This is a genomic window from Acidocella facilis ATCC 35904, from assembly GCF_000687875.1.
In the GTDB taxonomy this organism is placed as follows: domain Bacteria; phylum Pseudomonadota; class Alphaproteobacteria; order Acetobacterales; family Acetobacteraceae; genus Acidocella; species Acidocella facilis.
Genome location: NZ_JHYG01000002.1, coordinates 223,950 through 280,314, shown reverse-complemented (window position 1 = coordinate 280,314; position 56,365 = coordinate 223,950). Strand labels below are relative to the sequence as shown.

Below are 56,365 nucleotides of genomic sequence, written 5' to 3'. Positions count from 1 at the left end.
CGCCGATGGTCGCACTTTGGATCCGCCTCGGCACCGCTTTGCTGGGCAATGATCCGCTCGGCATCCGGCTGCTCGGGCCGCTCTCGGCGGCTTTGGGGTCGCTGGCGCTGTATGATGCCGGCAACCGCATCCTGCCCGGCCAGCGCTGCGGGCTGCTGGCCGCTGGCTTCCTGAACGCGACGCTGATGCTCGGCGCCGGCAGCATTCTGATGACGCCGGACACGCCGCTGATCTTCTTCTGGACGCTCAGCCTCTGGGCGCTGGCACGGCTGGTGCAGAGCCGGGATGCGCGCTGGTGGCTGGCAGCGGGCGCCCTGGCCGGGGCGGCCTTGTTTTCCAAATATACCGCAGCCCTGCTGCTGGCCGGCACCGGGCTGTGGGCGCTCACCGCCCCGCCCATCCGCGCCACGCTGCGCACGGCCTGGCCGTGGCTGGGCATCGCCCTGGCGCTGCTGGTCTTCGCGCCGGATTTCGCCTGGAACGCCGCCCATGGCTGGGCCAGCTATCTGAAGCAAGGTGGGCGGGTGGATGGGTTCGACCCCGCCCGCGCGGCGCAGTTTTTCGGCGAGCTGATCGGCGGGCAGGCGCTGTTTTTCACGCCTTTGATCGCCATTCTGGCGGTGCGCGGGCTCTGGCATCTGCGCGCCGACAAATCCCCTGGCGCCCGGCTGCTGCTCTGGCTCAGCCTGCTGCCGGCTTCGGTGTTTCTGGAGCATGTGCTCACCGACCGGGTGCAGGGCAACTGGGTCGCCATTCTCTACCCCTCCGCCTGCCTCGCCGCCGCCGCCGCGCCGCCGCGCTGGCATCGCGCCGCGCTGGCGCTAGGCTTCGGGCTGACCGGGCTGGTCTATGTGCAGGTGCTACACCCGTTCCTGCCCGTGCCCGCCCGGCGCGACACCTCCGCCGTGCAGATGGCGGGCTGGCCCGAACTGGCGGCGCAGGCCAGCGCCAGCCACCCCGCCTTCATCACCTCGGACGATTACGCCACCGCCTCCGAGCTGGCATTTTACGCCCCGAAAGCCATGCCGGTTCTGGGGATCGGCCCGCGCTGGGCATATCTGGACTGGCGCAACGCAAAATTGCAGGGTGCCAGCGGGGTGTTGATCACGCGGCGCGACACCACACCCTGCCCGGACCCGCTCGGCACGATCAGCCGCAAGCAGGGCCAGGCGGTGGTGATGACCTATCGCGTCTGCCGGATCGCCGCCCCCGCCACGGCCAAGGAGTTTCCGCGCCCATGATGCTGCCAACCCCCCAGGATGTGCACGCCGCCGCCGCGCGGCTGCAAGGCCACATCATCCGCACCCCGATGCTGCGCAGCGCCAGTCTCGATAAAACCCTGGGCGCCACGGTGCTGATCAAGCCGGAGGTGCTGCAGCGCACCGGCACCTTCAAGCTGCGCGGCGCCACCAACGCCATGCTGCGCCTGCCCGCCGAGATCCGGGCGCGCGGCGTCGTCGCCTATTCCTCCGGCAATCATGCCCAGGGTGTCGCCTGCGCCGCCGCCGCGCTGGGCGTGCCCGCGACCATCGTGATGCCGTCCGACGCGCCGGCAATCAAACGCGAATCGACCGAATTCTGGGGGGCGCGCGTGGTCAGCTATGACCGCTTTACCGAGGACCGCGCCGCCATCGCTGCCAGCATCGCCGCCGAGACCGGCGCCAGCCTGATTCCGCCTTATGACCATCCGGACGTGATCGCCGGCCAGGGCACGGCGGCGCTGGAGCTGCTGGAAGATGCCAGGGCAGCCGGGCTGACGATGGCACATTACATCACCCCGGCCGGCGGCGGTGGTCTGGCGGCGGGGACGGCGCTGGCGTTCTCCGACCTCTCGCCCGCCACGCATCTGCACACCGCCGAACCGGAAGGCTGGGACGACACCGCCCGCTCGCTGGCGGCGGGCGCGCGGCTGAGCAACGACATGAAAGGCTCGCCGTTCTGCGACGCGCTGCTCTCCCCGGCGCCGGGCGAGCTGACCTTCGCCATCAACCGGCGCTTTTACGCCTGTGGCGTGGCGGTGAGCGATGACGAGGTCCGCGCCGCGCAGACGCTGGCGGCGCGGACACTGAAGCTGGTGGTGGAGCCGGGCGGCGCGGTGGCGCTGGCGGCGCTGCTGGCGGGCAAGATCGACGCCAGGGGCAAGGTGGTCGGACTCGTGCTCTCCGGCGGCAACGCGGATCTGTGAACCGCTAAAAATCAAAAGCGATTAGGGATGTGGGGTTCATTTCAAAAAATCCCCATGTTCCTTCTGCAACAAACCCTCATCAGCGCGCCAACGCGTTTTTTAAGATCGATAGGCTGGGCAGACGCTTTTGCGCAACCAACGCGGCCTTGAAGCGCGCGGACGACCCATAAGCGGCACTGAAGCGGCGAACCGCATCCCGCGCCAAGGCGACGAACACGGCCCCACCAATCGCCGGGCTGTCTGTTTCATAGGATTGGTAATAAGCAAACACTTGGTCCAGCGGGTCGATCAAGCTGCAGCCGGCGGCACTGCGCCGCAGGAATACGCCTTGCATATCTGCTTGCCACGGCGCGCCTGAGGATGGCTTCACCAGCCCGTCAAGCATGACATAATCCATGTTGCCGTTGCTGGTTTCGGCCAGCACCCAATAGCGATAAGAGGCATCCGCCCGCACCACCACACCGCAGGACTTGAGCTGGGCAGCGGGAAATTCCTCAAAGCCGTGGGTATAGATCGCAGCCGGGAGAGTCAGGTGAAACACCGGATCAACTATAGCGGGCAAGGCCCTCGCCAAGGCAGGGGTAAACCAGGCCCAAAAGCAAAAAAGGGCGATCAAACGTTTATTGCGCATGGCGATAAATCACATAAGCTGGCTTCTGTGCACGATAGGCCGGACCGGGCCAGATTTCACGCTGCACGAAATCCGAAACCCAATTTTTGCCGTCATAGCCCTCGATATGGCCGTAAGGCTTTTCGCCCTTGGGTGGTTGCATCACGATCACATCACCAAGCTGCGGCACGTACCCAACAGCGGAAACCGGCTTGAAGCCCAGAGCCAGCAAGGTGCCGCCCCAATCCTTCGCGGGAACCGGCCAGGTAATCGGCTTCAGCCCCCCAGCCGCCAGCGCCAACCGCACATGTTTCGCGCAAGCGCCTTCTCCAAACGGATTTGCCGAGACGTGCTGGACCAAGTAGGTTGCAAAGAGCTTGGCGTTGAAAATCGGCATCGGCGGTGCGGCTCTCCGAAAAATTATCCCGCAACCTAGCAATGAAACGCCGCAACAAAAAGCCTGTCCGGCGCGATATCATCACACCGAAATGTATGGCCTACAGCCCCGCCGTCTCCAGCATCGCCGCCGGCTTTCGCGCGCTGCGCCGGGTGAGTGGCTTGGTCAGGCGCGAGAGCAGGCGCGTCCAGATCTGGTCCACCCAGGCCAGCGGCACCGCGCAGATCAAGGTGAGCACGATCGAGCAGAACGCCGCCACCAGCGCCGCCCCGGCCACACCCAGCTGGCCCACCCCGGCCATGAAGGCGATGGCGCCGGCGGAGAGCAGAATCGGCCCGTGCAGCAGATAGATCGGAAAGGAAAGCAGCCCCAGCCACACCGCCCAGCCGCCGGAGAACACCCGGCGCATGGTCGGGTTGCCGAGCAGCACGATGATGATCAGCGCCGCCCCGGCATCCCAGACATAATGGCTGCAGGCGCCGGGCAGGATCGCCTTCAGCGGCGCGTGCATCAGCAGCGTCTGCTCATAGGTGAAGCTGAACAGATAGAGCCCGAGCAGCCCCAGCGCGCAGGCGGATTTATTGCCCAGCGCCGGCAGCCGGTTCTCCGCGAACAGCATCGCCAGCAGCGTGCCGCAAAGGAAATCGGTGAAGAAGGTGAACGGGTAGGAGGTGCCGGCGAGCCAGGACGCCAGCGCCATCAGCCCCAGCCGCAGCCCCCAGCTGCGCAGCGCGAACAGCACCGGCGCGAACAGGAAGATGGCGAAGGAGCCGAACAGTTCAATACGCATGGTCCAGAGCGGCGAATCGAACTTCACCTCGCCCAGCATGAACACATTCACCAGCCCTTCGCGCAGCGCCTCGTACCAGGTGAGATGCGCCGGGCGGATCGGCGAATTGCCGTGCGTGGCCAGCCATTGCGCGCCGATGACATGCGCCGCCTGCTTATATTCCAGCCCCGACCAGCTGATCAGCAGGAAGGCGAACAGGCAGGCGATGACGGTGAGGCAGGCCAAACGCGGCCAGCGCTTGAGCATCGCCACCGCGACGCGCACCGGCCGGCGGTCCCGCGCGAAGGGCAGGCTGAGGATGAAGCCGGAAAGCACGAAAAACACCGCCACCGCGGCACCGCCATTGAGCATGCCAAGGATGAACTGGGTCAGCAGATCCAGCACCCCGTGGCCATGCGGCACCGCCCCCACCCCGTGTGGCGTGTAGGCCAGCACCAGATGGTACAGCACGACGATGGCGGCGGCGATGCCGCGCAAGCCTTCGAGAGGAATCAGTTTTCGCCCAGTATCCGGCATATGGTGTAAGTGGCGTAGTTGACTGAAAAGTCAGCTTTCCAGCCGATGGCGTTTTTTTTAGCCCTTTCGCCGCCGCATTGGCTGGGGGCGTCGCACCTGAAACGTCCCTCGTCTGTTCTCTTCCGGGACAGCATTGCGGGCCCTGGCCCGACCAAGATGATAAGATGCGTGGCAACGCACGCCGCCCCCGACGCGCCATGGCCAAAACCATCCGATTGGGGTACGATCTGATGACAATCAAGCTTTGCGTAATAGACAGCCGCATTACCACGAACGGCCCAACAAACGGTTCAAGATACTGCCATGCCCGAAACCACGCCTCCCTCATTCCCGCCCGGCAAACGTGAAACCCAGGCCGGCGCCTCGCACCCGGCACCCGGCAACAGCCTGCTGTTTCTGCGGGAAGACGAGCTGCGCACGGCGCAGGACATGGTGTTTTTCGCCCTGCGCGACCTCAACGGCCCGCCGGATGCCATCCTCGCCAGCATGGATTTCGGCCGCGCCCATCATCGCTGCCTGCATTGGATCGGCCGCAAGCCGGGGCTGAAGGTGGGCGAGCTGCTCTCCATCCTCGGCATCACCAAGCAGAGCCTGACCCGGGTGCTCGGGCCACTGATCCGGGAGGGCTATGTCGACCAGGTGCCCGGGCCTAAGGACCGGCGCCAGCGCCTGCTCAGCCTCACCGAAAAGGGGGCGGCGCTGGAGCGCAAGCTTTTCGAATCCCAGCGCGAGCGCCTGCTCAGCGCCTATCGCGAGGCCGGCGGCCCGGCGGTGGAAGGCTTCAAGCGGGTGATGCGCGGGCTGATCAACGAGCAGGGCCGCGCCCATCTGGATGCGCTGGAGGCGCCGCGCCCCGCCAAGGCGCCGCGCAGCCCGTAAGCCCGCATGAGCCACAGCGCCAGCCCCCCGCCCGAGGACGCGCCACACATCCTGCTGGTGGATGACGATGCGCGGCTGGCGCAGCTGGCCGGGCGCTATCTGTCCGAGAACGGGTTTCGCGTCACCCGCGCGGCCTCTGCGGCCGAGGCGCGCGAGCGGCTGCGGGCGATGGAATTCGACCTGATGGTGCTGGATGTGATGATGCCCGGCGAAACCGGTCTGGACCTCACCAACAGCCTGCGCGCCGAGCGCGCGCCGGCAATGCCGATCCTGCTGCTCACCGCCCGGGATACGCCCGAGGATGTCGTCGCCGGATTCGAGGCCGGGGCGGATGATTATCTCGGCAAGCCGTTCGACCCGCGAGTGCTGGTGGCCAGGCTGCGCGCCATGCTGCGCCGCGCCCAGCCGCCGGCCATCACCACCGGCCCGCTGCCTTTGGGCGAGGCCAGCTTCGATGCCGCGCGCGGCGAGCTGATCAGCCCGCAGGCACGGGTGCGCCTCACCGGGGCGGAGCTGGCGCTGCTGACCACGCTGGCGGCGCGCCCGCACGAGACATTCTCGCGCGAGGCGCTGGCCGCGGCGATGGGGCTGGATGATGTGAATGAACGCGCCATCGACGTGCAGGTGACCAGGCTGCGCCGCAAGATCGAGCCGGACCCGCGCGAGCCGCGCTTTCTGCAGACGGTGCGCGGCAAGGGCTATGTGCTGAAGCCGGGGCCGTGAGCCAGCCATGAAGCTGCGGCTCGGCCCGCTGCAGCCGGACCGGCTGTTCCGCAAAATTTTGCCGCGCGGGCTGTTCGGGCGCTCGCTGCTGATCGTGCTGATCCCGATGGTGGTGCTGCAGGCGGTGGCGCTGCAGATTTTCTACGGCTCGCATCTGGACGAGCTTTCCCGGCGCCTGGCCGATGCAGTGGGCGGCGAGATCGGCTTCATGATCGACCAGATCGAGCGCGACCCCGCGCACCGCACGCTGGTGCTGCAGGAGGGAGAAAAGCATTTCAATTTCGAATCAAGTTTTCTGAACGGCGAGACGCTGGAGCATCTGCCCCCGCCTGACGCCCCCGGCCCGGTGGATAACGACCTCGCCAATGCGCTGGCGCAGGATGTGCACCGGCCCTTCAATGTCTCCTGGCATAAAACCCCCGGCATATTGCGGGTGAATATCCAGATGGCGGACGGGGTGATCCGCATCGACGTGCCGCGCAAACGGCTTTTCATCGGCACCTTCTACATCTTTCTGGTCTGGCTGATCGGCTCCGCGCTGCTGCTGGTGGTTTTGGCGGCGTTGTTTTTGCGCACCCAGGTGCGTGGCATCCGCAGGCTGGCGGAGGCGGCGGAGAATTTCGGCATGGGCCGCGATAACGGGCCGATCCGCCCGGAAGGGGCGAGCGAGGTGCGCCGCGCTGGCGCCGCCTTCAACCGCATGCAGGAGCGGCTGCTGCGCTTTCTTACCCAGCGCACCACCATGCTGGCCGGGGTGAGCCATGATCTGCGCACGCCGCTGACGCGGCTGCGCCTGGCGCTGGCGATGCAGCCCGGTGTCACGCCAGAGGATATGCGGGACATGGAAGGCGATATCGAGGAGATGGAGAAGCTGATCGGCATCTATCTCAGCTTCGCCCGCGGCGAAGGCGCGGAACAGGCGCTGCCGACCGATCTTCCGATATTGCTTGCGGATCTCTGCACCGATGCGAGGCGCGCCGGCGCGGCGGTGAGCCTCTCCGTGCCGGAGGATTTGATCGTGACGCTGCGCCCGGAAGCGATGCGCCGCGCGCTGATGAATTTGATCGATAACGGCCAGCGCCATGCCAGCCAGATCTGGGTCAGCGCGGCGCGCAGCGGCACCAGCGTGCAGATCCTCATCGACGATAACGGCCCAGGCATTCCCGCGCCGAAACGCGAAACGCTGCTGCGCGCCTTCGAGAGCGACCAGCCGGGCGGAACCGGGCTGGGGCTGGCGATCGCGCATGACATCATCATCGCCCATGGCGGACGGATTCTGTTGCTGGACCGGCCGGGGGGCGGGTTAAGGGTGATGGTGGAGTTGCCGGGGTAGGCAGGCGGGCGCGGGGGTCGTGCCAACCGCGACATTGGGCGGACCGCGCCCTAGGTCTGACTTGAGCTGGGAGCTGACGGGCGGGTTTGGAGCGGAAGTCAAGGTGAGCTGCCATTGCAATGGCCCGTTGGTTTCTGCCTTGTCGCATAACTCCTGAGTTACGCGACAGGTGTGATTCTGATAAAGGGCGACAAAGGTTGCGGGGGCATTTGATGATCACGATTCAGAATACGGTTTCTGTGGGTGACTTGTTTACGGGTTTATCTGTCTTGGTCTCCGCGGGAGGTATCGTCTTCAGTACTTTTCAGGATCGCCAGAAACGCCGGAAAGAGGTGCGCGCGACCGTACTAAACTCTACTCTCCAGTCGTTGGTTAGGGTTTTCGAGGATGGTCTAAACTTAGCCGAAAAGATATCGTGGCAGCAGGTCGGGGAAGCCAGCTACACTGCCCGTGAAATAGTTGATTTTGGTTATAAAGTAATAAACCAAATTCGGTCTCTAAGGCCGAATTATTTAATTTGGGCAACCAAAGACGAAAGCAACGCCTTAGATTACCTGGAAAAATATATTAGAGAATGGCAAACACAATACGCTCTGTCTTTGGAATCAAGAAAAAACATTCCCGATTTTGGAGAACTTTTGCGCCAGATCGAAGATGCATTACTAGGCATCTCAAAGATGATTCACAACACTGTTTAGAAAGCCTCGCGAATAACGTTGTGAATCTCAGCTATTCTTGCGGGAATAGCCAGTCGCAGGATATTCCTATGAGGAGTGATTTGTCGCATAACTTGTGATTTGCGCGACAGCCTGCGATGAGGCGCAACCGATTGTTTTCCTTGCGTTCATTTGTCGCGCGTTTTTGCCGCAGAAGCCGTCTGACATGCGACAAGGTTAGCAACACTTACCCCTGCTTTTGCGGGGAGGGCTGCTTTCGAGGGCTGGACCAGGCCCCGTGAATGACCCAATCGGGCGCCCAGCGGACACGCGGCAGTTTCCGCTCTCCCCCAACCAACCTACCCCACAACCTCCCTCACCCCTTCCCCATGCGCCTCCAGCAGCGCCAGCAGCCCCTGGATGATCTGCGTGGGGGTTGGCGCGCATCCCGCGATGACGAGGTCCACCGGCAGGAACGCCTCCGCGCCGCCGGCCACGGCGGGGGAGCCCTTGAACACCCCGCCATCCACGGCGCAATCGCCAAGGGCCACCACGAAGGCCGGGTCCGGCATCGCGGCGCGGGCCTGCAGCACCGCCTCGCGCATATTCACCCCGGCGACACCGGTGATGAGCAGAATATCCGCATGGCGCGGGCTGGGGGTGAAGCTCAGCCCATATTGGGTGAGGTCGTGGATCAGGTTCTGGGTGGCGCGCAGCTCCAGCTCGCAGCCATTGCAGCTGCCGGCGGGCACGTGGCGAATGGCCAAGGCGCGGCCCAGCTTTTTCTGCCCCGCCGCTTCCAGCCGGGCGCGCAGGGTTTTGGCCAGCGCCGCATCCGCCGCTTGGGCGGGGGCGGCGCGGGAGATCACATGCCGGGCGAGGGTTTTCCAGACCATGCCGGCATCATACCCAAATCAGCCCGCGCTGGGCAAAAATCCGACAATGCGCTCCGCCTCGGCGGTGATCGGCTGAGCGATGGCGGCGGCTTTCGCGGCCCCTTTCTGCAAAATCCGGTCCAGCTCCGCCTTGTCGGCCAGATACTCTTTGGCGCGCGCGCCGATGGGGGCGACATGCGCCACCAGCGCCTCGGCCAATGCGTTTTTGAACGGGCCGAAACCGCCGCCGGCGAAGCGCGCCAGAATCGCCTCCTGGCTTTCACCGGACACCGCCGCGAAGATCCCCAACAGATTGCGCGCCTCCGGCCGCTGCGCCAACGCCGCCAGATTATCCGGCAGCGCCTCGGTATCGGTCTTCGCCTTGCGGATCTTCTGGCTGATCGTATCCGCATCGTCGGTCATGTTGATGCGCGACTGATCGGACGGGTCGGATTTCGACATTTTCTTGGTGCCGTCACGCAGGGACATCACCCGCGCGGTCTCCTTCACAATCAACGGCTCGATGCGCGGGAAGAACTCCACCCCGAAATCATGGTTGAATTTTTCCCCGATATCGTTGGCCAGCTCGATATGCTGAAGCTGGTCGTCCCCCACCGGCACCTTGGTGGCGTGGTAGGCATGGATGTCCGCCGCCATCAGGTTCGGATACATGAACAGCCCGGTGGAGACCTCTTCCTGATTCTTGCCGGCCTTGTCCTTGAACTGGGTCATCCGCTTGAGCCAGCCCATGCGGGCGACGCAATTGAAAATCCAGCCCAGACGCGCATGGGCGGAGACGGCGGATTGGTGGAACAGAATGGAGCGCTCAGGGTCGATCCCGCAGGCCAGCACCAGCGCCGCCATGCCATAGGTCTGTTCGCGCAGGGACGCCGGCTCCTGGAAGGTGGTGATGGCATGCAGATCCACCAGGCAATAGATGCACTCATCCGCGCCGTCCTGCAGCGCCACCCAGTTGCGCAGCGCGCCGAGATAATTGCCGAGCGTCGCGATGCCGGTAGGCTGGATGCCGGAAAATATGCGGGCCATGAGCGTCTGTACTCCTTGATCGCCCTCGGGTTAACCGGCAAACGGAAAACAGACAATAGGGATTGATTCCCAAGTGCGCCGTTGCCACCTCACCTCCCTATCCTCTGAATTAATTCCCCTGTAAGTTTTTCGCGAGATCGTTATTTCATGCTGGGTATTATTCCTCACACGGTGGACGGCTATATCCGCGCCAACCATTCACCGCAGACCCGCGCGGCGTTGCTGGAAAAAATCGGGCTGCCAGCGACGCAGAGTTTCCGGCTGGATACCGAATATGACGATGAAACCTGCTGCCGGCTGATCGAAGCGCTGGCCGAGGAAGCCGGCATGGATCGTGAGGCGGTGTTCGACGCGCTGGCGGTGTTTTTTCTGGACTGGGCGGAGACCACCTTCTCCGGCTTTTTCGCCGCCGCGCCGGATACGCGGGGCTTCCTGCTCATCCAGCCGGAAATCCATGCCAGCCTCGCCTGTGGCCTGCGTGCCGGGGCGCAACAGAAGATCAACGATAAATTCCGCGTGGTGCCGCTGCCTGACGGGGTCAGGGTGCATTATCGCTCTGATAACCGGCTGGGCGTGTTCTATTGCGCCCTGGCCCGCCGGCTGGCGCAGCGGCGCGGCGAGGTGGCCAGCTTCAATATCGTCGAGGGCGATCTCAGCGCCAGCGAAACCGTGATCGACGTTCGCCTGCAGCCCGCCTGACATGGCGGACCATGATTTTCCCGCCGAGATGGCGGATCAGGGGATCGACCGCAGCGCCATCGAGGCGCTGTGCCAGTCCATGTGCGGCGTCATTGGCGGGAATTTCAGCATCCGGCTGAGCACGGCAAGCGAAGATCTGACCGTGCAAAAAACCGCTCTGCTGACCAATTTCATGCTGGAATCCGCCCAGCGTGCCGTGGCCCGCACCCGCTCTTACGCCGATGCCCTCAGCAATGTGCAACGCATCATGAAGCTTTCTGCGTGGCGGATCAGCCATCCGGACGGGCTGGTGCAGCAGATCGAGGCGGATGCGGCCGTCGCCCGCGCCCCGGCGCAGCGCGGGCTGGGCTGGTTTCTCGAACAGATCGCCCCGGATTATCGCAACAGCGTCGAGGCGCTGTTCGTGCAGGAGGGCGGCGCGGTGGAGTGGCCCAATCCGGACCAAAGCGCCTGGTTCCGCACCGAGGTTCTGCCCGAGCACGAGGCCGGCACGGTGGTCGGGTTCCTGGTCATCACCCAGGATATTTCCGAAACCCGCCGCGCCGCCGAGCGCATCCATTATCTCGCCAACCATGACCCGCTGACCGGGCTGGCCAATCGCCGCCGCCTGCAGGAGCAACTGACCGCTTCCCTGGCGCTGAGCCGGCGCTACGGCTCCCAATTCGCCGTGCATGTGCTCGATCTCGACCGCTTCAAGACCGTCAACGATCTTTATGGCCATGCCGCCGGCGACCGGCTGCTGATCGACCTCGCCGCCTGCCTGACCGGCGAGGTGCGCGATTGCGACATGGTCGCCCGCATGGGCGGGGATGAATTCGTGATCCTGCAAACCGACATCGCCAGCGCCACCGATGCCAGCAGCCTTGCCGAGCGGCTGACCGGCAAGGTGCGCAACCTGCTGGAACATACCGATTACGACACGCTGATGCCCACCGTCTCGATCGGCATCGCCCTCGCCCCGGCCGATGGCGACACCGCCGAGGCGCTGATCTCCCATGCCGACATGGCGCTCTACCAGGTGAAATCCGCCAGCCGCAACGGCTTTGCCTTTTTCAACACCGCCATCAATGACAGCCAGCTGGCCCGCGACCGGATGGTGGCGGATCTGCGCCGGGCGCGCGAGCGCGGAGAGTTCGAGGTGGTGTACCAGCCGCTGCACGATGTCGCCCGCAATCAGGTGACCGGCTTCGAGGCACTGCTGCGCTGGCACCGGGCCGGGGGCGATGTCCCGCCCGACATCTTCATCCCGCTTGCCGAGGAGTCCGGCCATATATTGGAGATTGGCGCCTATGTGCTGAGGGAAGCCTGCCGCGCCGCGGTGGGCTGGGCGGTGCCGCTGCATGTCGCGGTGAACATCTCGGCGGTGCAGGTGCAAAAAGGCCGGCTGCCGGAGCTGGTGGCGCAAATTCTGGCGGAGACCGGGCTGGCCGCGCACCGGCTGGAGCTGGAGGTGACGGAGAGCATGCTGCTGGCGGATGTCGACGCCGCCATCGAGGTTCTGAACCAGCTCCAGGCGCTTGGCGTGCGTGTGTCCCTGGATGATTTCGGCACCGGCTATTCCTCACTGGCGACCCTGCGCAGCTTCCCGTTCGACAAGCTCAAGCTCGACCGCCGCTTCGTTCAGGATCTCGGGGCGGATGAGCGTACCGAGGCGGTAATCGCCGCGGTGCTGGATCTGGGCCGGGCGCTGGGGCTGAATGTCGTCGCCGAAGGGGTGGAGACCGAGACCCAGGCCAAATCCTTGCGCGACGCGGGCTGCCAGGTGCTGCAGGGCTATCTGATCGGCAGGCCGCAGCCGATCGCGCATTACAACAACCTCACCAGCGGCACCCAACTGGATTAGAGCCATATGCGTTGAGGTTGACGCGGCAGCGTCACCCTGAACGCATGAAATTGCTCGCCAAAACATGAGCGGAGCGCGTGGGTGTCAACCCATCTCGCTCTGAGGCCGGGTTGCCCCGGCGGGGTGCCACGGTTAGCCTCCCCGCTCAGGAGGCAGCGCATGAGCGAGCAGGCGAAACGAATTTTGTGCTTCGGCGATTCCCTCACCTGGGGCTGGGTGCCACGGGCGGAAGCCCCGCCCTCGCCGCGCTACAATTTTGCCCAGCGCTGGCCCGGGGTGATGGCGGCGGCGCTGGGGGCGGGATATGAGATCATCGAGGAAGGGCTGAACGGCCGCACCACCAGCATCGCCGACCCGCTGGACCCGAAGCTGGACGGCTCGGCCTATCTGCCCGCCGCGCTGGCCAGCCACATGCCGCTGGATCTGGTGATCATCATGCTCGGCACCAATGATTGCAAACGGCTTTATGGCCGCAGCGCCTTCGAGATCGCGGTCGGCATGCAGAAGCTGGTGCTGCAGGTGCGTGCCAGCGGGGTCGGCTCGGCCTATCCGGCACCGCGAACGCTGGTGGTGGCACCGCCGCCCCTCGCCGCCTCCGCCGTGCCCTGGTTCGCGCAGATGATGGAGGGCGGCCAGGCGAAATCCATGGCGCTGGCGGCGTTGTATGAGGACATGGCGGATTTCATGAAAGTTGCGTGCTTCGATGCCGGCAGCGTCACCGCAACCGGCGGGGTGGATGGCATCCATCTCACCGCCGAGAATAATGCAGCCATCGGCCAGGCCCTGGCCGGCGAGGTGCGGCGGCTGAAGCTGATTTAGCCTGTGACGCCATTCCATCGCCGCGACGCGGCGATGGAATGTTCAGCCGCGCTTGCGCCGGCGCAGCAGCCCCAGGAAGCCCGCCAGGTCGAACGCCTTCAGCGCCAGGCCCGGGCCGAAATAGAACAGCGCCCCCACCACCACCAGCAGCAGGAAATAAGGCAGGCTGGCGACGCTTTGCGGCAGCAGGCGCTGCACCCCCCACAGGGCGGCGGCCATGACCACGCCCGCGAGCAGAATGCGCGGAATCCGCCGGCGGGAGAGCGCATCGAAGCGGAAATGCCCGCGCCGGCGCAGCAGCCAAAACAGCAACAGCGCGTTGCAGGCGGAGGAGAGCGAGGTGGCCAAAGCCGGCCCCACCGCCTTCAACGGGTGCATGAACAAGAGATTGAGCCCGAGATTCAGCAGCACCGCGAAGATGCCGATTTTCAGCGGTGTCACCGTATCACCGCGCGCGTAAAAGCCGGGGGTGAAAATCTTGATCAGCGCGAACACCGGCAGGCCGAGCGCGAAGGCGGCCAGCGAGCGCCCGGCCAACACCGCGTCATGCGCCGAAAAGGCGCCGCGCACGAAGGCCACATCCATCACCGCTTTCGCCGCCACCGATAGCCCAATCGCCGCCGGCAAAGTCAGCATAAGCACGGATTCGAAGGCGCGGTTGAGCGCGGTATTCGCCTCCGCTTCCTCGCCCAGCGCGATATTGCGCGTCACCGCCGGCAGCAAAGCGGTGCCGGCGGCGGTGGCGATGACGCCGAGCGGCAGCTGGTTCACCCGGTCCGCGTAATAGAGGATGGAGACCGAGCCCGCCGGCAGCAGCGTGCCGATGATGATGTCGATGGAGACATTCAGCTGCGTCACCCCCGCCCCGACCAAGGCCGGGGCCATGCGCCGGAACATCTGGCGGATATGCGGGGAGAAGCGCAGTTTCGGCCGGGTGAAGCGCATCCCCGCCCGGCGGATGGCCCACAGCACCAGCGCCAGCTGCGCCACGCCCGAAACCGTCACCCCCCAGGCCAGCGCGTAACCGGGATTGCGCGTATAAGGGGCGAGCCAGAGCATCGCCGCGATCATGAACAGGTTGAACAGCACCGGGGCGGCGGCGGCGGCGGCGAAGCGGCTCATCGCGTTCAGCACGCCGGAGAAAAGAGCGGTGAGGCAGATGAAGAACAGATACGGGAACATCACCCGCGACATCCCCACCGCCAGATCAAACCGCCCGCCATGCCCGGCGAAGCCAGGTGCGAGCACATAGAGCAGCCAGGGCATGAAAATTTCACCGATGATGGTGATGCCGCCCAGCCAGAACGCCATCACCGCCGTCGCCTCCTCGGCGAAGTCGGTGGCGGCACGCAGCCCCTGTTTGTGCAGGATGGTGGAGATGGCCGGCACGAAGGCGGCGTTGAAGGCGCCCTCGCCGAACAGCCGGCGGAACAAATTCGGTAATCGCAGCGCTACGAAAAACGCATCCGCCACCGGGCCGGTGCCGAGCACGGCGGCGATGAGGATGTCACGGACAAAGCCGAGCACGCGGCTCGCCATCGTCCAGGCTCCGACGGTGAAAGCGCCGCGTATCATGGGCGCCTCTTAGCTAGTTCGGCAGGATGAAGCCATAGGCGGGGTAGCGGGTGATGCCCAGCGCATGCGCCGGCTCGTACCAGACCCGCACCTGGGTCCAGTTATTCTCCGGCGAGACATCCACCACCGGCTGGTCATGCTCGATGCGCCCCGGCAGCCAGTTGGACTGGGTCACGAGAATTTCACGGCGCGATTCCAGCCCGGTGACCACCGCCAGATGGCCGACATCCATGGCGCCACGGGGTTTGAGCACCAGCACCGCGCCCAGGCGCGGTTCATGCGCGCGCGGATAGCGGCCTTGCGCCTCGCCCCACCATTCATAGGCATCGCCGCTGAGCTGAATGCCCGAGACATCGCGGGCATAAGGCACGCAGGAGAGATGCGTGGCGGTGCCGAAATGCGAAGGCGATTCCAGCCTTGGCCCACCCGCGCAGGCGACCAGCGCCAAAGCGAGGCCAAGTGCGGCGAGGGGCGAAACTGAACGCAGGATGGAGCGCATCTTCACGCCCGGTAATCTGCCGGATCACGCCCCCGCGCCGCAACCCCGCTTGAAACCCGGATGCGCTGCGTCTAGCCTCCGCCCATGGCTTCGCTTTCCCTGCACACCCCGGTGGGTGACCTGACCTTGTTCGAGGAGGATGGCGCCATCGTCGCCCTTGAATGGGGCTGGGGCAGCCTGCAGGAGCCCTCGCCCCTGCTGACCCGCGCCAAGACGGCTTTGGATGCGTATTTCGACGGCGAGGCGCCGCTGCCGGCGGATCTGCCGCTGAAGCCGATGGGCAGCGCTTATCGCCAGCGCGTCTGGGCGGCGCTGCGCGCCATTCCGCACGGGCAGACCCGCTCTTACACCGAAATCGCCCAGGCGGCGGGGGGCTCGGCGCGGTCCGTCGGCGGGGCCAATGCCGCCAACCCGATCCCCATTCTCATTCCCTGCCACCGCGTGCTCGCAAGCGCCGGCCTTGGCGGCTATTCCGGCGGCGAGGGGCTGGAGACCAAGCGCCTGCTGCTGGCACTCGAAACCCGCACCAAGGCGCTATCCGCATGAGCAAGGCCATCCGCATCCATGCCCATGGCGGGCCCGAGGTTCTGAAATGGGAGCAGGTGCCCACCCCGCAGCCCGGCCCGAACGAGGTGCTGGTGAAGCATGAGGCGGTGGGGCTGAATTTCATCGACGTGTATTTCCGCACCGGCCTCTACAAGGCGGCGCTGCCGACCACGCTGGGCATGGAAGGCGCCGGCGTGGTGCTGGCGGTGGGCGAGAAGGTGAAGGGCTTCGCACCTGGCGAGCGCGTGGCCTATGCCGGCGGCCCGCTGGGAGCCTATGCCACCGAACGCGTGATCAATGCCGAGAAGTTGGTGAAGCTGCCGGAGAGCATCGATTCCAAAACCGCCGCAGCGATGATGCTGCAGGGCCTCACCGCCTATTTCCTCCTGCACCGCACCTACAAGCTGCAGCCTGGCCAGACCATCCTGGTCCACGCCGCCGCCGGTGGGGTGGGGCTGATTCTGTGCCAATGGGCGAAGGCGCTGGGGGCGGAGGTGATCGGCGTGGTCTCCTCCGAGGCCAAGGCCGAGATCGCCCGCGCCCATGGCGCCACGCACAGCATCATCGGCTATACCAACCTGCCCGCCGAGGTGAAGGCGATCACCGGCGGGGCGATGGTGCCGGTGGTGTATGACAGTGTCGGCAAGGACAGCTTCAATGCCAGCCTGGATTGCCTGGCCCCGCTGGGGCTGATGGCCTGTTTCGGCAACGCCTCCGGCCCGGTGCCGCCGGTGGAGCTTTCCACCCTGGCGGCCAAGGGCAGCCTGTTCCTCACCCGGCCGAGCTTCGCCAGCTATATGTCGGCGCAGGCGGATATTCTCACCGGTGCCGCGGCTCTGTTCGATGTCGTTGGTTCCGGCGCGGTGAAGATCAGCGTCAACCAGAGCTTTCCGCTGGAGCAGGCCGCCGCCGCCCATACCGCGCTGGAAGCCCGCCAGACCACCGGCAGCACCGTGTTGATCCCCTGAGAAAAGGGCCATCCCCGTCTGTGCTGTGGAGCGCCGCGGCGGGGGGCGTCGCGGCTTTGTCGGTCATTTGCATATTCACGCTGGACCAGAGCGTGGCTCAGTTCTGGGCGCAGCATAAAGCGCCAAAGCCGCTGTTCCAGGCAATGGCCGCCCCCTCCCTGCTGAGCCTGCCGATGGCCGGGCTGGTGCTGCTGGCGGCGTTAAGCCAGCGGCTGCGCGGCCAGGCCGGCCCCTCGCGGCTTTGGCTGGCGATGGCGGTGGCCACCCTGGCCGCCACCGCCGCCAAGGATGAGCTGAAATGGATGTTCGGCCGCGCCTGGCCCGGCACTTTCCTGAAATTCGGCGATGCTGGCTTTCATCCCTTCGCGCAGAGCGTCTGGTATGGCGCCTTCCCCTCCGGCCACACCTCTTATGCCGCCGCCCCTCTGGCGGTGCTGTGGGTGCTGCGGCCACGGTGGCGGCCGCTCTACGCGGCGATCCTGCTGGCGGTGATGGCCGGGCTGGTCTGCGCGGATTATCATTTCGTCTCGGACGTGCTGGCCGGGCTGCTCACCGGGGCCTTTTGCGGCTGGGGCGCTTTGGTACTGACGGCGCCGTACCGTGGATAAGCGCGCCGGCTTCTGGCCGATCTTCATCACCCAGGCGCTGGGCGCACTGAACGATAATCTGTTCAAGACCGCTCTGGTGGTGCTCGCCCTGTATAAGCTGCCGGCGGGGATGGCGGGCGCGCTCTCCGCCCTCTCCGGCGGGGTGTTTCTGCTGCCTTATATCCTCGTCTCCGCCCCGGCCGGGCAGCTAGCCGATGCGCATGACAAGGCGCGGCTGATGCTGCTGACCAAATATTGGGAGCTGGGGCTGATGTTCCTGGCGCTGGCCGGGTTTCTCAGCGGCAGCTTCATCCTGCTGCTGGCCGTGCTGCTCGGGCTGGGGCTGCAGGCGGCGTTCTTCTCGCCGCTGAAATACGGGATTTTGCCCGAGCGCTTCACCGGCGATGCGCTGGTGCGGGCGAATGGCGGCATCGAGGCCGGGACCTTTGCCGGCATCGTCCTCGGCACGCTGGGCGGCGGGGCGTTGATTACCGCGCCACATGGCGTCTGGCTCGCCCCTGGCGTGGCGATCGCGCTGGCGCTCGCCGGCATTGCCAGCGCCCGCGCCATTCCGCGCGGGGCGGCCAGCGCGCCGGGGCTGCGCACGGAGTGGCGGCTCTGGCGCGCCGGCGTGGCCCTGCTGCGCGAGGCCGCGCGCATCCGCCCGGTCTGGTTCGCCTGCTGGGGCATTTCCTGGTTCTGGGCGCTGGGGGCCAGCGTGCTGGCGGCCTTCCCGGTGCTGGCCCGCACCCGGCTGCTGGCGGATGCGCATGTGGTGACGCTGCTGCTGGGCATCTTCGCCATTGGGGTGGGGGTGGGCGCGCTGCTGGCGGCGCGCTTTGTGCACACAACGCGGCCGCTGCGGCTGGTGCTGCCAGCGGGGCTGGGCTTGAGCCTGTTCATCGCGGATTTCGCCAACAGCAGCGGCCACATCGTCGCGCCGGACATCGCCGCCCTGTTGGGGCAGTTTGCCGGCTGGCATCTGCTGCTGGATCTGGCGGCGCTGGCGCTGTGCGGCGGGCTGTTCTCCGTGCCCTTCTACGTGCTGCTGCAAACCGCGAGCCCGGCGGCGGCACGCGCACGCATGGTGAGCGCCAATAATATGCTGAACGCGGCAGCGACCTTGGCAGCGGGCGGGCTGGAGGCGCTGGCTTATGCGAAAGGGGTGGGGTCGGGGACGATTTTGCTCGTGACCGCCCTACTCAATCTGCTGGTTATGGTCTGGATTTGGCGGAAAGAGGCGGGAACTTTTTGAAAAAGGTTCCCGCACCCTCAAAAACTTTTGAAACTTTAGGCTAAAGCCACGGCGAAGTCGGCTTCGGTTTTGGCTTTGATCTCTTCAACCGTGACATCCGGCGCGTGTTCGATCAGCACCAGGCCGGGCCTCTCGCCCTTCCTCACCTCGAACACGCCGAGATCGGTGATGATCTTGCTCACCACCCCCTTGCCGGTCAAAGGCAGAGAACATTCCTTCAGAATTTTTGCCTCGCCCTTGGCGGTATGCTCCATCAGCACCACCACGCGCGATACGCCGGCGACGAGATCCATCGCCCCGCCCATGCCCTTCACCATCTTGCCCGGCACCATCCAGTTGGCGAGATCGCCAGTCTCCGCCACCTGCAGCGCACCGAGAATGGAAATATCGATGTGCCCGCCACGGATCATGCCAAAGCTCTGGGCGGAATCGAAAAAGCTGGTGGTCGGTAGCGCGGTCACTGTCTGCTTGCCGGCATTGATCAGATCCGCATCCTCCTCGCCCTCATAAGGGAACGGCCCCATGCCCAGCATGCCGTTCTCGGATTGCAGCTGGATGGTCATGCCCTCGGGAATATGGTTGGCGACCAGCGTGGGAATGCCGATGCCGAGATTCACATAGAACCCGTCTTCAAGTTCGGCGGCGGCCTTGGCGGCCATGTCGTCGCGGCTCCAGGGCATGGATCAACCCTCCTTCTTGCGCACGGTGCGCTGTTCGATGCGTTTTTCGATGGTGGCGGGCTTCACGATCTTCTTCACGAAGATGCCGGGCGTGATGATGTGATCCGGGTCGATCTGCCCCGGCTCGACGATCTCCTCAACCTCGGCCACGGTGAATTTCGACGCCGTCGCCATGATCGGATTGAAATTGCGCGCCGTCTTGCGATAGACGAGATTGCCCTCGGTATCGGCCTTCCAGGCATGCACGATGGAGAGATCCGCGAACAACCCGGTTTCCATCACGTAATGGCGGCCGTTGAATTCCCGGGTTTCCTTGCCCTCGGCGATCTGCGTGCCATAGCCGGTGGCGGTGAAGAAGGCCGGAATCCCTGCCCCGCCAGCACGGATGCGCTCGGCCAGCGTGCCTTGCGGGTTGAACTCGATCTCCAGCTCCCCGGCGAGAAACTGCTTCGCGAAGGTGGCGTTCTCACCGACATAAGATGAGATCATCTTCTTGATCTGGCGCGTCTCCAGCAGAATGCCGAGCCCGGCGCCATCGATACCGGCATTGTTGGAAATCACGGTGAGATCCTTCACCCCGGACTCCCGGATCGCCTCGATCAATGTCTGCGGAATGCCGCACAGGCCGAACCCGCCGGACATGATCGTCATACCGTCGAACAACTTGCCCTTCAGGGCCTCCACGGCATTGGGAGAGACTTTGCTGACCGCCATGTTTCCTCGCTTCGTTTGCGTGCCACGCAACAGGTAAGGTGGCACAAGACATTAAAAAACCCCAGGCCTTGGCCTGGGGTTTGATATTTTCGAAAAACCTAGCGCTCGACGCACATGGCGACACCCATGCCGCCGCCGATGCACAAAGTCGCCAGACCCTTCTTGGCATCGCGGCGCTTCATCTCATGCAGCAGCGTGGTGAGGATGCGCGCGCCCGAAGCGCCGATCGGATGGCCGATGGCGATGGCGCCGCCATTCACATTCACCTTCGCCGGGTCGAGACCCAGCTCCTTGTTCACCGCCGCCGCCTGCGCCGCGAAGGCCTCGTTGGCTTCGATCAGGTCGAGATCACCAACCTTCCAGCCGGCGCGCTCCAGCGCTTTCTTGGAGGAGGGGATCGGCCCGGAGCCCATCAGCGCCGGGTCCACGCCGGCGGTGGCGAAGCTGGCGATGCGCGCCAGCGGGGTGAGGCCGCGCGCCGCGGCTTCCTTGGCACTCATCACCACCAGAGCAGCGGCGCCATCATTGATGCCAGAGGCATTGCCGGCGGTGACGGTGCCGTCCTTGGTGAAAGCGGGGCGGAGCTTGGCCATGGTCTCGGCGGAGGCGTCGTGACGGATATATTCGTCATTCTCGACCACCACCTCGCCCTTGCGCGAGCTCAGCGTCACCGGGGCGATCTCGTCCTTGAACTTGCCGGCTTTCTGCGCCGCGGCGGCCTTCTGCTGCGAGCCCAAAGCCAGCGCGTCCTGCTCGTCGCGGGTGATCTGCCAATGCTTGGCGACGTTCTCGGCGGTGATGCCCATGTGATAGCCGTTGAAGGCGTCCCACAGACCGTCCTTGATCATGGTGTCGATGAAGCTCATATCGCCCATCTTCTGCCCGGCGCGCAGATAGGCGGCATGGGTGGAGAGGCTCATGCTCTCCTGGCCGCCGGCGATGACGATCTTGCTCTCGCCGGAGGCGATCTGCTGGGCCGCCAGCGCCACGGCGCGCAGGCCCGAGCCGCAGACCTGGTTGATGCCGAAGGCGGTTTTGCTGTCCGGGATGCCGGCGGCGCGGGCGGCCTGGCGGGCGGGGTTCTGGCCCTGGGCGGCGGTCAACACCTGGCCCAGGATCGCCTCATCGATATCTTCAGGGGAGAGGCCAGCCTGGGCGATGGCGGCCTTCAGCGCGACGGTGCCCAGCACATGCGCCGGGGTGGTGGCGAAGGCGCCATTGAAGCTGCCAACCGGGGTACGCGCCGCGGAGACGATGACGATATCTTCCATGTCCTGGTTTCCTTTTATCAGTCTCGTAGTCGTTGCACTCACGATAGACCGAGCACCCAATCCGCGAAAGGCCGCCAAAGCGACGTTTGCGCATGGGTGCCGGCCACCATGCCGATATGCCCTGCCTGCGGCTCGATCACCGTGACATGGCGCAAACGCGCCGCCAAAGCCCGGGCCGAGCTGGCGGGCACCAGCCGGTCCCGCGCCGGAATGGCGCAGAAGGCGGGCATCTCCAGCTTCGCCGGGTCCACCGCCAGCCCGGCCACGCGCCATTGCCCGCGCGCGGTGCTGTTGGCGCCGTACCAGCCGGAGAGTGCCTCGCGCGCCACCGGGGCGGCCAGCGGCACGCCATCGGCCAGCCAATCCTCCATCGCCACGAAGCGCCGGGCGCGCGCGCTGGCTTTGTCCTGCCCGGCGAAATCCCGGTATTTCTCGCCGACCCCGAACGGATCGACCATGGCGAACATCGTGTTCAGCGCGTCGATCGGCAAAGTGCCGGAAAACTGCATCGTCGCTTCCATGAAGGGCACCATCTCGGCGACACGCCGCGCGGTATCCGCATCCTCGGCGTGAAAATCCCAGGGTGTGGCGAGCAGCGCCAGCGCCTTCACCCTGGCCGGGGCGCGCAAGGCGGCGGCCAGCGCCAGCAGCCCGCCCATGCAATAGCCGGCCAGCACCACCGGCCCCTCCAGCGCCGCCAGCGCGCGTTCCAGCCGGCCGGCGATGTAATCAGTGAGGGAGAAGCGCCGCTCCACCTCGCCCGGCCAGCCCCAATCCAGCAGATAAGGATGCAGCCCTTGCCCGCTCAGCCAGCGCAGCATCGAGGCGTTTTCCATCAGATCGAGAATATAGGCGCGGTTGATCAGGCTGGGGACGAACAGCACCTTGGTGCCCTCCCCGCCATAATCCAGCACCCGGCTCTCGCCTTCCTCCCAGATCGCCGGCGGGTCGCGCATCTCGCGCACATAGCCATCCCGGCGATAAGCGGCGATGCCGGCAATCAGCGCCTTGTCCTGGCGCAGCATCTCCCGGAACAGAGCTTCAACCGCCTGCGGGTCAGCCAGCGTCTCGCCGGTCGAGAAGCTGGGCCAGACGCTGTTCAAGTTCAGCGACGCGGCGGCTGAGCCGCTCGACCTCATCCAGGCCAGGCCCAGATGCAGCAGCAGCGGGCGCGGGCCGCGCCGGCTGAGCGGGGCGGGAGCTTCCGGGCGGGGGCTCATGCGGCATCAGCGCCGCGGCGGCGCCCGCCGCCTGCGCCCAGAGCGCCAAGGTTGCGGCCCAGCACTCGCGCAATTCGCGGTCCGCCGCCATCGCGGTCAGCTCGCTCTGCCAGACGGCCACGAAGTCCTTGGCCAATGTCTCGTCCATGCGCCATGAAATCCCTGCCGGTGCTCCTGCCCCTTGTAACCCGGCCCCGGCACATTCGCCAGGAATGCCATGCAAGGCCAGCCTGTGCAGCGCACAAATTTCGTGTTTTTATGGTCTGGTACATTGTCTCATCACGAATCGGGATGGAAGAAAAACCATGAATGAAACGGTCCAGTCCACGCCGCAGCCCGTCATCGTCAAGAAATACGCCAACCGGCGGCTCTACAACACCGAGAGTTCCAGCTACATCACCCTGGAAAACCTTGCCGAAATGGTGCGCAATAACCGCGATTTCGTGGTCTATGACGCCAAATCCGGGGATGACATCACCCGCTCGGTGCTGACACAGATCATCGTCGAGGAAGAGGGCAAGGGCAACGCGCTGCTGCCCACCACCTTCCTGCGCCAGCTCATCGGCGTCTATGGCACCGAGATGCCGGGGCTGATGCCGAAATATCTGGAGCAGGCGATGGCGAATTTCATGCGCCAGCAGGAAAGCGTGCGCGAAACCGTAACCAAGACCTTCGGCCCGTTCATGCCGCCGGGGGTTGAGGATATGGGCCGGCGCAACATGGCGATGATGGAGCGGGCGATGACGCTGTTCTCGCCCTTCTACGGCAATGAGGCGAAGCCGGAGGCGCCGCAGGACAGCCAGGAAGAGATCGCCAGCCTGCGCGCCGAGGTGGAGCGGCTGCAAAGCGAGCTGGCGGCGCTGAAGGCAAAACAGAAGTAATCCGCCGCGCCCTGCATGCGCATGGACGCCATCCTGCGCATGCAGTACAGAGCATGGCCATGAAACGTGCTCATTCCCTTGCCTTGGGCTTTACCCTTTGCGTCTTCGCGCCACCCGCCTTCGCGCAAATGGCCGGCGGCTTGGGCTCTGGCATGAGCATGGGCGGCGCCGGCGGCGCGCCTGCCCCGAAAATGGAGCCGCGCGCACCCCAGATCGCCCCGAGCGGCCTGCCGGGCGTGGGCAATATGGCTCCGCCCTCCACCGGGCCGCAGCTGAAGGCGCCCATCGGCGGCGACCCGACGCAGGAGCTGTTCACCGCCATCAGCAAGAATGATTACGGCTCCGCGCAGGACGCGATCAGCCGTGGCGCGCAGCTTTCGGCCAAGAACCAGTTCGGCGAGACGCCGATCGATATGTCGATCGCGCTGAACCGCAACGCCATCACCTTCATGCTGCTGGGCAGCCGCAACGAGATCGCGGCGCAGGGCGGCGGCGGCACCATGGGTAAGCCCTGGACGCTGAACAACGCCCCAGCCGCCCCGGCAAAGGGCAGCAAGCAGGCAAAATCCCATAAGCAGGCCCCGATGCAGCCGGCCAAGGCCAGCCCCGCGCCGCATTACGGCAATGCCGGCACCGGCACGCCTGACCCGCAGGCCGGGTTCCTGGGCTTCGGGCCGAAGGGCTGACCACAAAAAAGCGGCTTTCGGGCTGCTTTTTTCTTGCGCTGTCGCGGTTCGTGCATAGGCGTCTGGGGTTTTGCCGCTTTTTTGAAAAAAAGCGGCACCAAAAAACTTTTGCGAATTTTAGAGCAATATGTGTTTAGGTTGACGCGCCAGCGTCAAGATAAGCACATGAAATTGCTCGCTAAAAAAAAACTAGAGCCTCAAGCTAAAAGCTTGAGGCTCTAGTTTTTTTGGTTCCAGAGATGCTGGATGTTGTCCAGCTGCTGTTTCAGCCCGGTTGAAAACACCGAGCGGCCGGTGCCATCCTTGGCGGCGATGAAATAGAGCGCATCACTCTGCGCCGGATGCAGCACCGCCTGCAGCGCCGCCTCCCCCGGATTGCAAATCGGCCCGGGCGGCAGGCCCTGGACAACATAGGTATTATAGGGCGAATCCAGCGCCAGATCCGCCTTGGTGATGCCGGTCCCGCCAGATTGCTTGCCGTCCGTGGCCGCATAGATCACCGTCGGGTCCGCCTGCAGCTTCATCCCCGCCTTCAGCCGGTTCTCATACACCGCCGCAATCATCGGCATGTCGCTCTCCAGCGGCGTCTCCTGCTGGACGATGGAGGCCAGGATCACCGCCTGGGCCGGGCTGTCCAGCGGCACGGCAGGGTCGCGCCCCGCCCACAGGCTGGCGAGCTTGCCCTGCATCGCCGCCTCGGCCCGGGCCAGAATGGTATTGCGGGGCGTGTCATAGACATAATCATAGGTCTGCGGCAGCACCGCCCCCTCGGCCGGCGGCGCCACATGGCCCGTGGCCACCGGCAGAGCATTGAGGATATCGGCGATCTGGCTGCCGGTCAGCCCTTCCGGGATGGTGGCCTGGTGCTGCACCTCGGCGCCATGGCGCAGAATATCCAGGATCTGATGCAGGCTGGCATGCTGGGGGAAGAGATATTCGCCCGTCCGCAACGGCCCTTGGCCGCGGGTGAACCAGGCGGCGGCGCGGAAGATCAGCTTATAGTCGATCACCCCGGCCTTCGCCAGGGTGGAGGCGACCTGTTGGGTGCCGCCGGGCGGCACCACCAGGATCAGATCCGAGCGCCCGGCACCCGGGCCGTCATAACTCTCGTGAACCGCCATCCGCCCCGCATTGATCGCGGTCAGCAGAACCAGCAGGACGAGAAAGAGACGGCCCCGCCAGCGCAAGATGGATCAGTTGGCCCGCTTGAACAGGATGGAGGCGTTGGTGCCGCCAAAGCCGAAGCTGTTGGACAAGGCCACGTCGATCTTGCGCGCCTGCGCGGTCAGCGGCACGCGGTTGACCACGGACTCACGGCTCGGATTATGCAGGTTCAGCGTCGGCGGGGCGACATTGTCGCGGATCGCCAGGATCGAGAAGATCGTCTCCACCGCCCCGGCGGCGCCGAGCAGATGCCCGATCGCGGATTTGGTGGAGGACATCGCGACCTTCTTGCCATGCGCGCCGAACATGTTCTCGACCGCTTCCAGCTCCAGATCGTCGCCCATCGGGGTCGAGGTGCCGTGCGCGTTGATATAGTCGACATCTTCCGGAGACAGGCCGCCATTCTTGAAGGCCGCCTTCATCGCGCGGAAGGCGCCGTCATGATGCTCGGCCGGCGCGGTGATGTGATGCGCATCGCCGGACATGCCATAGCCGCCGATCTCAGCGTAGATCTTCGCACCGCGCGCCTTGGCGTGCTCGTATTCTTCCAGCACCACCACGCCGGCACCCTCGCCCATCACGAAGCCGTCGCGGTCCTTGTCCCAGGGGCGGGAGCCTTCGGTCGGGCGGTCGTTGAAGCCGGTGGACAGCGCGCGCGAGGCACAGAACCCGGCAATGCCGAGCGGGTTCACCGCGGCTTCGGCGCCGCCGGCCACCATCACATCCGCATCGCCATAAGCGATCAGACGCGAGGCATCGCCGATGGCATGCACGCCGGTGGCGCAGGCCGTCACCGCCGAATGGTTCGGACCCTTGAGCCCGTAGCGGATGGAGACCTGTCCGGAGATCAGGTTGATCAGAGCCGCCGGGATGAAGAAGGGGGAGACGCGCTTGGCGCGGCCTTCATGCACCATCACCGAGGTCTCATAGATGGTCTGCAGACCACCGATCCCGGAGCCGATCATCACGCCGGCGCGGTATTTCTCTTCCTCGGTCTCCGGCACATAGCCGGAATCGGCCATCGCCTGGGCCGCCGCCACCATGCCATGGTGGATGAAGCGGTCCATCTTCTTCACTTCCTTGGCCGGAATCCATTCCGCCAAATCGAGACCGCCCTCGGCGCTCGGCCCCGCCGGGACCTGCCCGGCGATTTTCGCCGTCAGCTCCGTGGTGTCGAAGGATTGGATGGCTGAAATGCCGGATTCCCCGTTAATCAACCTCTTCCAGACATGTTCGACCCCCACCCCAAGCGGGCAGACGATCCCCATACCTGTTACGACAACACGGCGCATGCGAACTCCTTGGACGGCTTTAGGGAAGCGAAAAGGGCCTTATTCGGCCTTCTGCTTCTCGATATAGTCGATCGCGTCCTTGACGGTGGTGATCTTCTCGGCGGCATCCTCGGGGATTTCCACGCCGAAGGCTTCCTCGAACGCCATCACCAGCTCGACCGTGTCCAGCGAGTCAGCGCCCAGATCGTCGATGAAGGAAGCTTCCGGGGTCACCTTGGCTTCGTCCACGCCGAGATGCTCGACAACAATCTTCTTAACCTTGTCGGCGATTTCGCTCATCGAAATATCACTTTCCTGCTGGGTTGGCTTTGCCCCGGAACGGATTTGCGGCCGCCACCGGGTCAGATTTGTTAAAAACGTCAGACAAGGCGGCGCTTAGCATGGTTTTTCACGCGCCGCCAAGCCAGGGGATCAGGACATTGCCATGCCGCCATTCACATGCAGCGTGGTGCCCGTCACCCAGCCCGCCTCTTCCGAGGCCAGATAGAGCACGGCGGCGGCGATATCCTTCGGCGCGCCGAGCCGGCCGAGCGGGATTTTACCTGACAGATCAGCGCGCTGCGCCTCGTTCAGCGCATCGGTCATCGGGGTTTCGATGAAGCCGGGGGCGACGAGGTTCACGGTGATCCCGCGCGAGGCGACTTCCTGCGCCAGGGACTTGGTCAGGCCGATCAGGCCGGCCTTGGCCGAGCAGTAATTTGCCTGGCCGGGATTGCCGGTGGTGCCCACGATGGAGCCGATATTGATGACGCGCCCGGCCTTGCGGCGGAGCATGAATTTCAACGCGGCGCGGGAGAGGCGGAAGGGCGCGGCGAGATCGACATTGATCACCTTCTCCCAATCCGCGTCCGACATGCGCAGCACCAACCCGTCCTTGGTGAGGCCGGCATTATTCACCAGAATATCGACCTTGCCCATCGCGGCTTCCGCGTCAGCGATCAGCCTTGCGGCTTCCTCGGCCACCGAGAGATCCGCCGGGAGCACATGCACGCGCTCGGCCAGCTCGGCGGCGAGCGTGTCCAGCGCCTCGCGGCGGGTGCCCGACAGCGCGACGACAGCGCCTTGCGCATGCAGCGCCCGGGCGATTTCCGCGCCGATACCGCCGGAGGCGCCGGTGACGAGAGCGGTTTTACCAGTCAGATCAAACATTTACAGAACCTTCAGCACAGCTTCGATATCGGCGGGGCTGCCCACCGGGGTGGCGCTGGCCTCCGGGGCGATGCGCTTCACCAGCCCGGAGAGCACCTTGCCGGCGCCGATTTCGTAGAAATTGGTCACGCCGAGCTTCACCATCTCCTCCACGCTTTCGCGCCAGCGCACGGTGGCGGTGACCTGCTCGACCAGCAGATCGCGGATCTGGCTGGGGTCGCTCGCCTTGGCGGCGGTGACATTGGCGATGATCGGCAGCACCGGGGCATGCGGCGGGGCGTTGGCGAAGGCTTCCGCCATCGCATCCGCCGCCGGGGCCATCAGCGCGCAATGGAAGGGGGCGGAGACCGGCAGCAGCATGGCGCGCTTCACGCCCTTGGCCTTGGAAATCTCGATGGCGCGTTCCACCGCCGCCTTATGGCCGGAAATCACCACCTGGCCGCCGCCATTATCATTCGCGCAGGCGACGGTTTCGCGCCCATTCGGGCCATCCTCGGCCTCGGCGCAGATCTCGCGGGCCAGCTCCATCTCTACCCCCAGCAGCGCCGCCATGGCGCCCAGCCCAGGGCCGACCGCCTTCTGCATCGCCTGGCCGCGCAGCTTGAGCAGGCGCGCCGCCTCGGCCACCGAGAACGCATCCACCGCCGCCAGGGCGCTGTACTCGCCCAGGCTGTGCCCGGCGGCGACGATGATTTTTTCGTTGAGCTTCAGCCCGCCTTCCTGCTGCAGCACCCGCAGCACGGCGAGCGAAACGGCCATCAGGGCCGGCTGCGCATTCTCGGTCAGGGTCAGCTCATCGGCGGGGCCTTCGAACATCAGCTTGGAGAGCTTCTGCTTCAGCACCTCGTCCACTTCCTCGAACACATGCCGGGCGGGGGCGAAGGATGCGGCCAGATCCCGGCCCATGCCGACAGCCTGGCTGCCCTGACCGGGGAAGATAAAGGCGTTTACCGCCATTCGTCAGACTCCTTTGGTTCCCGGCGCACCTAGCATGGCTCAGGCGAGACGCAAAATTTCGCCGTTCCCCGCCACCACCGGCACTCTCCGTTTTGTAACAAGACGCTTAGCCCCGGCGCATCGTGCCGCCACATTCTCCGGCTTATGTATCAAGGCGTTCCGCGTTCCACTGACGAGGTACAGATGAAAAAATTACTCACGAGCGTTTGCGCCCTGGGCCTGTTATGCGGCACCGCCGCCGCGGCGAGCGCCGCGCAAGGCTGCGGCCCCGGCTGGCACCGCGACCCTTACGGGCATTGCCGCCCGAACCGCCCGCCACCACCGCGTGGCCCCGGCGTGGTGGTGGTGCCGCCCGGCCTGGTGATCGGCCATTATTATAACGGCCATGGCTATTGGGATGGGCACCGCTACTGGCGACATCGCCGCTGGCACCATAATGGCTGGGCCTATTACTAAGCTTGAATGAGAAACGCCGCCCGTGGGGCGGCGTTTTGGTTACAGCAGCGCGAGAGCGGCCAGCGCCCGGCGCATCGAATCCGGCATCTCCTCCGCCCCCTTGCCCATGGCGGCAAGATCGGCCGGGGCGTCCTTGGGGTCGAGATAGCGCCAGCCCTGGAAGGCGCGCATCGCCCGGCCCTCGACGCGAATCAGCTCCGGGTCCAGCACCAGCGCGGCGCAGGCGCTGCCATCCGCCTCGGTGTCGGCCAGAATATCCAGCACAGGCTGGCGCACCATGATGACGCCGTTGACCACCCAATAGATCGAGCCGCCATCCAGGATCTCGTCCCGCCGCTTGGGCATATGGCGGGTGAAATGACGTAACGGCGGCATCTCTGCCGCCGTTTTCTTCTGCCAGGCGGCCAGGTGCGAAACATCCTTCGCCCCCGCCGCCAGCTTGATCAGATGAACCGTGATTAGTTCTTAGCCTTATCGACCAGCGCGCCCTTGGAGATCCAGGGCATCATGCCGCGCAGCTTCGCACCCACTTCCTCGATCGGGTGGGCGGCGTTGCGGGCGCGCACGGCCTTGAAGCTGGCTTGGTGCACCTTGTTCTCCAGCATCCAGTCGCGGGTGAAGCGGCCGGTCTGGATGTCTTCCAGCACCTTCTTCATCTCGGCCTTGGTCTCGGCGGTGATGATGCGCGGGCCGGTGACATATTCACCGTACTCGGCGGTGTTGGAGATCGAGTAGTTCATGTTGGCGATGCCGCCCTCATAGATGAGGTCGACGATCAGCTTCACCTCGTGCAGGCACTCGAAATAGGCCATCTCCGGGGCGTAGCCGGCCTCAACCAGCGTCTCGAAACCGGCGCGGATCAGCTCGACCAGGCCGCCGCAGAGCACGGCCTGCTCGCCGAACAGATCGGTCTCGCATTCTTCCTTGAAGGTGGTCTCGATGATGCCACCCTTGCCGCCGCCATTCGCGGAGGCATAGGACAAAGCGATCTCGAAGGCATTGCCGGACGGGTTCTGCGCCACGGCCACCAGGGTCGGCACGCCGCCGCCCTTCAGATACTCACCGCGCACGGTATGGCCGGGGCCCTTCGGGGCGACCATGAACACGTCGATATCCTTGCGCGGGTCGATCAGGTTGAAATGCACATTCAGGCCGTGGGCGAAGGCGATGGCGGCACCCTCGCGCAGGTTCGGGGCCAGATCCTTGTAATACAAATCGGCCTGGCCCTCATCCGGGGTCAGCACCATCACCACATCGGCCCATTTCGCGCACTCGGCCGGGCTCATCACCTTCAGCCCCGCACCTTCCGCCTTGGCAACGCCGGCGGAGCCAGCGCGCAGACCGATGGCGAGTTCCTTGACGCCGGAATCCTTCAGGTTCAGCGCATGGGCATGGCCCTGGCTGCCATAGCCGATGATGGCGACCTTCTTGCTCTTGATCAGATTAACGTCGGCATCCCGGTCGTAATAAACGCGCATGTCTAGGGTTCCTGGTTGGTCTTGGAAAATACTGGCGGCTCACCTAGCGCGTTATGACGGCCCTGTCACCCGCCTTCCGGCTGATTTCCGGCATGCCAGCCTCCCACCACGCGCAATGTTATTTCTATCAGAGGCCATATTGTGGAATTTTTGGATCGTGCGACCTGCCCTACCCGCTATTGCGCAACGCCGCCGCGGCGCCGTTGATGGAGATATGCACGCCGCGGCGGATGCGCTCGGAGGCTTCGCCATCCTCGCTCTGCTCGCGATAGCGGCGCATCATCTCCACCTGCACATGGTTCAGCGGGTCCAGATAAGGGAAGCGGTTGAGCACCGAGCGGCGCATCACCGGGTTGCGGTCGAGCAGCGCCGTCTGGCCGGTGATCTCCAGCAGATAGGCCCGGGTGCGCTCATATTCGGCGATGATGCGCGGGAAGATGCGCGCGCGCAGCTCCTCATCCTGTACCAGGGCAGCGTAGCGCGCGGCGATGCCCATATCCGCCTTCGCCAGCACCATGTCCATGTTGGAGAGCAGCGTGGAAAACACCGGCCAGTCGCGGAACATGGCCTGCAGCAGCGCCATCCCCGCCTCGCGCCCGCGCGCCGCCAGCAGCCGCTCCACCGCGCTGCCGAACCCGTACCAGCCAGGCAGCATGATGCGGCATTGCGCCCAGGAAAACACCCAGGGAATCGCCCGCAGATCCTCGATCGAGCGGCTCTTGCTGCGGCTCGCCGGGCGGCTGCCGAGATTGAGCGCGGCGATTTCCGAAATCACCGTCGATTGCCAGAAATAATCCTCGAAGCCCTCGGTCTCGTAGACCAGATTGCGGTAGGCGGAAAACGCATTGTCGGAAAGCTCGCCGAGCGCGCCGACGAAATCCTCCTGCGGCGGCGCCGCCACCGCCTGGTCGGCGGTGGCCACCAGCGTCGCCGCCAGGATCACTTCCAGATTACGCCGGCCAACTTCCGCATTGCCGTATTTGGCGGCGATCACCTCGCCCTGCTCCGTCAGGCGGATCTGCCCCTGCACCGCGCCGGCAGGCTGCGCCAGAATCGCCTGGTAGGACGGCCCGCCGCCGCGCCCGACCGAGCCACCGCGGCCATGAAACAGCCTGATGCGCACGCCATGTTTGGCAAATACCTCAACCAGCCCGACCTCGGCGCGGTACAGCTCCCAGCCGGAGGTGACAAAGCCGCCATCCTTGTTGCTGTCCGAATAGCCGAGCATCACCTCCTGCACATCGCCGCGCCCGGCCAGCAGCCGGCGATAGGCCGGGGCGGCGAACAAGGTTTCCATGATCGCCGGGGCGGCGCGCAGATCCTCGATGGTTTCAAACAGCGGCACCAGATTCACATCCAGCGCCCCCTCGGCCGGGCGCAGCAGCCCGGCTTCCTTCAGCAGCACCGCCAGCTCCAGCATGTCCGACAGGCCATCTGTCTTGGAGATGATCATGGTGCGGATGCAGCGCTTGCCGTAACGCAGATGCGAAGCCCGCGCCTCATCGAAAATCGCCAGCTCCTTGGCGGTGAGCGCGCTGTAGGCGACATGGCGGGAGACCAGCGGGCGGGCGGTCTCCAGCTCCTTCAACAAAACCCCGATGCGGCCCTGCTCGTCCAGCGCCAGATAATCGGTGCCGGGCTGGGCGATGGCCAGCAGCTCCGCCACCACTTTCTCATGCACATCGGAATTCTGCCGCAGATCCAGCGGTGCCAGCGTCCAGCCGAAGGCCTTGGCCGCGCGCAGCAGCGCGCCCAGCCGCCCTTGCGTGGCCAGCACCCCGGCGCCATGGCGCTCCAGCGAGCGCGCAACCACCAACAGATCCGCGATGAAATCCTCCACCTGCGAATAAGGCTGCGCCTGCACCCCGCGCACGGAAGCGGAGATGGAGCCGGTATGCTCGCGGCCCAGCAGCGCTTCATAAGTGGCGGCCAGCCGCGCCTGCACATTCGCCAGCGCCAGCCGGTAGGGCTCATCGGCGCGGTGCTCGGATTGATCCGGGGAGTTGTCGGCCAGGGCGCGCAGCTCCGGGGTCACGTCGACCAGCAGCATGGCGAAAGAGAGTTCCTGGCGCAAAATCCGCGCCTCGGCGATGTAATGGGTCAGCGCCTTGTCGGCCTGGGCGGCCAAAGTCTGGCGCAGCACCTGCGCGTCCACGAACGGGTTGCCGTCGCGGTCACCGCCGATCCAGGTGCCGATTTCCAGGAAGGCCGGCAGCGCCGCCAGCTCAGCCCCGGTGGCGCGCTCCACCGCCGCATAGAGCTTCGGCACCTCGGCGAAGAAGGTGGCATCGAAGAAGGTCAAGGCGTTGGCGACTTCGTCCAGCACCGAGAGCTTGGACATGCGCAGCATCCGCGTCTGCCACAGCGTGAGCACCCGGGCGCGCAAGGCGGCCTCGATCTCGGCGCGCTCGCCCAGCGTATCCGCCAGCCGGTCGCGCCGGGTCAGCAGCCCGGCGATCGCGTCCAGGCAATCCAGGATGGAGCGGCGCTGCACTTCCGTCGGGTGCGCGGTGAGCACCGGAACGATATAGGCGCTGCCGAAAAACTCCTTCAGCCGGGCTTCGTCATAGCCATGCGCGCGGGCCTGGTTGAGGCCGCCGGCCAGTGAATCCTCACGCGGCCCGGCCCCGGCGATCAGATGGGCGCGCCAGCGGCGGGTATGGTGATGATCCTCGGCGATATTGGCGAGGATGGAGAAATAGCCGAAGGCACGGGTGACACGGTTGATCTCGGCATCGGAGAGCCCGGCCAGAATCTGCTCCAGCTCCGCCTGGGCGGATTTATCCTCGTCGCGATGATAGCGCACGGCGAGCTGGCGGATGGTCTCGATCAGCCCGTAGCTCGCCGGGCCGTCAATGGCGCGGATGGTATCGCCGAGGATGCGCCCGAGCAGGCGAATATCCTCACGCAGGGCCTCATCGAGGGACTCAGAACGGTGCTTTTGCACTTCAGACGTATCCATGCGCGTATCAAACGCGCTTATCACATTCACGCAAGCATTTTTTGCAGCGCAACAAAAAAGCCGCTCCCCAGGGGAGCGGCCTCTTTCATGCCGAAATGTATGTATACTGATTAAAACATCCGTATACCGGTCAGGCCGCACTCTTCTGCGCGCGGTTTTCCACCAGATCCGCGACCACGCCGGGATCGGCGAGGGTCGAGGTGTCGCCCAGGCTCTCGGTCTCGTCGGCGGCGATCTTGCGCAGGATGCGGCGCATGATCTTGCCCGAGCGGGTCTTCGGCAAGCCCGGCGCCCACTGGATCACATCCGGTGCGGCGATCGGCCCGATCTCCTTGCGCACCCAGGCGATGAGATCCTTACGCAGCGTCTCGGTCGGCTCCACATCCGCCACCAAGGTGACATAAGCGTAAATGCCCTGGCCCTTGATGTCGTGCGGGTAGCCGACCACAGCGGCCTCGGCCACCGCCTCATGCGCCACCAGCGCGGATTCGACCTCGGCCGTGCCCATGCGGTGACCGGAGACATTGATCACGTCATCGACGCGCCCGGTGATCCAGTAATAGCCGTCCGTATCGCGCCGGGCGCCGTCGCCGGTGAAATACAGCCCCTTGAAGGTGGAGAAATAGGTCTGCACGAAGCGCTCATGGTCGCCATAGACGCTGCGCATTTGCCCCGGCCAGCTATCGGCGATGCAGAGATTGCCCTCGGTGGCGCCGGTCAACTCCTTGCCCTCGCCATCGACGATCAGCGGCTTCACCCCGGGCAGCGGCCGCGCGGCGGAACCGGGCTTCAGGGCGATGGCGCCTTCCAGCGGCGTCATCAGCACGCCGCCGGTCTCGGTCTGCCACCAGGTATCGACGATCGGGCAGCGATCCTCGCCGACCACGTGATAATACCAGCGCCAAGCTTCCGGGTTGATCGGCTCGCCGACCGAGCCCAGCAGGCGCAGCGATTTGCGCGAGGATTTTTTCACCGGCTCTTCGCCGTCGCGCATCAGCGCGCGGATGGCGGTGGGGGCGGTGTAGAAGATATTGACCTGGTGCTTGTCGATCACCTCCCAGAAGCGCGAGACGCTGGGATAATTCGGCACGCCCTCGAACATCAAAGTGGTCGCGCCATTCGCCAGCGGGCCGTAAACGATATAGGTGTGGCCGGTGACCCAGCCGACATCGGCGGTGCACCAGAACACTTCGCCCGGGCGGTAATCGAACACATATTGATGGGTGTAGCTGGCCCAGACCATATAGCCGCCGGTGGTGTGCAGCACCCCCTTCGGCTTGCCGGTGGAGCCGGAGGTATAGAGGATGAAAAGCGGGTCTTCCGCGTTCATCTCCACCGCCTGATGGGTGGGCGACGCCTTCGCGGTTTCCTCCTCGTAGGAGAGATCGCGGCCGGGCTGCATCGCCACATCGGCCCCGGTGATCTTCACCACCACGACACTCTTCACGCTCGGGCAGCTCTTCAGCGCCTCATCCGCATTCACTTTCAGCGCCACCTTGCGGCCACCGCGGCGGCCCTCATCGGCGGTGATCAGCGCCACCGAGCCGCAATCCTGGATGCGGCTGGCCAGGCTGTCCGGCGAGAAGCCGCCAAACACCACGGAATGGATCGCGCCGATGCGCGCACAGGCCAGCAGCGCCACGGCGGCTTCCACCACCATCGGCAGGTAAATCGTAACGACATCGCCCTTCTTGATGCCCTGGGCGGTGAGCACATTGGCAAGCCGGCAGACCTGCTCATGCAGCTCGCGATACGTGACCTTCTTTGACTGGGACGGGTCATCGCCCTCCCAGATGATCGCCACCGCATCGCCGCGCTCGGCCAGATGCCGGTCCAGGCAGTTGGCGCTGGCGTTCAGCGTGCCATCCTCGAACCATTTGATCGAGACATTGCCTTCGAAGCTGGTATTCTTGATCTTGGTCGGCGGCTTCATCCAGGAAATGCGCTTGCATTCCTCGGCCCAGAACGTCTCGGGGTTGCTGGCCGCCGCGTTGGTCATCTGCTCGAAACGGGCGGCATTGATCAGGGTTTTGGCTTCGACTTCCGGCTTCACCGGAATGATATCGGCATCGGACATGTCGGCGCTCCTCCTCCTTGTTTTTGTATGGGCGTTTTATCACAAACTTCCAGCGTCCGCGCCATCCATGATCCGTTCTGGCGCATTTCGTTACAACCAGAGGCGGCCATGGCCTATGGTTTCTGCAATGCTGCCCCGCAAGATCGTTGACAAAACTTCATGTTTCTGTGCCTGCTTGGCACGGCAATCGACTTTGGACTTGACTTCGGCTCCCGCGCGCCCGCTGCTGGACGCAGACAAGGCAGACCACGGTTGTCCCGGCCAGTTTGGCCGGGCTGGTGAAACGTTTGAGGAGCGACGAAGACTATGCCGATCGGTACTGTGAAATGGTTCAATACGACCAAGGGTTTTGGGTTCATCGTGCCGCAGGATGGCGGCAAGGACGTGTTCGTGCACATCACCGCCGTGCAGTCCGCCGGCCTGCGTGGCCTGAATGAGGGCCAGAAGGTCAGCTTCGACATCACCAAGGAGCGCGGCAAGGACGCCGCTGTGAACATCAAGGCGGTCTAAGCCAGCCTAGTTCGCGTCAACGCCGCCCTTCGGGCGGCGTTTTTGTATCATGCCCCCGTGTTCGGCCGATAGGCGGTGGCGAACTGATCAAGCGCGTCCTGGATCTCCTGATCCGAGAGCAATACCGGCCCGCCCGCCTGCAGGGACAGCAGATATTGTTGGGCCAGCACCTCCAGCTCGCTTGCCGCGCCCAGCGCCGCCTCCACATCCCGGCCCACCGCCAGCGCGCCGTGATTGGCCATCAGGCAGGCCCGCCGCCCCGCCAATGCGCGCAGCACCGCCTCTGACAATTCCGCCGTGCCGAACAACGCGTAATCCGCGCAGCGCACATCGCCGCCGCCGAAGCGTGTGACCATGTAATGGCAGGGCGGAATCGCGCGACGCGCCATCGAGAGCGCGGTGCAATAGGGCGCGTGGTGATGCACCACACCGCCCACCTCCGGGCGGGAGAGATAGATATCCAGATGAAAACGCCATTCGGAGGAGGGGCGGAAGCGGCCTTCAAAGCTGCCATCCGGGCGCAGCAGCGGGATCATCTCCGGCGTCAGATCCTCGTACGGCACCGCCGAGGGGGTGATGAGAATCCCGCCCTGCGTGCGCAGCGAGACATTGCCGGACGTCCCCGCCGCCAGACCGCGCGCCGCCATCTCCCGCGCCGCACGGATCAGCGCCTGCGCCTGCGCACTCACGAGGCGGGGGCGAGATGCAGGTTGGGGGAGATTTTCAGCGCGGCGCCGGTCCAGCGCAACGCCAGCGTGGCCTTGCTGACCGGCGCGGTGGCGAAATGCCCGGCGGCACAAGCACTCTTGGCATCCTTGGCGCTGACATAGCTCAGCGTCGCGCTGGCGCCGTCTTCCGCCGGGGTGAGGCCGTCGATCCCCAGCGCCACCGCCTCGCCGTCCGCAAGCCCCTGGCAATTGGCGTTGGGGGACATGGTGCCGCGCAGATCGCGCGCCGCCAGCACCGCCGGCTTCTCACCGCCCGGCGGCGGCAAGGAGAGCAGCGAAAGCCGGCTATCCGCCTCGCCCTGCGCCTCGTCGGTATAGAGGCAGACGAATTTCGCCCGCCCGGTCGGGGCCAGCGAGACGCAATGCTCCGCCTGCCCGCCTGGATACCAGCCTTTCAGTTTCCAATGATCCGCATCGCGGACGAACAGGATGCCGCCGCCGAAATTATTCACATGCGGCTCGAAGCTGCCGGCATAGGTCACATAGGCCTCATCCGCCGTGGCGCTGGTGAGATGGCCGATGACCACGCTCTTCAACGTGATGCCCAGCCCCAGCCCGGCGCCGCCATAATCCTGGGCGGGATAACCCGGCAGGCTGGTGCATTGATGCGCATAGCCGCCCCCGGCCCCGCTGGCGCCGCCGCAGACCAAGGGCAGGAACGCCGCCTGCTCGGCGGCGCTCAAGGCGCGCGGATCGTGATTTTCCGCTGCCGCCGGGTTGGGCGGTGCCTGGGTGGAACCGCCCTGCCCGGCGCCGCCGCCGGGCTGGCTCTCGTGCGGCAGGAACAAAAACAGCCCCGCCGCGACGATCACGACCAGGGAAAACAGAGCGGCGAGGCGCTTCATCAAAAACTCCGGAATCGGTCCAATCACCGCTTTGCCGGGTTTCCCGGCTTCGGTAAACAGGACGTAACTTAAGCTTTTGGAAAGGAAGCCGATGGTGCTGCGGCGTGGTCTGCTTGCTGCGTTCCCCGCTCTGCTGTCCGGCTGCGCCAGCTGGCAGGCGCCGGGCTTCCATTTGCCCAAACTCCCCCCCGCCCCGCCCGGCCCCTACCGGCTTGGCCCCGGCGATGCGCTGAATTTGCGGGTGTTCGACCAGGCGCAGATGTCCGGCAGCTATCATGTCGATGATGGTGGCAATATTGACCTGCCCTTGCTGGGGCTGGTGCAGGCCGGGGGCTTGAGCACCGACGCGCTGGCCAAGAGCATCGCCAGCCAGCTGCAGGCGCGCCAGCTCATCCTGCACCCCTCGGTGGCGGTGGAGATCGCCACCTACCGGCCCTTCTACACGCTGGGCGAGGTCACAACCCCCGGCCCCTACCCATACCGCCCGGGCATGACAGTCCTGACCGCGATTTCCATTGCCGGCGGGTTCACTTACCGGGCCGAGACAGCCTATGTGGGAGTGACGCGCACGATTGGCAGCAAGGCTGCCCAATACCGGGCGCCGACCACAGCAATGGTTCTGCCGGGTGATGTCATCACAGTCTTTGAGCGCCGCTTCTGAGCCGACCAGCGGGGGCATCCCCCGCACCACCGCGCTCGCCCTGGTTGTCGCCGGCTATGTGACCTTCGTGAATATGTGGTGCACCCAGGCGATCCTGCCGGTGCTGGCGCAAAGCCTGCATGTCTCGCCGGCGCTGACCGGCTACACCGTCACCGCGCCGCTGATCGCCACCGCCGCGATGGCGCCGCTGATCGGCATGCTCTCGGACCGGTTCGGCCGGCGCGTCTTCATTCGCGGCGCGGCGCTGCTGCTGATCATCCCCACTTTGCTCGCCGCCATGGCCAGCTCGCTGCCGATGCTGATCGCCTGCCGGTTTCTGCAAGGGCTGCTGCTGCCCTTCATCTTCACCGTCACCATCGCCTATATCAGCGACGAGATGAGCCCGGCCAACGCGATGAAGATGGTGGGCATCTATACCTCCGGCACCATCACCGGCGGGTTTTCCGGGCGATTGATCGTCGGGTTCGTGACCGCGCTGACGCATAATTGGCGCATCGGGTTTCTGGTGATCGGGCTGATCACGCTGGTGGCGGCGCTGATCATCACCTTCCTGCTGCCGCGGGAGACGCGCTTCAAACCCACCACCGGCGTGGCGGGGGCGCTGGCCTCCTTTCCCAACCATCTCTCCAACAAGCGGCTGCTCGGCACCTATGCGGTGGGGTTCGGGGTGCTGTTCTCGCTGGTCAGCGTCTTCACCTTCATCAATTTCCGCCTGGCCGAGGCGCCCTATAATATGGGCCCGGCGGCGCTGGGGGCGATTTTCGTGGTCTATCTCGGCGGCGTGGCGGCAAGCCCGGTGGCTGGGCGGCTGGGGGCGAAGATGAACCGGCAATGGCTGATGGCGGGCTGCACCGGGCTGATCCTGCTCGGTCTGGCGCTGACCTTGGCCAGCCCGCTCTGGATGATCGCGCTCGGGCTGCTGCTGATCTGCTTCGGGGTGTTCCCGCAGCAGACGCTGGCGACCGGCTTCATCGGCATCGCCGCGCGCGGGGCAAAATCCACCGCCGTCGGGCTGTATGTGACGGCCTATTATATCGGCGGCAGCTTCGGCGGCATCATCCCCGCCGCCGCCTGGCACAGCGCCGGCTGGATCGGCTGCGCCGCCATAACCGCCCTGGTGCAGCTGCTGATGCTGGGCTTCGCCTGGAAGAGCTGGAAAACCGCCTGATCAGTCGGGCGCTTTATGGGTGGGATCGACCCAATAGACTGATTCCGGCTTTTCCACCGGCTCGATACTGTCGATATTCACCACCACCGCGTCATTGTCCGAGCGCACCAGCACGCATTGCAGCACCTGCTCGGGGTCGGCATTGATCTCCTGGTGCGGCACGTAAGGCGGCACATAGATGAAATCCCCCGGCCCGGCCTCGGCGACGAATTCCAGGCTCTCCCCCCAGCGCATCCTGGCCTTGCCGGAGACGACATAGATCACGCTCTCCAGCGCGCCGTGATGATGCACGCCGGTCTTGGCGTTGGGATCGATGGCGACGGTGCCGGCCCAGAGGCGCTGCGCCCCGACGCGGGCCTGGTTGATCGCGGCCTGGCGAAACATGCCGGGGGTCTGGGCGGTGTTGGCGTCCAGCCGGTCGCCTTTGATGACGCGCACACCATCATGCTTCCAGCGCGGCTCGTGGTCATGGTCGTGGGTATGATCGTGCGGCATCCCGCTCTCCCTTCACTCTCCGTGAGGAGGATGCGGGATGCCGGGCGGTTTGAAAACCCTCAGCTCCGAAAGCGCACGGCCTGGCCCTGCGGCTCGCCGGTCACCTGGCCTTCATACATCACCACCTGGCCGCGGATGATGGTCGCCATCGGCCAGCCGGTGCAGGCCACGCCGTCGAAGGGCGTCCAGCCGCATGGGCTGGCGATCCAGCTATTCTCGATGCTGCGCCGGGCCTTGAGATCGACCACGGAGAAATCCGCGTCATTCCCGGTCACGATGCGGCCCTTGCCGACGGCGCCATAGATCCGCGCCGGGCCCTCGGACATCAGCTGCGCGAGGCGCAGCAGCGAGAGCCTTCCCTCATTCACCTGGGTCAGCATCAGCGGCAGGCTGGTCTGCACGCCGGTGAGGCCGGCGGCGGTGGCGGGCCAGGGTTTTTCCTTGGCGGCGCGCGGATGCGGCGCGTGGTCCGAGCCGATATTATCCACCGTGCCATCGGCCACCGCTTCCCAGGCGGCATCCATATGGCGCTTGTCGCGCAGCGGCGGGTTCATCACCGCATAGGGGCCAAGCCGCTCATATACATCCGGCGCGCATTGCAGCAGATGATTCACCAGCACCTCGCAGCCCACCAGATCCTTATGCGCCTTCAGGAAGGCGAATTCCTCGGCGGTGGAGACGTGCAGAATATGCGCCGGGCGGCCGGTGCGCTCGGCAATCGCGGTGATCCGGCGCGTGCCCTTGAAGGCGCATTCCTCATCGCGCCAGACATAATGGTCGCTATACGGCCCGCCGCCCTCAAACTGCGCCCGACGCGCCTGCAGCCGCTCCTCATCCTCGGAGTGAAAAGAGACGCGCCGGCGGCCCGAGCGCATCAGCCGCTCGATGCTTTCATCGTCGGAGACCAGCAGATTGCCGGTGGAGGAGCCGGCGAACACCTTCATCGCACACACACCCGGCAGGGTTTCCAGCGTGCCAGTCTCGTCCAGATTATCCATGGTGGCGCCGGCGAACAGGCCCATATCGCACCAGGCATGGCCAGCGATGTAATCATGCTTGGCGGTCAGGCTCGCAACATCCACACCCGCCGGGTTGGTGTTGGGCATGTCGAAACAAGCGGTTACCCCGCCCAGCACCGCGCCCAGCGAGCCCGAACGCATATCCTCAACGCCCTCGACCCCGCCTTTGCCGCCATCGCGAAAATGCACATGCGGGTCGATGAGTCCCGGCAGTACGTGCAGCCCGGCGGCGTTGAAGCGCTCAGCCGAGGCCCCGAGATTTTTGCCGATGCCGGCGATCTTGCCGTCTTTCACGGCGATATCGGCGCTGGTCTCGCCCCAGGGGAGGACCACAATGCCGTTTTCCAGGATCAGATCATAGCTCATGGCAATTCCTATAGGCCGAGAAGCGTGAATGCGGCAGAGGCCACAGCCTCAACACTGAGCCCCGCCATCGGCGCCTCACCCTCCGGGCCGGGGGCGATGGCGGTGGCGGTGCGCGGCCCGGCCGGGGCATATTCGCTGGCGCGCGAGCGGCCGAACAAGCCCAGCGTGGGGGTGCCGGCGGCGGCGGCGAGATGCATCAGCCCGGAATCATTGCCGACAAACAGGCAGGCCCGGCGCAGACAGGCGGCGGCCTCCGGCAGCGAGAGCGTGCCGACCAGATCGATCGCGCCGGGCAGCGCTGCCAGCACCGGGGCCGCCAGCGCCGCCTCGGCAGCGCCTGGCCCGCCGAACACGGCGGCGCGCACGCCGGGCATGCGGGCGGATAATTCATAAAACAAATCTATGAATCGCTGCGCCGGCCAGATTTTGCCCTCCCAGTTCGCCGTCGGCGCCAGGGCGATGATCGGGCCGTCCCCCAGCAGCAGAGCCGCCTTGGCGTCGTCCTCCGGCGCGGTCCAGGCGACGGGCAGCGGCGGCGGTGCGAAGCCCAGCGCGGTGCCCAGCTGCATATAGCGCCGCCCCGGCCGGCGGCCGCCCTTGAGCATGTGGCGCTTGCGCACGGCCAACGCCAGGGTGATGGCGGAGCCGCGCACATCCACCGCGATATCCCAGACATGCGGCGCCAGCTTCGCCCAGAGCCGCAGCCAATGCCGGTCGAAACGCTCTTTCTCGAACACGATCAACCGTTCCAGCGCCGGAAACCGGGTGAACACCCCCTCCGCCATCGTGCCGCAGGCGATGGTGAAGCGCGCTTGCGGATATTTCAGCCGCAGCGCATCCAATATGCCGCAGGAAATCACGGCATCGCCGATCCGCGACGAGGTTATAAACAGGATATTCATGTAACAGCGCCTGTAGCCTGCCCTGGCGGCGGCGGCAAACCGCTCTTGCCGTTCGCCCCTGGCGCGCCCATTTTGCCGGCATGAGCAGCATCGCGCATCTGCCGCATCGCGGCGTTCTGGAACTCACCGGCGCCGAGCGTGTGCCGTTCCTCAACGGGCTGGTCAGCAACGATGTCGCCCGGGCCGGGCCGGGCCGGGCCGTATGGGCGGCTCTGCTCACCCCGCAAGGCAAATATCTTGTCGATTTCTTCATTCTCTCGGATGGCGAGCGGCTGCTGCTGGACCTGCCCCGCGCCGAGATCCCGGCTCTGGCGCAAAAGCTGCGGCGGATGAAGCTGCGCAGCGCGGTGGAGATCAAGGATGTCTCAGAGGATCTGCATGTCTATGCCGTCTGGGGCGGCAGGCCGCCGCAGATCCCGCTGACCGCGGCCGATCCGCGCCTGCCCGAGGCCGGCTATCGCTGCCTGGCGGAGGCGCTGATCACCGCCAACGCCACACCGGAAGATTACGCCGCGCACCGGATCGGGCTGGGCCTGCCCGACGGCCCGCCTGATCTGGAACCGGAGAAGAGCCTGCTGCTGGAAGCCGGGTTCGAGGAGCTGGGCGGGGTGGATTTCGAAAAAGGCTGCTATATGGGCCAGGAGCTGACGGCGCGCACGAAATATCGCGGTCTGATCAAGCGCCGGCTGCTGCCTGTGCGCCTTGCCACGCCCGGCCTGCCGCCCGGTACGCCGATCCTGGCCGAGGGCCAGGAGGTCGGCACGCTGCGCTCCAGCGCCGGCGACCTGGCCTTGGCGACGCTGCGGCTGGATGCATTGAACAAGGCGCTGGAGGCCGACGGCGCCCGGGTGACGCCGTTGCCGATGAGCTGGATCAGGCTGCCCAGCTTGTCCTGAACGGGCGCCTCAGGCCCGCTCGGCCATGCGGGCGGGCAACCGCACCAAGGCGGCGCTGGGGCCATCACGCAGCACCGACCAGCCTTTATGCGGCAGACGCCCCTCGAGAAATCCAGAATGATGGAAATGCGACGTCGCCGAGGCGATACCCCCGTTGGCGATCGCCTCGGCAACGTCGGGATATTCGGACAGATACCATGCCTCATCGACAAGCACCGGGCGCGGCAAACGGTTTTCAAAGTAACCGGCAGCGATATAATGCGCTCTTCCGGAGGCAAGCCTTCCAGCGGTAACGGCCTCCGCCACATCCGCATTGGCCGCGAGATACCAAGCTTCATCCACCTCGACCATTTCCAGCACGGCACGGATGAGGCCAAATAATTTTTCCTCGCGCAGCTCGACATAATGCCCAACCTCGGAACCGCTATCAGCCATCAAATAGCTGTAGGACCGAATCGATACCACCTGGGATTGCATTGCGCTCATGTAACGAATGAACCATGCCTCACAACGCGATTCAAGTTATAATTCCGCAACGCAGCATACAATTTCGTTACATGCTGCGCGCTCGAAGGAATTTCGTGTAATTTCCGATATGTGCTCTTGAGTGTCGCGAGCCGATGGTCAAAAACTGAGCCCGAATACCGGTTCAGATGACGGCACCGGAACGGTACGACGATCGGAGAGCTGATGGCGATCAGGGGACATGTGGACACGATGGAAGGCAGCTACCTGACCGGTTGGGCCACCTCCGTGCCCGATACCGGCAACTGCGCCATCACCGTCACGGATCAGGAGGGCAAGCTGCTGGCCAAGGGCCGCGCCTCCCGCCACCGGCCGGACTTGGCCGCGCTGGGCCTCGGCCGCACCACCTTCGGCTATCGCATCGCCGTGCCGTTGAGCGAGGAACCGCGCCTGCTGCGCGTCCTCGGCAATGGTAAGGAGCTGATCGGCTCGCCTGTGGCCGTCGGGCCCGGCCTGTTCGATGGGCTGTTCAGTCTCGAGGGCGACCAGCTGGTCGGCTGGGTGAGCGAACGCGCCCCGGCGAAGCAAGCCCCCTTCATCACCGTGCGCAACCAGGCCGGGCAGGAAGTGGGGCGCGGGCAAAGCGTGTTCGAGGCCCAGCCCGCCGACCCGCTCTTCGCCCCGGCGCGATTCAGGCTGACGCTGGATGCGGATTGCTTCGGCGCCGGCGAGATGCTGCTGGAGGTGGCGGCGAATGGCCAAAATATCGGGCGGACCAGCTGCAATCTGGCCTTACGCGCCCATCTGGAGACGATCACGCCCACCCGCATGGTCGGCTGGGTGCTCTCCCCGGATGTGCCCAAGCGCATCTTCGCGCTCGATGTGTATCGCAACGGCATCCTCGAAGAGACCGATCATTGCGACCTTGAGCGCACGGATGTGCAGGCGCATTTCCCCGACTCCCCGACGCCGGGCTTCGATATCAGCCTGGATCCGCTGCAACAGGCCGCCGACCAGCCGGTCTCGTTGACGCTGCGCTTCGCCGGCGGCAAGCGGGATCTGTTCGATGGTCCCTATCTGCTCGCCGGGCGCCCGGCGGCGGTGGCCGCCCTGCAGCGCGCGGCGCATCTGGCGCATGCCGGGCTGCCGGGAATCGGTACCGGGGAGCGCGCGCTGCTGACCGCCGCGCTGCAGGAATTTCTGGCCAAGATGCGCGCCCAGGACGGGCTGGTGCTCGACCGCCAGCCCGCCCCCTTGCCCGCCCCGGGCGGCGGCAAGCGGGTCGCCATCGTCATGCCGATCTATCGCGGGGTGGAGGTCACCCAGGCCTGCATCGAATCCGTTCTGGCGCATCGCCAGGCCGAGACCGATCTGCTGGTGCTGATCAACGATGCCTCGCCGGATGAAGCGATGGCGCCGATGCTGGCCGGCTATGCCGGGCTGCCGAACGTCGTGCTGCTGGAAAATGGCGACAATCTCGGCTTCGTCGGCAGCGTCAATCGCGGCCTGGCGCTAGTCAAGGGCAGCGATGTGCTGCTGCTGAACTCCGATACGGTGATGTTCGCCGGCGGGCTGGATGAGCTGCTGCGCGTCGCCGCGGCGGATCCCGCGATCGGCACCGTCACCGCCATGTCCAGCAACGCCACCATCTTCTCCTACCCGTCGGCGGAGCTGCGCGAGGCGGCGCTGGCCGATATCAGCTGGCCGGAGCTGGCGGCCCTGGCCCTGGCCGAGAATGCCGGGCTGTGCGCGGATGTGCCGACCGGCCATGGCTTCTGCATGCTGATCAAGGCCGAGGTGATGGCGCGGATCGGCGCGCTGGATGAGGCGTTTGGGCGCGGTTATGGCGAGGAGAATGATTTCTGCGCCCGCGCCGCTGCCTTGGGCTATCGCAATGTCGCCGCTGGCGGCGTCATCGTCGAGCACAAGGAGAGCATCTCCTTCGGCAATGAGCGCGCCAGCCTGGTGGCGCAGAACCAGCCGCGGCTGAATGCGCTCTACCCCGAATATACCCCGCTGATCATGGCTTTCGAGGACCGTGACGGGCTGCGCCAGCTGCGCTGGGCGCTGGACCGCGCCCGCCTCGCCCGGGCGCGGGCGCAAGGGGCGCGCTTCGCGCTGGTCACCTCCAACGCGCTGGAAGGCGGCACACCGAAGGCGATCCGCGATATCGAACGCGAGGTCGGCTATGGCGGCGCCACACGGCTCTCGCTCAGCGTCACCGAAAGCGGGTTGGTCGAGCTCTCCTGCGCCACGCCGCTGCTATGCGCGCATTTCAACAAGGACGAGGCGGCGGACTTGTTCGCGCTGCTGGACGTCGCCGACCCGCGGCTGGTGCTGGCGCATCAGCTGCTGGGCTTTCCGGCCAGCGTCATCGCCGGGCTGCGGGACTGGCTGGGGACGCGCCACAGCCTGTACTGGGCGCATGATTTCTACGCCCTCTGCCCGCGCGTGACGATGATCGACGCGATCGGCCGGTTCTGCGGCGGGGCGGATGCCGCCACCTGCGGGCGCTGCGTGGAGATGGGCGGGGCGCATGAGACCTCGGTGCTGAACGAGCTGAGCCCGGCGGAGCATCGCGCTTTGTTCGACAGCCTGCTGGCGAAATTCACCCATGTCATCGCGCCGTCGGAAAATGCCGTCGGCTATCTTCGCAAGGTGTTCGCGCAGATCAAGTTCAACGTGCTGCCGCATCCGGAAAGCCGGGACGGCGCCGCCGCTGCCGCGCGGGCGGGCAATGATACCGAGATCGTGATGCTGGGCGCCATCGGCCCGCATAAGGGCTCGGACAAGCTGCTGGAAATCGCCAGGCGGGCGCGGCTGACGCATCCGCATCTCAGCTTCCGCGTCATCGGCTACACCAATATCGACCAGGCGCTGCGGGCGGTGGGCAATGTCACCATCACCGGCAAATATACGCCCGAGGAGCTGCCCGAGCTGCTGGCGCAGACCAAGGGAAGGCTGGCTTTGTTCCTGCCGGCCTGGCCGGAGACCTATAGCTACACGCTCTCCGAGTTGGTGAAGCACGGCTTCATTCCGCTGGCGCCGGATATCGGCGCGCCGGCGGACCGGATCCGCAAGGCCGGGTTTGGCGTGGTCTTCCCCTTCCCCGCCGATGCCGCCGCGGTGCTGGCGCTGATCGACGAGATCGCCGCCGGTACGATCAGCCCGGTGCGCGAGGGCGCGCTGCCGGAGGCTTTCTTCTCCAAGCCCGAGGATCTGGAGCGGCTGGACCGGATTGTGCTGAACCAGCCCCGGGAGAGCGTGAAGGCCGCGCCGAAGCCGGCGAAAACGAAAACCCCCAGCCCGGCCTGAAAAAACGCCGAGTTTGGCGAGCAACTTTATCCGATCAAACGAGTCTGTTTGATCGGATGTTGCTCTAACCGGGCCTCAGCCCGGTTCGGCGGCGGCGTCGATGCGGCGGCGGTTGCGCATGTCGAAATTTTTATAAGCGGAGAAGCAGCCGGCCGCGACATGCCGGCCCAGAACCCGGCGTTCCAGCAGCAGGATGCCCGGCGGCAGACCGCCGGCCTGCGCCACGCGCAGCCCCAGCGTGCGGGTGAGCAAGGCCGGGCCGGAGAGTAGCCAGGGGATTTCATTGTCGCCGCGATTGATCGCATTCACCAGCGCATGCAGGGCGTTGCGCAGCAGCGGATGGCCCGGCATGGCGGCAATGAAATGATTCGCCACACAGCCAAACTCCTCCTGCGCCAGCACCAGCTCGGCACCGGCGGGCAGGATGCGGCTGAGCGGCGCCAGCGCGCGGTCATCCGCATCCACATAGATGCCGCCTTCCTCGACCAGCAGCGCCAGCCGGAAGATATCGGCTTTCTGCGGCTTCTCCTTGGCGCGCAGATAGGCCTGCAGCACCGGCTGCGGGAATTTGCCGGCGAGATAGTCGCGCGCCTGGGCATCGTCGAACCGGCGCCAGGCGAAGCCGGGATTGCGCGCCCGCCAACCCTGCATCATCGCGTCCAGATCCGCCGGCAGATTGGTTTCGTGCCAATAGGCGTTGATCACCTGCGGGATCGCGGCGGCGCCGCGCACCGGGGAAAACTCCAGCTTTTCCGCCTGGCGCAGCGCCAGCAGCAGGGTGGCGGCCGGGGCAGTGCTCTCCGGCGCCTCGCGCACCAAAGCCGCGCAGGGCTCCAGCCGCTCCGGCAGCGGCAAAGCGTTGAGGGCGGCGAGCCTGCCCGCCAGCGCCGCGTCCAGCGCATATTCCTCGATCATCTGACCGAGCAAAGATTGCGAGATGTTCAGCGATTCCCCGCGCAGCCGGCGCTCGGCGGCGATCAGCGCGTAGTGGCGGCGCAAATGCCCACACGCGCCGTCCAGATCGAAGCGCATCAGCTTCACCCGGCACAGCGCCTCCTGCAGCGACGCGTCATTCGGGCTCAGCTCAGCCGCCGCCTCGTAATGCGCCAGGGCGGCATCCATCTGCCAGAGCGATTCCGCCAGCGCCCCGACGCAACGCCGGCGCACCCCGCGCTCGGCCCGCGAAAGGGCGGGAATGCCCAGCAGCGCCTTCTGCAGCATCGCATCGCTGCCGGCCAGCAGCTCGGTCTGGAAGCGTTCGACCCAGAGCCAGAACTGCTTCGGCGCCGCCAGCGTGGCGGCGCGGGCGACGCTGAGCGCCTCATCCATCCGGCCGGTGCGGCGCAGCAGCGTGATCCGCCAGGATTGCAGCTGCGGGCTCAGCCCGTGCTCCTGCTCAAGCGCCTGCAGCCCCTCCAGCGCCGCATCCAGCTTGCCCTGCCAGGCCAGCGTGTCGAGCATGCCGAAGCGGAACGCGATCTCGCCGGGCTTGGCGCGGGCGGCATCCTCATAGATCTGATAGGCCTGGGCGGCGTCGCCCACGGTCAAGGCCTGGCCGGCGAGCTGGCACACCGCATCGGTATGGGTCGGCGCCAGCGCCAGCGCCCGGCGCAGATGCGCGTTGCTCTCCGCCTGGCGGCCGAGCAGATAATCCTGCCGGGCCAGTTCGGCCAGTAAGGTCGGGTTTTCCGGCTCCAGCGCCAGCGCCTCGGTAAACCAATGCGCCGCCTGCTGCGGCTCGCCCGCCTGGCGTTCGGTATAGGCCAGCCCGACCAGCACCGGCACCCGGCCGGGATGGGAGGAGAGCAGCGCGGTGCCGGCGGCGCGCGCCTCGTCCAGCGCCCCGGCATCGCGCAGCGCGTCGATCAAGGCCAGGCGCGGCACCAGCTCATCGGGGGCCAGCCGCACCGCCTCCTGGAAATGCTGGCGGGCGAGATCATGCTCGCCCTGGGCGCGCGCACCATGGCCGCGCCCCAGCGCCACCGCCCAATGGCCGGGATCGATCTCGGCGGCGCGGTCCAGCATCTCCAGAGACGGGCCGATGCGCCCCACTGCGCGCAACACCTCGGCGATATCCAGCCAGCGCGAGATTTCATTCGGCGCCATCCGCGCCGCCTGCTCCAGCCTGGCCAGCGCCGCTTCATGGTCGCCACGGTCGCGGGCGATATGGCCCAGCGCCACATGCGCGTGCCAGAAGCTCGGCTGCGCCGATAACAGGGCCTGCAGCCGCTCGGCCGCCTCCATCGCATGGCCGGCATTGCGCAGCGTTTCGGCCAGCGTCATCACATACCAGGGGTCAGCCGGGGCCAGCCGCGCCGCCATGCGCATCGCATGCAGCCGCCCCTCGCCGTCACGCGCGGCGGCGGCCTCCATCAGCCGTGCGGCCAGCGCCACCGCATCCAGCCGCAGCTCATGACCCAGCGCCGCGCCGGAGGCCAGATCCCGGGCGGTGATCACGATCTCCTCGGCCGCTTCCGGCAGCACCGGCACGTCGAGCTGCCAGGCGAAGCCATAGCAGCCATCACCAAGCCCGGCGGCGGCGACATCGCCGCGCAGCAGATCCGCCCGCGTCCGCCCGGCGAGGATGCCATTCACCGATAGTTCGATCTCAAGCCGCTGCGCCGGGTCCTCCGGGTTCCAGGCCCAGCCCAGCACCTCGAATCCCTCGCCGAGCCGGTCAAGATAGCCGGATATTGTCGTGGTCTGCGCGTCGGCCTGTTCCATCATCCCCGCCCCGGCATGAGCCATGCCGTCTTCCCTGTTTCACCTCGCCCCGCGCCATGGTCCCTGCATGGCTGCGGTTTTTCAACCGGGCGCGGGAAGATGACCCGCCCCGAAGGACGTGCATTGGTAAAAGCAGCTTCCGCATATTAGGTAAATGCGGAAATGACAGGATCTTCATCGATGGATTTCGACCTCTTCGTGATCGGCGGCGGCTCTGGCGGGGTGCGCGCCGCGCGGATTTCCGCGGGACACGGCGCACGGGTGGGCGTCGCCGAAGCGCGCTTCTGGGGCGGCACCTGCGTGAATGTCGGCTGCGTGCCGAAGAAATTCATGGTGATGGCCGCCGAATATGGCGGCGCGGCGGATGACGCGCGCGGCTTTGGCTGGGACATCGCCAAGGGCGGGCATGACTGGGCCGCGCTGATCGCCGCCAAGGACAAGGAAATTTCCCGCCTCAACGGCATCTATCGCCGGCTGCTGGACAATGCCGGCGCGAAAATCTTCGACGCCCGCGCCACCTTCATCGACGCGCATACGCTCGATGTCGGGGGCGAGCGCATCACCGCCGAGCGTATCCTCATCGCCACGGGCGGCCACCCGACCGGTCTGGAGATCCCCGGCGCCGAGCATGCCGTGGTCTCGGATGATATTTTCGCCTTGCCGGAGATGCCCAGACGCGTCGCCGTGGTCGGCAGCGGCTATATCGCGGTGGAATTCGCCGGGGTGTTCGCGGGGCTGGGGGCTGAGACGCATCTCATCTACCGCCAGCCCCTGCCTCTGCGCGGCTTCGATGCGGATCTGCGCGCCGGGCTGGCCGAGGCGCTGGAGCAGAGTGGCGTGCGCCAGCATCCCGGCACGCTACCGGTTGCGATCACCGCCGAGGGCGGCGCCAAGCAGGTGCAACTCTCGGATGGCAGCGTCATCGAGGTCGACCTGGTGTTTTTCGCCACCGGCCGCGCGCCCAATACCAGGGGGCTCAATCTCGGCGCCGCCGGGGTGCAAACCGGACCGAAGGGGGAAATCCCCATCGGCACGGATTTCGCCACCAATGTTGCGCATATCTACGCGCTGGGCGACGTCACCGACCAGGTGAACCTCACCCCCGTCGCCACCGCCCAGGGCCATGCGCTGGCGGATAGTCTGTTCGGCAACAAGCCGCGCGGGGTGAGCCTTGCGAACGTGCCGAGTGCGGTGTTCTCGATCCCGCCCATCGCCAGCGTCGGGATCACCGAGGACCAGGCCCCGGCGGGCGCAAAGATCTTCGTCTCGAAATTCACCCCGATGCGCCACACAATCTCCGGCCGGGCCCGCAAGACGCTGATGAAGCTGATCGTGGATGCGGACACGGACAAGCTGCTGGGCGCGCATATGCTGGGCGAGGACGCGCCGGAGATCATGCAGGGTCTGGCGGTGGCGATCATCGCCGGGGCGACCAAGGCGGATTTCGACCGCACCATCGGCATCCACCCGACGGCGGCCGAGGAATTCGTGACCATGCGCACACAGACCAGGGTTGCCGGGGCCTTGGCGGCGGCCGAGTAGCGTTTCTTTTCAAATCGCGCTTTATAGGGCGGATAAGGAACGCCCGTCTGGAGACACCATGGATACGATCACCCCAGCCACCCTGTCCGGCTGGACCCCGCAAAGCTGGCGCAACTGCCCGATCCGGCAGGTGCCGAGCTATCCGGACCCGGCCAAGCTCGCCGCGATGGAAGCGCGCCTGGCGAAGTTTCCGCCGCTGGTGTTTGCCGGCGAGGCGCGGAACCTAAAGGCGCATCTGGCCGCCGCCGCCAAGGGCGAGGCCTTCGTGCTGCAGGGGGGCGATTGCGCCGAGAGCTTCGGCGATTTCACCGCCAACGTGATCCGCGACACCTTCCGCGTGCTGCTGCAGATGGCGGTGGTGCTGACCTTCGGCGGCGCCATGCCGGTGGTGAAGCTCGGCCGCATGGCCGGGCAGTTCGCCAAGCCGCGCTCCTCGGACAATGAGACCATTGGCGATGTCACCCTGCCCTCCTATCGCGGGGACATCATCAACGCGCCTGAATTCACCGCGCAGGCCCGCATCCCGGACCCGACGCGCATGGAGTTCGGCTATTTCCAGTCCGCCGGCACGCTGAACCTGCTGCGCGCCTTCGCCTCCGGCGGTTACGCGGACCTGCATGAGGTGCATCGCTGGAACCTGGATTTCGTCGAAAAATCCCCGCTGGCGGCGAAGTACCAGGATCTCTCCACGCGCATCGACGAGACGCTGCGCTTCATGGCCGCCTGCGGCCTCTCCAGCGCCGCCACCCCGCAGATCCGCGAGACGGATTTCTATACCAGCCACGAGGCGCTGCTGCTGCCTTATGAGGAAGCCCTGACCCGGGTGGATTCCACCAGCGGCGACAATTACGCCTGCTCGGCGCATTTCCTCTGGATCGGCGACCGCACCCGCCAGCTCGATGGCGCGCATGTGGAATTCATGCGCGGCATCAAGAACCCGATCGGCATGAAGGTCGGCCCGAGCATGGAAGTGGATGACCTGCTGCGGATCATGGATGTGCTGGACCCGGAGAACGAGCCGGGAAGGCTGACCCTGATCACCCGCATGGGGGCGGGCAAGGTGGCGGAGAAGCTGCCGCCTTTGCTGCGCGCGGTGAAGCAGGCCGGGCGCAGCCCGGTCTGGCTCTGCGATGCGATGCACGGCAACGGCATCACCACCGCCGCCAAGATCAAGACCCGCCGCTTCGACGATATCGTCGCCGAGCTGCGCGGCTTCTTCGACGCGCATGAGGCCGAGGGCACCGTGGCCGGCGGCGCGCATCTGGAAATGACCGGGCGGGACGTCACCGAATGTGTCGGCGGCGCGCGCGGCCTTTCCGAGGACGGGCTGGGTGAGCGCTACGAGACCTTCTGCGACCCGCGCTTGAACGCCGAGCAATCGCTGGAAGTGGCGTTCTACCTGGCCGATGAGCTGAAATCCCGCCGCGCCTCGAAAGCCAAGGCGTGACCCCGGCGCCTTTGTCCGATAGCGACATCGCCGCGCGGACAGACGCCTATTTCAACCGCACCCGGGAGATCGTCGCCAAATTCGGCGATGCCCGGGTGACCTACGCGATCTTCCTGCGCCGCCCGGTGGTCTCTGCGCCCTCGATCATGGTCGAGTGGCTGCAGAGCGTGGCGCGCACGCGCGGGCGGGATTTCCAGATCGAGCTGCCGCACAAGGAAGGTGCCTGGGTCGGGGCCGGCGAGCCGCTGGCTTATGTCACCGGCTCCTTCGTCGCCCTCTCTGACCTTGAAACACTGGCGCTGCAGAAAATCGGCCCGGCCTGTGTCGCCGCGCATAACGCCTACCAGATGGCCATGGCCCTGCCCAACGCCGCCTTCCTGGCGATGGAAGCGCGCCATTGCGCCGGGGCGGAGATGCAGGAGATCATGGCCTATGGCTGCGCCGTGGGCTCCCGCGCCGCCCAGGCCGAAGGGGCGAGAGGCTTCATCGGCAACGCCAATGACTGGACAGCGCATTATTTCGGCGCCCCGCACGGCTATGGCACCATGCCGCACGCGCTGATCGGCTACGCCAACTCCACGCTGCGCGCCGCCGAGATGTTCCGCGAGACCTTCCCGGACGAGCCGCTGACCGTGCTGGTGGATTATTTCGGCCGGGAAGTGACGGATGCGCTGGAAGTCTGCCGGCGCTTTCCGGAGCTGGCCGCCGCCGGGCGCATCTCGGTGCGGCTGGACACCCATGGCGGGCGCTATCTGGAAGGGCTCGGCCCGCAGGAGAGCTACGCCGTGCTGGAGCGCAACGCGCCGGGCGCGATGCGCCGCTATCGCAGCCAACGCGAGCTGAATTACCTGATCGGCACCGGCGTCTCCGCCGCCGCCATCTGGAAGATGCGCGAGGCGCTGAACGAGGCCGGGTTCGGGGCGGTGAAAATCGTCGCCTCCTCCGGCTTCGGCGTGGAGAAATGCTCGGTGATGGCCGATGCCAAGGCGCCGATCGACGTGGTCGGCACCGGCAGCTTCATCCCCGAGAGCTGGAGCGAGACCTACGCCACCGCCGACATCGTCGCCTATGACGGGGTGCCGCGGGTGAAGATCGGGCGCGAGTTCCTGCTCCGCCCGGCCAAGGGGTAAACGGAGCCTGTGGCTGACGAGATGAGTGACACGCTGAACATCGCCATCGCGCAGATCAATCTGCATCTGGGCGCGATCGACAAAAACCTCGCCAAGCTGCGCGCCGCCCGTGCCGAAGGGGCGAGGCTGGGGGCGGATCTGGTGGTCACACCGGAGCTCTCCATCGCCGGCTATCCGCCGGAGGATCTGGTGCTGAAACCCGCCTTCGTCGCCGCCTGCGAGGCGGCGGCGGAAACGCTGGCGGCGGAGACCGCCGATGGCGGGCCGGGAATCATCGTCGGGCTGCCCTGGCGCAATGGCGGGAAGCTGCATAATGCCGCCTTTCTGCTGGAAGGCGGGCGCATCGCCGCGCGTCGCGCCAAGGTGGAGCTGCCCAATTACGGCGTGTTCGACGAAAAGCGCGTGTTCGATGCCGGCACGCCCTCCGGCCCGGTGCCGTTCCGTGGCTTCCGGCTGGGGCTGATGATCTGCGAGGATTGGTGGCTGCCGGCCGTCTCGGAAACATTGGCGGAAACCGGGGCGGAGATGCTGCTCTCCATCAACGGCTCGCCGTTCGAGGATGGCAAGCAGACCCGCCGGGTCACACTGGCGGTGGAGCGGGTGGTGGAAACCGGCCTGCCTTATGTCTTCGCCGCCCAGGTCTGCGGCCAGGATGAGGTGGTGTTCGACGGCGCCTCCTTCGTGCTGAACGCCGATCGCTCGCTGGCGGTGCAGATGCCGCATTTCGAGGAAGCGATCACCCTCACCACCTGGACCCGCACCGAAGCCGGGCTGGTCTGCACCCCGCAGAAACTCGCCCCGGAGCCGGAGCGCTGCGCGCTGATCTACCAGGCGATGATGTGGGGCCTGCGCGATTATGTGAACAAGAACGGCTTCCCCGGCGTGGTGCTGGGGCTCTCGGGCGGGATCGACAGCGCCATCTCCGCCGCTGTCGCCGCCGATGCGCTGGGGCCGGCGCGCGTGCGCGCGGTGATGCTGCCCAGCCGCTATACCTCCGCCCACAGCCTGGAAGACGCGGCCGAATGCGCGCGGATGCTGGGAATCCCTTACGAGACCATCCCCATCTCCGGCGCCACCGAGGCGTTCGAGGCGGCGCTGGCCCCGGCCTTTGCCGGCAAGGCGGCGGATATCACCGAGGAAAATATCCAGTCCCGTTCGCGCGGGCTGATCCTGATGGCGATTTCCAACAAATTCGGCCCGATGCTGCTGACCACCGGCAACAAGTCCGAGATGTCAGTCGGTTACGCCACGCTTTATGGCGATATGTGCGGCGGCTATTCGGTGCTGAAGGATATCTACAAAACCACCGTGTTCGCGCTTTCGCGCTGGCGCAACGAACACCACCCGCACGGCGCGCTGACCCAGCCCGGCCCGGCGATGCCCGAGCGCATCATCACCAAGCCGCCTTCGGCCGAACTGCGCGACAACCAGACCGACCAGGACAGCCTGCCGCCTTACGAGGTGTTGGATGCCATTCTGGAACATCTGATCGAGGGCGAGCGCTCGGCCGAGGAGATCGTGGCGGAGGGCTTCGCGCGCGAGACGGTGCTGCGGGTAATCAAGCTGCTGGACCGCGCCGAATATAAGCGCCGCCAGGCCCCGCCGGGGGTGAAGATCACCGCGAAAGCCTTCGGGCGCGACAGGCGCTATCCGCTGACCAACGGGTTTACCAACCTTATCAAATAGCTCGGGTCAGCGTCCCGCAATATTCGCTGTAATTCCTCTGGCCTTTTCTCCAGAAGCGGCTATTACACCCTTTCGCCGGTTCGTCCGGCGGGTGTTCCATGGGGAGTTTGAGCTAGACGATGCCGGTGCCGTTTTCCGCCGAAGATTTTGATCGTGTCTTCGATTCCGCCATCATCCGCCGGGCCCAGAGCGTCATCGCGCTGGGCTTTGTGAAGGATGTGACGCTGCAGGGCGACACCATCGACGGCATCGTCGAGGATATGGACGGCACCCGCCGCACCACCTCCCTCACCCCGGAGCGCAAGGGCAGCAGGATTTCCTTTGCCGAGCGTGAATGCTCCTGCGGCGAGCGCGGCTGCCGGCATCTGGCCGCCACCGCGCTGGCGGCGCTGGCGAAATTCCCGGAATTGCGCAAGGCCGAGCCGAAGAGCCTGATCGACACCGTGATCCCCGCCGGCGAGCGCACCTATACCCCGCCGCCGGTCCGCCCGCGCCCCACCGGCCGGCGCGCCCGCCCGGCGGCGACGCTGCTGGCCGTGGTGCCGGATGCGCCGGAGCCGGGTGCGACCGTGCTGGAGCGCTCTGCCACCCCGGTGATGCGCCTGCGCCGGGTCACCGGCCCGGATGAATATAACCGCCAGCGCATGATCGACGTGCTGACGCTGGATTTCGATTAT

54 protein-coding genes (2 of these 54 only partly in view) are annotated in these 56,365 nt (G+C 65.9%); 26 read left to right on the top strand and 28 right to left on the bottom strand.

Annotated features, from left to right (window positions below):
• Positions 1 to 1,241, top strand: the 3' portion of a protein-coding gene (locus T331_RS0103775; RefSeq protein WP_026439082.1) for a glycosyltransferase family 39 protein. It extends 136 nt beyond the left edge of the window; the window shows 1,241 of its 1,377 coding nt (coding positions 137-1,377); its start codon lies off the left edge, out of view; the stop codon is at positions 1,239 to 1,241.
• Positions 1,238 to 2,185, top strand: coding sequence for a threonine ammonia-lyase (locus T331_RS0103770; RefSeq protein WP_026439081.1), 948 nt, complete (start codon positions 1,238 to 1,240; stop codon positions 2,183 to 2,185). The genes T331_RS0103775 and T331_RS0103770 overlap by 4 nt, the downstream gene beginning before the upstream one ends.
• 79 nt (positions 2,186 to 2,264) lie before the next feature.
• Here the strand turns inward: T331_RS0103770 and T331_RS0103765 are convergent, their stop codons facing one another.
• The 3 genes from T331_RS0103765 to T331_RS0103755 all read right to left on the bottom strand — a co-directional run bounded on the left by T331_RS0103765 (position 2,265) and on the right by T331_RS0103755 (position 4,498).
• On the bottom strand, positions 2,265 to 2,816 hold the full coding sequence (locus tag T331_RS0103765; protein ID WP_155992599.1) for a hypothetical protein: 552 nt from the start codon (positions 2,814 to 2,816) through the stop codon (positions 2,265 to 2,267).
• Entirely contained in the window at positions 2,806 to 3,192 is a 387-nt protein-coding gene (locus T331_RS0103760; RefSeq protein ID WP_035179033.1) for a hypothetical protein, read from the bottom strand. The genes T331_RS0103765 and T331_RS0103760 overlap by 11 nt, the downstream gene beginning before the upstream one ends.
• Positions 3,193 to 3,292: 100 nt before the next feature.
• Entirely contained in the window at positions 3,293 to 4,498 is a 1,206-nt protein-coding gene (locus tag T331_RS0103755) for an acyltransferase family protein (protein WP_026439078.1), read from the bottom strand.
• Between the two features lie 303 nt (positions 4,499 to 4,801).
• Between T331_RS0103755 and T331_RS0103750 the strand changes: the two genes are divergently transcribed.
• The 4 genes from T331_RS0103750 (at position 4,802) to T331_RS19765 (ending at position 8,131) form a co-directional block, all read left to right on the top strand.
• Positions 4,802 to 5,377: a MarR family winged helix-turn-helix transcriptional regulator gene (locus tag T331_RS0103750; protein ID WP_026439077.1), complete on the top strand. Its 576-nt coding sequence runs from the start codon at positions 4,802 to 4,804 to the stop codon at positions 5,375 to 5,377.
• 6 nt (positions 5,378 to 5,383) lie between these two features.
• Positions 5,384 to 6,100 (top strand): response regulator transcription factor, encoded by a 717-nt coding sequence (locus T331_RS0103745; RefSeq protein WP_026439076.1) that lies wholly within the window; start codon positions 5,384 to 5,386, stop codon positions 6,098 to 6,100.
• A 7-nt stretch (positions 6,101 to 6,107) separates the two neighbouring features.
• Positions 6,108 to 7,433: a HAMP domain-containing histidine kinase gene (locus T331_RS0103740; RefSeq protein WP_026439075.1), complete on the top strand. Its 1,326-nt coding sequence runs from the start codon at positions 6,108 to 6,110 to the stop codon at positions 7,431 to 7,433.
• A gap of 212 nt (positions 7,434 to 7,645) precedes the next feature.
• Positions 7,646 to 8,131, top strand: a complete 486-nt coding sequence (locus tag T331_RS19765; RefSeq protein ID WP_155992598.1) for a hypothetical protein — start codon at positions 7,646 to 7,648, stop codon at positions 8,129 to 8,131.
• Between the two features lie 317 nt (positions 8,132 to 8,448).
• Here the strand turns inward: T331_RS19765 and T331_RS0103735 are convergent, their stop codons facing one another.
• Positions 8,449 to 8,985: an NADH-quinone oxidoreductase subunit B family protein gene (locus T331_RS0103735; protein ID WP_008494993.1), complete on the bottom strand. Its 537-nt coding sequence runs from the start codon at positions 8,983 to 8,985 to the stop codon at positions 8,449 to 8,451.
• A gap of 18 nt (positions 8,986 to 9,003) precedes the next feature.
• Positions 9,004 to 10,011 (bottom strand): tryptophan--tRNA ligase, encoded by a 1,008-nt coding sequence (gene trpS / locus T331_RS0103730; RefSeq protein ID WP_026439074.1) that lies wholly within the window; start codon positions 10,009 to 10,011, stop codon positions 9,004 to 9,006.
• Positions 10,012 to 10,158: 147 nt separating this feature from the next.
• On the opposite strand from trpS, the gene T331_RS0103725 reads away from it, so the two are divergent.
• From T331_RS0103725 to T331_RS0103715, 3 genes are all read left to right on the top strand, one after another.
• On the top strand, positions 10,159 to 10,710 hold the full coding sequence (locus tag T331_RS0103725) for a heme NO-binding domain-containing protein (protein WP_026439073.1): 552 nt from the start codon (positions 10,159 to 10,161) through the stop codon (positions 10,708 to 10,710).
• Position 10,711: 1 nt separating this feature from the next.
• A complete protein-coding gene (locus T331_RS0103720; RefSeq protein WP_026439072.1) occupies positions 10,712 to 12,553 on the top strand; it encodes a putative bifunctional diguanylate cyclase/phosphodiesterase in 1,842 nt (613 codons plus the stop codon).
• 159 nt (positions 12,554 to 12,712) lie between these two features.
• Positions 12,713 to 13,372, top strand: coding sequence for an SGNH/GDSL hydrolase family protein (locus T331_RS0103715; RefSeq protein ID WP_026439071.1), 660 nt, complete (start codon positions 12,713 to 12,715; stop codon positions 13,370 to 13,372).
• A gap of 42 nt (positions 13,373 to 13,414) precedes the next feature.
• On the opposite strand, the gene murJ is transcribed toward T331_RS0103715, so the two are convergent.
• Complete coding sequence (gene murJ, locus T331_RS0103710; protein WP_008494987.1) at positions 13,415 to 14,947, bottom strand: murein biosynthesis integral membrane protein MurJ; 1,533 nt, start codon at positions 14,945 to 14,947, stop codon at positions 13,415 to 13,417.
• 13 nt (positions 14,948 to 14,960) lie between these two features.
• A complete protein-coding gene (locus tag T331_RS0103705; RefSeq protein WP_026439070.1) occupies positions 14,961 to 15,446 on the bottom strand; it encodes a CHAP domain-containing protein in 486 nt (161 codons plus the stop codon).
• A gap of 84 nt (positions 15,447 to 15,530) precedes the next feature.
• On the opposite strand from T331_RS0103705, the gene T331_RS0103700 reads away from it, so the two are divergent.
• The 4 genes from T331_RS0103700 to T331_RS0103685 are packed head-to-tail and all read left to right on the top strand — an operon-like array spanning position 15,531 to position 18,802.
• Positions 15,531 to 15,992 (top strand): methylated-DNA--[protein]-cysteine S-methyltransferase, encoded by a 462-nt coding sequence (locus T331_RS0103700; protein WP_008494985.1) that lies wholly within the window; start codon positions 15,531 to 15,533, stop codon positions 15,990 to 15,992.
• On the top strand, positions 15,989 to 16,960 hold the full coding sequence (locus T331_RS0103695; RefSeq protein ID WP_026439069.1) for a quinone oxidoreductase family protein: 972 nt from the start codon (positions 15,989 to 15,991) through the stop codon (positions 16,958 to 16,960). Before T331_RS0103700 ends, T331_RS0103695 begins: the two co-directional genes overlap by 4 nt.
• A gap of 20 nt (positions 16,961 to 16,980) precedes the next feature.
• Positions 16,981 to 17,568, top strand: coding sequence for a phosphatase PAP2 family protein (locus T331_RS19005; RefSeq protein ID WP_026439068.1), 588 nt, complete (start codon positions 16,981 to 16,983; stop codon positions 17,566 to 17,568).
• Positions 17,561 to 18,802, top strand: coding sequence for an MFS transporter (locus T331_RS0103685; RefSeq protein ID WP_026439067.1), 1,242 nt, complete (start codon positions 17,561 to 17,563; stop codon positions 18,800 to 18,802). The genes T331_RS19005 and T331_RS0103685 overlap by 8 nt, the downstream gene beginning before the upstream one ends.
• Positions 18,803 to 18,837: 35 nt before the next feature.
• Here the strand turns inward: T331_RS0103685 and T331_RS0103680 are convergent, their stop codons facing one another.
• From T331_RS0103680 to T331_RS20250, 5 genes are all read right to left on the bottom strand, one after another.
• Positions 18,838 to 19,482: a CoA transferase subunit B gene (locus T331_RS0103680; protein WP_008494978.1), complete on the bottom strand. Its 645-nt coding sequence runs from the start codon at positions 19,480 to 19,482 to the stop codon at positions 18,838 to 18,840.
• A gap of 3 nt (positions 19,483 to 19,485) precedes the next feature.
• Complete coding sequence (locus T331_RS0103675; RefSeq protein ID WP_026439066.1) at positions 19,486 to 20,196, bottom strand: CoA transferase subunit A; 711 nt, start codon at positions 20,194 to 20,196, stop codon at positions 19,486 to 19,488.
• A 98-nt stretch (positions 20,197 to 20,294) separates the two neighbouring features.
• Positions 20,295 to 21,467 (bottom strand): acetyl-CoA C-acetyltransferase, encoded by a 1,173-nt coding sequence (locus tag T331_RS0103670; protein WP_008494976.1) that lies wholly within the window; start codon positions 21,465 to 21,467, stop codon positions 20,295 to 20,297.
• Between the two features lie 38 nt (positions 21,468 to 21,505).
• Positions 21,506 to 22,570 carry an alpha/beta fold hydrolase gene (locus T331_RS0103665; RefSeq protein ID WP_322786120.1) on the bottom strand — a complete coding sequence of 355 codons (1,065 nt, stop codon included), beginning with the start codon at positions 22,568 to 22,570 and terminating at the stop codon, positions 21,506 to 21,508.
• A complete protein-coding gene (locus T331_RS20250) occupies positions 22,524 to 22,835 on the bottom strand; it encodes a hypothetical protein (RefSeq protein WP_211248670.1) in 312 nt (103 codons plus the stop codon). The genes T331_RS0103665 and T331_RS20250 overlap by 47 nt, the downstream gene beginning before the upstream one ends.
• A 157-nt stretch (positions 22,836 to 22,992) precedes the next feature.
• Here T331_RS20250 and phaR point away from each other — a divergent pair, with 157 nt between their 5' ends.
• The gene (gene phaR / locus T331_RS0103660; RefSeq protein WP_008494972.1) at positions 22,993 to 23,568 is read left to right on the top strand and encodes a polyhydroxyalkanoate synthesis repressor PhaR; all 576 of its coding nucleotides are present in this window, start codon (positions 22,993 to 22,995) and stop codon (positions 23,566 to 23,568) included.
• A 59-nt stretch (positions 23,569 to 23,627) separates the two neighbouring features.
• Positions 23,628 to 24,254 (top strand): ankyrin repeat domain-containing protein, encoded by a 627-nt coding sequence (locus tag T331_RS17210; protein ID WP_155992596.1) that lies wholly within the window; start codon positions 23,628 to 23,630, stop codon positions 24,252 to 24,254.
• A gap of 218 nt (positions 24,255 to 24,472) precedes the next feature.
• Here the strand turns inward: T331_RS17210 and mltG are convergent, their stop codons facing one another.
• The 5 genes from mltG to fabD all read right to left on the bottom strand — a co-directional run bounded on the left by mltG (position 24,473) and on the right by fabD (position 28,816).
• Positions 24,473 to 25,441, bottom strand: a complete 969-nt coding sequence (gene mltG / locus T331_RS0103650) for an endolytic transglycosylase MltG (RefSeq protein WP_026439064.1) — start codon at positions 25,439 to 25,441, stop codon at positions 24,473 to 24,475.
• 6 nt (positions 25,442 to 25,447) lie between these two features.
• Entirely contained in the window at positions 25,448 to 26,710 is a 1,263-nt protein-coding gene (fabF, locus tag T331_RS0103645; RefSeq protein ID WP_026439063.1) for a beta-ketoacyl-ACP synthase II, read from the bottom strand.
• A gap of 39 nt (positions 26,711 to 26,749) precedes the next feature.
• Positions 26,750 to 26,989, bottom strand: a complete 240-nt coding sequence (locus T331_RS0103640; protein ID WP_008494968.1) for an acyl carrier protein — start codon at positions 26,987 to 26,989, stop codon at positions 26,750 to 26,752.
• A gap of 132 nt (positions 26,990 to 27,121) precedes the next feature.
• A complete protein-coding gene (gene fabG, locus T331_RS0103635) occupies positions 27,122 to 27,859 on the bottom strand; it encodes a 3-oxoacyl-[acyl-carrier-protein] reductase (RefSeq protein ID WP_008494966.1) in 738 nt (245 codons plus the stop codon).
• A complete protein-coding gene (gene fabD, locus T331_RS0103630) occupies positions 27,860 to 28,816 on the bottom strand; it encodes an ACP S-malonyltransferase (RefSeq protein WP_008494965.1) in 957 nt (318 codons plus the stop codon). It lies immediately after the preceding gene.
• A 183-nt stretch (positions 28,817 to 28,999) separates the two neighbouring features.
• Here fabD and T331_RS0103625 point away from each other — a divergent pair, with 183 nt between their 5' ends.
• Positions 29,000 to 29,272 (top strand): GCG_CRPN prefix-to-repeats domain-containing protein, encoded by a 273-nt coding sequence (locus T331_RS0103625; protein WP_008494964.1) that lies wholly within the window; start codon positions 29,000 to 29,002, stop codon positions 29,270 to 29,272.
• A gap of 39 nt (positions 29,273 to 29,311) precedes the next feature.
• Here T331_RS0103625 and T331_RS0103620 read toward each other — a convergent pair whose 3' ends face one another.
• From T331_RS0103620 to acs, 4 genes are all read right to left on the bottom strand, one after another.
• Complete coding sequence (locus T331_RS0103620; protein WP_280512641.1) at positions 29,312 to 29,710, bottom strand: DUF1489 family protein; 399 nt, start codon at positions 29,708 to 29,710, stop codon at positions 29,312 to 29,314.
• Between the two features lie 20 nt (positions 29,711 to 29,730).
• The gene (ilvC, locus tag T331_RS0103615; protein ID WP_008494962.1) at positions 29,731 to 30,750 is read right to left on the bottom strand and encodes a ketol-acid reductoisomerase; all 1,020 of its coding nucleotides are present in this window, start codon (positions 30,748 to 30,750) and stop codon (positions 29,731 to 29,733) included.
• 169 nt (positions 30,751 to 30,919) lie between these two features.
• Complete coding sequence (gene ppc, locus T331_RS0103610; protein WP_035179161.1) at positions 30,920 to 33,712, bottom strand: phosphoenolpyruvate carboxylase; 2,793 nt, start codon at positions 33,710 to 33,712, stop codon at positions 30,920 to 30,922.
• Positions 33,713 to 33,842: 130 nt separating this feature from the next.
• On the bottom strand, positions 33,843 to 35,789 hold the full coding sequence (acs, locus tag T331_RS0103605; RefSeq protein ID WP_026439060.1) for an acetate--CoA ligase: 1,947 nt from the start codon (positions 35,787 to 35,789) through the stop codon (positions 33,843 to 33,845).
• A 306-nt stretch (positions 35,790 to 36,095) separates the two neighbouring features.
• Here acs and T331_RS0103600 point away from each other — a divergent pair, with 306 nt between their 5' ends.
• Positions 36,096 to 36,299 carry a cold-shock protein gene (locus T331_RS0103600; RefSeq protein WP_008494955.1) on the top strand — a complete coding sequence of 68 codons (204 nt, stop codon included), beginning with the start codon at positions 36,096 to 36,098 and terminating at the stop codon, positions 36,297 to 36,299.
• 47 nt (positions 36,300 to 36,346) lie between these two features.
• Here T331_RS0103600 and T331_RS0103595 read toward each other — a convergent pair whose 3' ends face one another.
• Positions 36,347 to 36,988, bottom strand: coding sequence for a class II aldolase/adducin family protein (locus T331_RS0103595; protein ID WP_026439059.1), 642 nt, complete (start codon positions 36,986 to 36,988; stop codon positions 36,347 to 36,349).
• Complete coding sequence (locus T331_RS0103590) at positions 36,985 to 37,872, bottom strand: hypothetical protein (protein WP_026439058.1); 888 nt, start codon at positions 37,870 to 37,872, stop codon at positions 36,985 to 36,987. Before T331_RS0103590 ends, T331_RS0103595 begins: the two co-directional genes overlap by 4 nt.
• A gap of 91 nt (positions 37,873 to 37,963) precedes the next feature.
• Between T331_RS0103590 and T331_RS0103585 the strand changes: the two genes are divergently transcribed.
• Positions 37,964 to 38,533, top strand: coding sequence for a polysaccharide biosynthesis/export family protein (locus tag T331_RS0103585; protein WP_026439057.1), 570 nt, complete (start codon positions 37,964 to 37,966; stop codon positions 38,531 to 38,533).
• Complete coding sequence (locus tag T331_RS0103580) at positions 38,517 to 39,701, top strand: MFS transporter (protein WP_051622092.1); 1,185 nt, start codon at positions 38,517 to 38,519, stop codon at positions 39,699 to 39,701. Before T331_RS0103585 ends, T331_RS0103580 begins: the two co-directional genes overlap by 17 nt.
• Here T331_RS0103580 and T331_RS0103575 read toward each other — a convergent pair whose 3' ends face one another.
• From T331_RS0103575 to T331_RS0103565, 3 genes are read right to left on the bottom strand one after another with little or no spacing between them, the layout of a single operon-like run.
• Positions 39,702 to 40,196, bottom strand: a complete 495-nt coding sequence (locus tag T331_RS0103575) for a cupin domain-containing protein (RefSeq protein ID WP_026439055.1) — start codon at positions 40,194 to 40,196, stop codon at positions 39,702 to 39,704. It abuts the gene before it with no gap.
• Positions 40,197 to 40,255: 59 nt separating this feature from the next.
• A complete protein-coding gene (locus tag T331_RS0103570) occupies positions 40,256 to 41,581 on the bottom strand; it encodes a dihydroorotase (RefSeq protein WP_026439054.1) in 1,326 nt (441 codons plus the stop codon).
• Positions 41,582 to 41,589: 8 nt separating this feature from the next.
• Positions 41,590 to 42,483 (bottom strand): glycosyltransferase family 9 protein, encoded by an 894-nt coding sequence (locus T331_RS0103565; protein WP_026439053.1) that lies wholly within the window; start codon positions 42,481 to 42,483, stop codon positions 41,590 to 41,592.
• An 80-nt stretch (positions 42,484 to 42,563) separates the two neighbouring features.
• Here T331_RS0103565 and ygfZ point away from each other — a divergent pair, with 80 nt between their 5' ends.
• Entirely contained in the window at positions 42,564 to 43,379 is an 816-nt protein-coding gene (ygfZ, locus tag T331_RS0103560) for a CAF17-like 4Fe-4S cluster assembly/insertion protein YgfZ (RefSeq protein ID WP_026439052.1), read from the top strand.
• A gap of 9 nt (positions 43,380 to 43,388) precedes the next feature.
• Here the strand turns inward: ygfZ and T331_RS17205 are convergent, their stop codons facing one another.
• Positions 43,389 to 43,865 (bottom strand): hypothetical protein, encoded by a 477-nt coding sequence (locus T331_RS17205; RefSeq protein ID WP_155992592.1) that lies wholly within the window; start codon positions 43,863 to 43,865, stop codon positions 43,389 to 43,391.
• A 204-nt stretch (positions 43,866 to 44,069) separates the two neighbouring features.
• Here T331_RS17205 and T331_RS0103550 point away from each other — a divergent pair, with 204 nt between their 5' ends.
• On the top strand, positions 44,070 to 47,159 hold the full coding sequence (locus tag T331_RS0103550; RefSeq protein ID WP_026439051.1) for a glycosyltransferase: 3,090 nt from the start codon (positions 44,070 to 44,072) through the stop codon (positions 47,157 to 47,159).
• Positions 47,160 to 47,234: 75 nt separating this feature from the next.
• Here T331_RS0103550 and T331_RS0103545 read toward each other — a convergent pair whose 3' ends face one another.
• The gene (locus T331_RS0103545) at positions 47,235 to 49,907 is read right to left on the bottom strand and encodes a tetratricopeptide repeat protein (protein WP_081822108.1); all 2,673 of its coding nucleotides are present in this window, start codon (positions 49,905 to 49,907) and stop codon (positions 47,235 to 47,237) included.
• A gap of 156 nt (positions 49,908 to 50,063) precedes the next feature.
• Here T331_RS0103545 and gorA point away from each other — a divergent pair, with 156 nt between their 5' ends.
• The 5 genes from gorA to T331_RS17200 form a co-directional block, all read left to right on the top strand.
• The gene (gorA, locus tag T331_RS0103540; protein ID WP_026439049.1) at positions 50,064 to 51,425 is read left to right on the top strand and encodes a glutathione-disulfide reductase; all 1,362 of its coding nucleotides are present in this window, start codon (positions 50,064 to 50,066) and stop codon (positions 51,423 to 51,425) included.
• A 58-nt stretch (positions 51,426 to 51,483) separates the two neighbouring features.
• Complete coding sequence (locus tag T331_RS0103535; protein WP_026439048.1) at positions 51,484 to 52,872, top strand: class II 3-deoxy-7-phosphoheptulonate synthase; 1,389 nt, start codon at positions 51,484 to 51,486, stop codon at positions 52,870 to 52,872.
• Complete coding sequence (locus tag T331_RS0103530; RefSeq protein WP_026439047.1) at positions 52,869 to 54,002, top strand: beta/alpha barrel domain-containing protein; 1,134 nt, start codon at positions 52,869 to 52,871, stop codon at positions 54,000 to 54,002. Before T331_RS0103535 ends, T331_RS0103530 begins: the two co-directional genes overlap by 4 nt.
• Before the next feature lie 9 nt (positions 54,003 to 54,011).
• The gene (locus tag T331_RS0103525; protein WP_456049063.1) at positions 54,012 to 55,688 is read left to right on the top strand and encodes an NAD+ synthase; all 1,677 of its coding nucleotides are present in this window, start codon (positions 54,012 to 54,014) and stop codon (positions 55,686 to 55,688) included.
• Positions 55,689 to 55,813: 125 nt separating this feature from the next.
• Positions 55,814 to 56,365, top strand: partial view of a DEAD/DEAH box helicase gene (locus tag T331_RS17200; RefSeq protein ID WP_211248669.1) — the 5' portion only. Its footprint extends 2,163 nt past the window's final position; the window shows 552 of its 2,715 coding nt (coding positions 1-552); its start codon is at positions 55,814 to 55,816; the stop codon falls past the right edge of the window.

Bases quoted from the DNA above. Each gene is read 5' to 3' on its own strand.
- fabF (WP_026439063.1), bottom strand. From the start codon at position 26,710: ATGCGCCGTGTTGTCGTAACAGGTATGGGGATCGTCTGCCCGCTTGGG.
- T331_RS0103680 (WP_008494978.1), bottom strand. From the start codon at position 19,482: ATGCCCTGGAGCCGCGACGACATGGCCGCCAAGGCCGCCGCCGAACTT.
- T331_RS0103725 (WP_026439073.1), top strand. From the start codon at position 10,159: ATGCTGGGTATTATTCCTCACACGGTGGACGGCTATATCCGCGCCAAC.
- ilvC (WP_008494962.1), bottom strand. From the start codon at position 30,750: ATGCGCGTTTATTACGACCGGGATGCCGACGTTAATCTGATCAAGAGC.
- T331_RS0103570 (WP_026439054.1), bottom strand. From the start codon at position 41,581: ATGAGCTATGATCTGATCCTGGAAAACGGCATTGTGGTCCTCCCCTGG.
- T331_RS19765 (WP_155992598.1), top strand. From the start codon at position 7,646: ATGATCACGATTCAGAATACGGTTTCTGTGGGTGACTTGTTTACGGGT.
- T331_RS20250 (WP_211248670.1), bottom strand. From the start codon at position 22,835: ATGGACGAGACATTGGCCAAGGACTTCGTGGCCGTCTGGCAGAGCGAG.
- T331_RS0103770 (WP_026439081.1), top strand. From the start codon at position 1,238: ATGATGCTGCCAACCCCCCAGGATGTGCACGCCGCCGCCGCGCGGCTG.
- fabD (WP_008494965.1), bottom strand. From the start codon at position 28,816: ATGGCGGTAAACGCCTTTATCTTCCCCGGTCAGGGCAGCCAGGCTGTC.
- ppc (WP_035179161.1), bottom strand. From the start codon at position 33,712: ATGGATACGTCTGAAGTGCAAAAGCACCGTTCTGAGTCCCTCGATGAG.
- T331_RS0103720 (WP_026439072.1), top strand. From the start codon at position 10,712: ATGGCGGACCATGATTTTCCCGCCGAGATGGCGGATCAGGGGATCGAC.
- trpS (WP_026439074.1), bottom strand. From the start codon at position 10,011: ATGGCCCGCATATTTTCCGGCATCCAGCCTACCGGCATCGCGACGCTC.
- T331_RS0103625 (WP_008494964.1), top strand. From the start codon at position 29,000: ATGAAAAAATTACTCACGAGCGTTTGCGCCCTGGGCCTGTTATGCGGC.
- T331_RS0103575 (WP_026439055.1), bottom strand. From the start codon at position 40,196: ATGCCGCACGATCATACCCACGACCATGACCACGAGCCGCGCTGGAAG.
- T331_RS0103695 (WP_026439069.1), top strand. From the start codon at position 15,989: ATGAGCAAGGCCATCCGCATCCATGCCCATGGCGGGCCCGAGGTTCTG.
- ygfZ (WP_026439052.1), top strand. From the start codon at position 42,564: ATGAGCAGCATCGCGCATCTGCCGCATCGCGGCGTTCTGGAACTCACC.
- murJ (WP_008494987.1), bottom strand. From the start codon at position 14,947: ATGATACGCGGCGCTTTCACCGTCGGAGCCTGGACGATGGCGAGCCGC.
- T331_RS0103735 (WP_008494993.1), bottom strand. From the start codon at position 8,985: ATGGTCTGGAAAACCCTCGCCCGGCATGTGATCTCCCGCGCCGCCCCC.
- T331_RS0103760 (WP_035179033.1), bottom strand. From the start codon at position 3,192: ATGCCGATTTTCAACGCCAAGCTCTTTGCAACCTACTTGGTCCAGCAC.
- T331_RS0103550 (WP_026439051.1), top strand. From the start codon at position 44,070: ATGGCGATCAGGGGACATGTGGACACGATGGAAGGCAGCTACCTGACC.
- fabG (WP_008494966.1), bottom strand. From the start codon at position 27,859: ATGTTTGATCTGACTGGTAAAACCGCTCTCGTCACCGGCGCCTCCGGC.
- T331_RS0103670 (WP_008494976.1), bottom strand. From the start codon at position 21,467: ATGGAAGATATCGTCATCGTCTCCGCGGCGCGTACCCCGGTTGGCAGC.
- T331_RS0103675 (WP_026439066.1), bottom strand. From the start codon at position 20,196: ATGGCGGTCAGCAAAGTCTCTCCCAATGCCGTGGAGGCCCTGAAGGGC.
- T331_RS0103750 (WP_026439077.1), top strand. From the start codon at position 4,802: ATGCCCGAAACCACGCCTCCCTCATTCCCGCCCGGCAAACGTGAAACC.
- T331_RS0103765 (WP_155992599.1), bottom strand. From the start codon at position 2,816: ATGCGCAATAAACGTTTGATCGCCCTTTTTTGCTTTTGGGCCTGGTTT.
- T331_RS17210 (WP_155992596.1), top strand. From the start codon at position 23,628: ATGAAACGTGCTCATTCCCTTGCCTTGGGCTTTACCCTTTGCGTCTTC.
- T331_RS0103600 (WP_008494955.1), top strand. From the start codon at position 36,096: ATGCCGATCGGTACTGTGAAATGGTTCAATACGACCAAGGGTTTTGGG.
- T331_RS0103640 (WP_008494968.1), bottom strand. From the start codon at position 26,989: ATGAGCGAAATCGCCGACAAGGTTAAGAAGATTGTTGTCGAGCATCTC.
- T331_RS0103585 (WP_026439057.1), top strand. From the start codon at position 37,964: ATGGTGCTGCGGCGTGGTCTGCTTGCTGCGTTCCCCGCTCTGCTGTCC.
- acs (WP_026439060.1), bottom strand. From the start codon at position 35,789: ATGTCCGATGCCGATATCATTCCGGTGAAGCCGGAAGTCGAAGCCAAA.
- T331_RS0103715 (WP_026439071.1), top strand. From the start codon at position 12,713: ATGAGCGAGCAGGCGAAACGAATTTTGTGCTTCGGCGATTCCCTCACC.
- T331_RS0103565 (WP_026439053.1), bottom strand. From the start codon at position 42,483: ATGAATATCCTGTTTATAACCTCGTCGCGGATCGGCGATGCCGTGATT.
- T331_RS0103755 (WP_026439078.1), bottom strand. From the start codon at position 4,498: ATGCCGGATACTGGGCGAAAACTGATTCCTCTCGAAGGCTTGCGCGGC.
- T331_RS0103590 (WP_026439058.1), bottom strand. From the start codon at position 37,872: ATGAAGCGCCTCGCCGCTCTGTTTTCCCTGGTCGTGATCGTCGCGGCG.
- T331_RS0103745 (WP_026439076.1), top strand. From the start codon at position 5,384: ATGAGCCACAGCGCCAGCCCCCCGCCCGAGGACGCGCCACACATCCTG.
- phaR (WP_008494972.1), top strand. From the start codon at position 22,993: ATGAATGAAACGGTCCAGTCCACGCCGCAGCCCGTCATCGTCAAGAAA.
- T331_RS17205 (WP_155992592.1), bottom strand. From the start codon at position 43,865: ATGAGCGCAATGCAATCCCAGGTGGTATCGATTCGGTCCTACAGCTAT.
- gorA (WP_026439049.1), top strand. From the start codon at position 50,064: ATGGATTTCGACCTCTTCGTGATCGGCGGCGGCTCTGGCGGGGTGCGC.
- T331_RS0103700 (WP_008494985.1), top strand. From the start codon at position 15,531: ATGGCTTCGCTTTCCCTGCACACCCCGGTGGGTGACCTGACCTTGTTC.
- T331_RS0103545 (WP_081822108.1), bottom strand. From the start codon at position 49,907: ATGGCTCATGCCGGGGCGGGGATGATGGAACAGGCCGACGCGCAGACC.
- T331_RS0103740 (WP_026439075.1), top strand. From the start codon at position 6,108: ATGAAGCTGCGGCTCGGCCCGCTGCAGCCGGACCGGCTGTTCCGCAAA.
- T331_RS0103535 (WP_026439048.1), top strand. From the start codon at position 51,484: ATGGATACGATCACCCCAGCCACCCTGTCCGGCTGGACCCCGCAAAGC.
- T331_RS0103705 (WP_026439070.1), bottom strand. From the start codon at position 15,446: ATGCGCTCCATCCTGCGTTCAGTTTCGCCCCTCGCCGCACTTGGCCTC.